We start from the raw sequence: 57,671 nt of genomic DNA, 5'->3' as shown, positions 1-57,671 counted from the left end.
TCGTTGGCAATCTCGTGAAAGCAGCCGATGCGGTTGAAGTTGGTGGTAACATCGTTTGCCGCGTCAACGCCGATGCGGATCCGCTGAACAACGATTCGGCCTGTGTGCCGATCAACCTGTTCGGCAAGGGCTCGCCGAGCCAGGGTGCGATCGACTACATCACCGAAACGGGCATCTCGAAGACGCGCATCAAGCAGAGCGTCTTTGCGGGTGAAATCGGCGGCGAATTGTTCGAAGGCTGGGCCGGCCCGATACTCGCCACGGTCGGCGCCGAGCATCGCACGCAGAAACTGAACCGGACCGTCAATGCGCCGAATGACAACGAGGAGTTCCTCATCGTCAACGCGCAGCCCCTCAAAGGCAAATATGACGTGACGGAAGGCTTCGCCGAGGTTGCCATTCCGCTGATCGGCGGCGATCAGCGCCTCGATTTCAACGGTGCCGCACGCTACACGCATTATTCCACGGTCGGCGACGTTGTCACGTGGAAGGCGGGTCTCACCTTCGAACCGGCCGATTTTCTGCGCTTCCGCGGTACGATCTCACGCGACATCCGAGCGCCCAGCATCGGCGAGACCTTCGTCGAAACCGTGCTGCTGTTCGCCAATCTTGCCAACCCGTTCGATCCGGGCAGCACGGGAACATCGCTGGTTCGTGTTCCGCTTTCGGGGAATCCCAACCTCACCGAGGAGCGAGCGATCACGAAGACAGTCGGTGCGGTCGTCACGCTGGGCAGCTTCCGTGCATCGCTCGATTTTTGGGATATCAATCTCAAGGGGGCGATCGGTTCGCTCAACGCCCAGGACATTGTGAACCGTTGTTATGCTGGTGAAACGGCTATGTGCGAGTTCGTCACTTTGGGGGCGGACGATGAACTCATAGAGGTCCGCCAGCAGAACCTGAACCTCGGCACCTACAAGCTTCGCGGACTGGACTTCGAAGCGCGCTATGCGACCGACCTCGGCAACGGTACGCTGGGTCTCGGCGCCGTCGCGAGCTATCTCATTTACAAGAAGATCGCGCCTTCGGGTGGCACACCGCTCGATGTTGCCGGAGAACTCGGCGGTCGCAATGGCGGCGGAATGCCCGATTTCAAGGCGACGCTTTCGGCCAATTATGACGCCGAACGCTGGGGTGCCTTCGTGCAGGCGCGCTATATCGACGGCGGTGTCTACGACATCACGTTCGGCCCCGAGGATCTTTCGAAGAAAGACAACAGCATCGGCGCCGTGGTCTATGTGGACATGTCGGTGAAGTACAAACTCGAGAACCTGTTCGGTTCGAACACCGAGATTTATGCGGGCGTCGACAATCTGTTCGATCGCACGCCCCCGGTTGCGCCGATCGACTTCATCTCGAACTCGGCAACCAACGCGTCGATCTACGATGTGATCGGACGCAAGCTGTACGTCGGCGTTCGCGCCCGGTTCTAGTTGCGGTTATCCCGGCCCGTGCATCCTGAATGCACGGGCCGGGCTCTTATTCTCAGCCTAGAATATTGAACGAGATTTCCGCCCGCAGGCCGAAGGCGACCGCATTGCGCACGGTCGGGTCGGCGCCGGGATTGATGATGTAGTGCGCGCTCGGCTGGAGTGACAGCCACGACGCGACAGGCGCACGATAGGTCAGCTCGAAAGCGACCTCCGCGTTATCTGCCGGAACGGCACGTTTATACGCATCCCCCGTGAACGCCGCGGCAACGGCGAATCCCAGTTGATCCTCGTCGCGCCCCTTGAACGGCCCCGTGTAATTAAGGCCGGCGCTCGCGAACTTTCCGAACGTATTGAAGCGTCCGTCGGCGATGCCGAGACGGGCGAAGGCGGCGAGGCCCTGCGCGGGATCGCCGGCTTCCTCAAACAAGGCGGTTTCACCGCGCACATAAAGACCGTCGTTGCCGCGGCCGCTGTTGCCCGCGTGATCGTCGAAGCGTGCCGTGTAGCTCCAGCCGCCGAACAGAAGCCGCCCATGCGGCAGAGGTGCCTCGATTTCCGCGACAAGAAGCGCGCCGTCACCGTCGCCCAGCTTCACGGCGGTACGCTTAGGCCGATCAGGGTCGCCCGGAACGCCGTCGAGCACCGCGGCGCGCACGACCCACCCTTCGGCAGGTTCAATGGAAACGCGCGCGGCAAGCGAGGTCGATGGGAAGATCGAAGGGCCGTTTTCGCCGGTCTGGGCGAAGTCCGTACCTATGCCGTGCGGGCTGCCGATGAACAGGCCCGAGGCGTCAAGCGCGTCGAACTCCGAGTTGAGATCGTAGAGGCCGACCTTCAGCGATCCGCCCACGAATTTCTGCTCGATCCACGCTTCGTAGAGGCGGAAGGCCTGCACGCCGGTTTCGATATTGCTCGCCGTCTGCGCATCGCCGGCGAGTTCGCTGAACGACTTGCCGTTGTTGTAGAGGCCGTAGACGTGGGCGCTCGCGCCCTTCCACCCGGCAATCGCCTCGAGGTCGGCTTCAGCGACAATGTCGAGATTGTCGAGGTAGCGGCTCCCGCGCTTGATGCCGCCGGAGACGTTGGACATCACTTCACCGGTATAGGTTGCCTGGAGCAGCAGCGGGGAATGGCTCTCGTCAATCTCGCCCCGGCTATGCGTGTGGCCGTGTGGAAGATGGCCTTCCGCGAATGCGGGGAATGAAACAAAAGCGGCGAAACCCGCGATCACACAATATCGCATCAAACCCTCCCGACTTTGCAAGTCAATTTCAATATTAATTATGAGATGCCAGCATCAATTAGCTGGCCCCGCGTATAACGCGGCTCAGTCGTTATCCTGATGATTTTCCGGTTCCTAGGAAAATTTTCGTTTTGATTATGATAATGATTTTCGATTTGGATTTCTGTTTAGAGACATACGAATCTTTTTCTAAATTCCATGCCCGATACCGACGAAAATTCGTTCCAGCCAGACATCTTCCAAACTTCAGCGCGGATCGTGCGCTAGATTTTCAGCTGTTCTCCGATCGGCAGTGATCGGATGCGTTTGTTTGTCGCGGCATGGATCGCGTTGCAGAGGGCCGGCGCGACAGGAGGCACGCCGGGCTCGCCAATGCCGCCGGGCGGGGCGTTCCAGTTGCCGCCGCCGACGAGATGCACCTGCGTGATCTTTGGTGCGCCGTCGACGCGGGTGAGCGCATAACCGTCGAAGTTGTCCTGCTGGACGCGGCCCCCCTTGAAGCTGATCTCGCCAAGCGTTGCGAGGCTGATCCCCATCACGACCGAGCCTTCCATCTGCGATCGGATACGCTCCGGGTTCACCTGCGGGCCGCAGTCGACCGCGATGTCGGCGCGCTCGATGGTGAGTTCACCGTCCTTGACCGAAACTTCGAAGGCGCAGGCGGTGTAGCTGACGAAGCTGTAGTGCGCGGCGATGCCGAGCCCGTGGCCCGCCCGCAGCGTCCGGCCCCAGCCGATGCCCTTGGCGGCGGCATTGATCACCGCCTTCAGCCGCGCGGTCTCGACCGGGTAGCGCGCCGGGTCCTCGCCGGAGTTGGTGGTGTCGCCCATCGCGCGCGGGTCGATCGTGCGGTCGGGGCCGATAAGCTCGAGCAGATAATCCTTTGGGTCGCGCCCCGCCGCTGCGGCAAGCTCGGCCACGAACGATTGCACCGCGAAGCAGTGCGGGATGTTGGAAACCGAGCGGAACCAGCCGATGCGCGTATGCGCGGTCGCTTCGCACGTCTCGGCGCGGAAGTCGGGAATCGCGAACGGCTCGTTGCGCAGCCCCATGCCCTGCTCGAACGGCAGCTGGTGCTTCGGGTCCGGCCCGAAGACCGAGCCGATCGTGGGCGCTGCGCTCCGGTGCCGCCACGCCACCGTGCGGCCGTTCTTGTCGAGCCCGCCCTCCAGCCGCTCGACCGAGACGGTGTGGAAGTAGCTGTGGTGCAGGTCATCCTCGCGCGTCCACACCACCTTCACCGGCCGGCCCTTTGCGGCGCGGCTGAGCAGCGCCGCTTCGAGCACGTAGTCGGGCTTGGACTTGCGCCCGAACCCGCCGCCGAGCAGCGTCTGGTGGATGGTGACATCGGCGACCGGGATCTTCAGCGCCTCGGCGATGAGGTCGCGCGCCGCCTGCGGATCCTGCGTGCAGGCCCACGCCTCGCAACGGTCGGCGCCCGCGTGCGCGAGCGCCATCGGCGGCTCCATCGGCGCCTGCGCGAGGTGCGGGAGGTAATACTCCGCCGCGATGCGCTTCGCGGCCTTGCCGAGCGCGGCTTCGGCGTCGCCGTCGCTGCGCGAGACCTGCCCCGGCGCGCGCGCTGCGCGTTCGAGCTCGGCGCGGTAGGCGTCTGAATCATAAGCGGCGTTCGGCCCGTCATCCCACGCGATGGTGAGCGCCTCGCGGCCCTTGATCGCTGCCCACGTGTTCGCCGCGAGCACGGCAACGCCGCCAAGCGGCTGGAACGCCGACGGGAGTGTAGGTGCGGGCAGGTCGACGATCTGGACGACGCCGGGCACCTTCAGCGCTGCGGCTTTGTCCACGCTCTTCACCTTGCCGCCATAGACGGGCGGGCGTGCGATGACGGCGTAGAGCATGTCCGGCAGGCGCGCATCGACGCCGTAGTTCGCGCGGCCCGTCGTCATGGCGACGCCGTCGGCGGAAGCCACCTCGCGGCCGATGTAGCGGAACGCCGCCGGCGCCTTCAGCGTCACACTATTCCGGTCGGGCACGGCGAGCGCCGCTGCATCCTTTGCAAGCGCGCCGTAGCCGAGCGTCCGCCCCGTGGGTCGATGCGCAACCGCGTGCAACTGCGCCGCGACCTCGCCGACGGGGACGCCCCAGCGCGTCGCGGCGGCCTGCTCCAGCATGGTGCGCGCCGCCGCGCCGCAGCGGCGGAGCGGCAGGAACAGGTGGCGCATGCTGCGCGATCCGTCGGTGTTCTGGTTGCCGTAGCGCGCCTCGTCGCCCACGGCCTGTTCGACACGCACGCGGCTCCAGTCCACCTCGAGCTCGTCGGCGATCACCATGGCAAGGCTGGTACGGATGCCCTGGCCCATCTCTGCGCGGTGGCAGGTGATGGTCACCGTGCCGTCCTCTGCGATCGCAACGAACAGCGTGGGATCGTCGCGCCAGCCGCCGGACTGCGCATCGGCGCCATACTTCGGCGTTTCCTTCGCCTGCGCCAGCGCGGTGCGGGGCAGGCCCATCGCGAGCACGAAGGCGCCGCCCCCGCCGAGGAGGCCGCGGCGGCTGATGTTGGCGATCCGGTCGAATGTTTCCGCCGTCATGCGTCCGCTCCTGCTGTGCTCGCCGCCTTGATCGCGGCGCGGATGCGCGCGTAGGTGCCGCAGCGGCAGATGTTGCCTGCCATTGCCGCATCGATGTCCGCGTCCGTGGGCTTGGGCGTTTCGGCGAGCAGCGCCGCCGCCTGCATGATCTGGCCGGACTGGCAGTAGCCGCACTGCGCGACGGCGTGCTCACGCCAGGCGCGCTGCACGGCATGGTCGCCGCTTTCCGACAGACCCTCGATCGTCGTCACGGACTGGCCTTCCACCGCCGACATCGGAAGCTGGCACGACCGCATCGCCGCGCCGTCCACATGCACAGTGCACGCGCCGCACAGACCCGCGCCACAGCCGAACTTGGTGCCAGTCAATCCCGCAAGGTCGCGCACATACCAGAGCAGCGGCATGTCGGGATCGCCGTCATACGCGTGCTTTTTGCCGTTGATAATCAATTGCATAGACAGACCTCCGCATCTTCAGTCTATCGGTGTTTGCCCGCCGGTGCCTAACGGGAAATCACTGTCGCGGCGCCGACGACGCCTCCCACGCATCTTCGGTCGTCGCGACAAGCGCTTTCATCGTCGTCCACGGGCGCGCGCCGGGCACGTCGTGCGCGCCGCGGATCGTGGCCAAAGCGAAGGCGCGCAGGCGTTCCCGGACGCGCGTCTTCTCCGCCTCGGGCCACGTTTCGAACGGGTGCGGCCCGCGCACCACGACAAGCTCCTTAAGCCCCGGCACGCGGTCGTAGGAGGCGATCGTGCCTTCAAGGCTGGCGGCATAATCCCAGAGGCCGCGCGCGAAGAAGGCGGCAGGCCATGTCTTCATGCCCGCAAGGATCGCCGATCCGGGGAAGAAGACGATGTTGTGCTCGATCTGGCTCGCGCCGATGAACAGGCCGCGATCCTTGCCGAGCCCGCGTTCCTCGTCCTCGGGCGTCGGCGTCGCGGAAACGAAGCCGGGGCCGCTCGTAAATTCCGCCATCAGCATCGCGCCCTTGATCGACGGGTCGCGGCGCGGCGGCGTGCAGGCGATCTCGGGAAGGTCGTAACTGCAGTCCTTGTCGAAGTTTATCGTCATCGCCCAGCCGGTCGCCATCGTGCCGCGCGAATTGCCGAGCAGCAGCGTGGGCAGTTCACCGGCCTTGCCGCGCAGAGCGCGGGCGGCATCTGCGCCCGCATAGAGCCTGCCCTTCGGCGACAGCGCGCGTATCCCTTCGCCCGAGCGGAGGCTGGCGAGCGCCGCAAGCAGATCGCGGCCCTGCTGCAGCGTGTTGGTGTCGCTGAAACCGCTCGAAACGCCGATGCCGCGCCGGTCATAGGCGAGCACATCGAAACCCGCCGCATTCAGCATCGCCATCAGCGATCGCCACCCGGCCTGGCCGGGTGAGCCGGTGCGCGTGTTCGGGAACGCATTGATCGCGGTTTTCCGGGTTTCGGAATGGACGCTGTAAAGCCGGTCCTCGGGATGGTCGATCGCGGCGAGGCGGGTGCCGCCGCCGCCGCTCATCACGATGAGCGCGCGGACCGTGCGACCCTTCGCATCCGGCACGCCGCGCCCCTGCATGTACCAGCCCCGGAGTTTGACCGGCGCTTCGATCCCCTTGTGGATACGCTCGTGTGCTTCGGCGGGGGCGGTGAATTCGACCGTGTAGGTGTTCGCTTCGACAGCAGCGATGGGTTCGCGATAGGGCGCCTGCCCGAAGAACGCCGGGCGCCGGATCGCCGCGAGATCGGCTTTTTCGTCGGTCTTGCCGAGCAGGTGGCGATGGTGCGGATCGGTGATGCGTTGCTCCCGGTTGGGCGGCTTCCGGCGATTGACGACCGGCGACACCCGCGCCGCGCACACGGGATCGGCCTTGCACTGAAGCCAGCGCGCGCGGAGCACGGGCTCCGCGAATTCATCGACGTAGAAATCGCCCTTGTCATCCGCCGGGGGCCTCGCGCCCACGGTCGTGAACGGAACGCAGACCTTGGCGCCCGCCTTCGAAGGAATGAGATAGCCGGGCAGCACCATGTCGCGGTCGTAGGCGACATAGGTTTCGCAGTCCGGCGGTGGGAAGCGCCCCGCGTCCGCCGCCTGACCCCCCATCATCGCGAACAGCAAAACGGCAGCCCCCTGCAGCATGGCGATCGTCCTCAGCCGAGTGTTGAACGAACGGTGGGAAGCGACATTGCCGCCGAATTCACGTTGACGCTGCGGTCGAACGTCATCGTGTCGCCCTCGAAGCGGCACACCACCGTGTCGCGGAACGCGGTTTCGGCGAATTGCCAGACCATCTCGAACGTGTCCGGTGCGGTCCAGCGCCCGCCGGCGACGACAACCATCGAATCCGGCTGATACTGGTGGTGGAGCTTGTTGCCGGTCATGCTCGTGCGGCCTTCGATCCAGCGGCCGAGGCCGACATCGACGCTGTGCTCGCCGCGCGCATCGCGCATCGTGAAGCGGCAGCGATCGCCTTCGAAGGTGAAACCAAAGCTCTCGATGCCATCAGCGTTTTCGGCCGCCGTGAAGCGCTTTCCCGAGATGCGCGCGGCGATCGGCGATGTCGTGGCGGGAAGCGCCGGAAGCAGCGCCAACGCGCGTGTGCGCTCCGCAAGCGCCGCGTAGGCGGCGTCCTTCGGCGGCAGGTTCGCGGCGCCAAAGGCGGCAGGGAAGTGCTTGTCGACGATGGGAGAGAGCATCTCGCTCTTGCGGATCGCGCCGGTGACGGCGAGCACGGCGTCGTGATCGGGGAACACGATCGACATCTGCGTGAACAGACCCACCGCATAGTAGGTGTTGTTCGCACCGATCCACCACTGATAGCTGTATTCGCCCTCCGCCACCTGCGGCTTGCTCACCGCCTCCACCCATGCGGGGGAGAGGATCTGCTGCCCGTTCCAGCGGCCCTTCTGCGCGTAAAGCATCCCGAGCTTGAGTGCGTCGGCGGTCTTGAAAGTGAGGCCGTTGCCGCCCGGGTTGATCCCGCCCGGCCCCACGTCCCAGCTGAGCCCGGTGATGCCGAGCGGCTTGAAGAAGCGCGGCTCCATGAAATCGCGCAGCGTCTGCCCGGTCACTTTGGTGACGATGGCCGACAGCATGAAACTCGCCGCGCTCGAATAGACGAAACGCGTGCCCGGCTTGTGGACGACCGGCACCTTGAAGAATTCCGCGACCCAACTCGTCTTGATCTGCCGCCATACGGAGCCGGAGATTTCCTCGGCGTGGCCGGTGCGCATCGTGAGCAGATCGCGCACGGTCATCGCGGCGAGGTTGTCGCTCACGGTCGGCGGGAGTTCATCCGGGAAGAAGGAGATGACCTTGTCGTCGATGCCGAACAGGCCTTCGGCAATCGCAATCGCGACGCCCGACACGGCGACGCTTTTGGTCAGCGAATGCATCATGTGCGGCCGGTCCGCACGATAGGGTGTCCACCAGCCTTCGCTGATCACGTCACCGCCGCGCGACAGCATGAAGCTGTGCAGTTCTAGCCCCGCGCCGCGTACCTCATCAAGAAAGGCGAGGATCGCCTGCGGATCGACGCCGTGCGCTTCAGGGCGTGTGCGGGGCAGGCCGTCGAGGGCTGATACGCCCGGCGTTGCCACCCGCGCGCACGCGGCAAGGCCCGGCAACGCAATCAGGCCGGCGCCGCCAAGCGTCAATCCGGCGAAGCGCCGCCGCGAAAGGCTGAAGCTGTCTGCTGTGTTCAATGTCGTCTCCCCACGGCGCGCGATGCCGTTCCTCTACACGAACCTAGGAAACCAGTCTGTCGCCAAGCTGTCACCCTTCGGACACAGGCGGGACAGGTTTGTGACAGCTAACGCCGAATATCGTCAGCGCGACATCGGCGTCCGCGCATCGCGGCGTGCCGGTTGTGAGTCGCGGCGCGCCGATCGTGCGCGCCCGTAAATGGGGAAACTGCCGCCCTCTTTGGGGCGGAAAAAAAGGGGTGCTAGGAATGGCCACGAAGTGGAAATGGATCGCCGGGCTCGGCGTCAGCGGAATTGCGATGGCGGCAGCCGGCCAGGCGATGGCGCAGCAGGCCGAATCCGATACGCAGTCGGGACTGGTGCTTGAAGAGATCGTCGTCACCGCCGACCGCAAGGACAGCTACAGCGCGGACTTCGTGCAGGCGGGCAGCTTCCGCGGCGCGCGCCAGATCGATACGCCGCTCACCGTCAGCGTGATTTCCGAGCAGGTGCTGAAATCGCAGCAGGCGCAGAGCATCCTCGATGCGCTGCGCAACTCGCCGGGCGTCACCAGCTCGCAGACGAGCCCCACAGTTTACAACAACCTCTCAATCCGCGGCATTCCGGTCGAAAACCGGGGCAACTACCGCCTCAACGGCTCGCTGCCGATCGTGAACCTCATCGACCTGCCGCTTGAAAACAAGGTACGTGTCGAAGCGCTGAAGGGTGCGTCCGCGCTCTATTACGGCTTCACGACGCCGTCGGGCATCATCAACCTCACGACGAAGCGCCCGACGCTCGATCCGGTGCTTTCCGTCGCGGTGAACGGCAACGATCACGGGCAGGTGCAGGGCCATATCGACGCGGGCGGCACGTGGGGCATCCTCGGCGTGCGCGGCAACCTTGTTTACGGCACGGTCGATTCGGGCATCGACAACACGTGGGGCCGCCGCAGCTTCCAGTCGGGCGCGTTCCAGCTAACGCCGTCAGACAGCCTCCAGATCAACCTCGATGTCGAGCACATCTCGAAGGAAGTGACGGAGCCGACCGTCATTCAGGGACGCACGGCGGCCGCATCGCTGATGACCGTGGTTCCGGACCTGCCGCGCGCGTCGAACAATCCCGGCAGCAAGGGCTTCATGAACCGCGCCGATGCCACCAACGTTCTCGGCCGGGTTTCATGGAAGATCACGCCCGCGTGGAACCTCGTGGCCGAAGGCGGCATCTCCTACGTGGAGCGTGACCGCCGCTTCAGCCGCCTCGCCAACTTCGATCCCGTCACCGGCAATGGTGTGTTGACGATGGGTGCCGCCGACGGCCAGCTTTACCGCAACAAGAACGGACGCATCGAGCTGGCGGGCACGTTCGCGACCGGGCCGGTGATTCACGAACTGATGATCGGCGCGTCGAAGAATATCCGCCGTCAGTATTCGCCGCTCACCGTGTCATACCTTGCGGGGGGCGCCGGCTCGAACGCGAACTGCATCGCGATCGGCCTTGCTGCCGGCTGCGTGCAAAATCTCTATAACCCGGTTGATCTCAACGACATCCGTTACAGTGGCGGGTCGCCCTATAATCCGACGCGCGACACCTCGATCAAGGACACGGGCTTCTACGCCTTCGATCGGATGCGCTTCGGGGGGGCGAACGACGACATGTTCAGCGTGCTGCTCGGCATCCGTAAGTCGATCTACAAGGAAACGCGGGAAACCGTCGCCGGGCCGAGTGAGGAAACCTTCTCCGATAAGCCGATCTCGCTTTCCGGCGGACTCGTGTTCAAGCCCAAGGAGTGGATCAGCACCTACGCGACCTACATCGAAGGTCTTGAATCGACGCCCGGCGCCCCGCTCACAACAAACAACGCGGGCGAAATCCTGCCCGCCAGCAATTCCAAGCAATATGAGGGCGGCATCAAGATCGAGCCGCAAAAGGGGCTGTTGTTCACAGCGGCGTATTTCGACATCTCGCGTCAGCTGACCTACACGAACGCTGCCAATTTCTTCGTGAAGGACGGCAAGGCCACTTACCGCGGTCTCGAATTCAGCCTGACCGGCGAAGTGACACCCGATCTTTCGATCTATGGATCGGCACTGTTCCTCCGCGCGAAGCAGGGCGAAACGGCAGATACCGCGCTCATCGGCAACCGCATCGAAAACACGGCGAAGACGCAGTGGTCGATCTCGGGTGAATATCGCCTGACGCAGCTTGTCGAAGGTCTCGCGGTCAGTGCGGGTGCCTATTACACCGGTGCGCGTGCGATCAATCCGCAGAACTCGCTCTTCCTCCCCGGTTACACGCTCTTCGATCTCGGCGGATCATACGCGTTCGAAATCGGCGGCGTGGGGATGACCGCGCGCGTCAATGCGCAGAACATCACGGGCAAGAAGTATTTCGCGTCCACGAGCAGCAACTACATCGCCTTCGGCGCGCCGTCTGTGATCAAGTTCTCGCTCACCGCGAACATCTTCTAGGCAGGTATTGACCGTTGCCGACCGGCGTCAACATGCGTGACGCCGGTCGGTGCCGATTGCAACGGACGGTTACATGAATCTCCTCCTGCTTCCGGGTGACGGCATCGGTCCCGAAATCTCCGCCGCCACGCGCCGGGTGCTGGAGGTGCTCGCGGAGACATGCGGCGCGACGATCACGATCGAGGAACGCGCCATCGGTTTCGCCAGTCTCGCCGAAGCCGGCACGACGCTCCCCGATGCGGTCCTGGAGCGGATTCCGCAGGTGGACGGCGTCATCCTCGGGCCTGTTTCGCATTTCGATTATCCCCCGCGCGACGCGGGCGGCATCAACCCTTCGGCGGCGCTGCGCACGCAGTTCGCGCTCTACGCCAACATCCGGCCGTGCCGTTCGCGGGCGGGTCTCAGCATCCTTCGGAAACCGATGGATCTCGTGATCGTGCGCGAGAACACCGAAGGCTTCTATTCCGACCGCAACATGCACGCGGGAAGCGGCGAATTCATGCCCGACGAGGACATGGCGCTCTCCATCCGCAAGATCACCGCGAAAGGCGCTTCCCGGGTCGCACGCGCCGCATTCGCTCTGGCGCGCACGCGCCGGAAGAAGGTGACAGCCGTGCACAAGGCGAACGTACTGAAGCTGTCGGATGGGCTGTTCCTGCGCGAGGTACGCAAGGTCGCCGCCGAATTCCCCGACGTGGAGCTGGAGGAGATCATCGTCGATGCCGCCGCCGCGCTGCTCATCCGCAGCCCGGACCGGTTCGATGTGATCGTCACCACGAACATGTTCGGGGATATTCTTTCGGACGAAGCTTCCGAACTCTGCGGCAGCCTCGGCCTCGGCGGGTCTATCAACGCGGGCGACGATATCTGCGTCGCGCAGGCGCAGCACGGCTCCGCGCCCGATATCGCAGGCAAGGGCATCGCCAATCCCACGTCGCTGATCCTCTCGGCTGCGATGCTGCTCGATTGGTTGTCGAGCCCGGCCGCCGCTATGCTGGAGGCGGCTGTCGAAGATGTTCTGGACAATCCCGCCAGGCGCACGCGCGACATCGGCGGTACGCTCGGTACTGCCGAATTCGGCGAGGCCGTGTGCAATGCGATCCGCACGCGGGGGGCGCGATGAACGCTGTGCTGCTCCGGCCGGAAACGCTCGCCGTTCGGAATCGCGGCGGCGGCATCCGCACGCGGCCGATGGTGACAGCGACCCTGGGCTCGCGGCAGATGCTGAACGGAGTCACCACCATCGATCCGGGCTGCGCGGTGCCGCTCCACATCCACAATTGCGAGGAAAGTGTGCTCGTGCTCTCAGGGAAAGGCCGAGCGCATATCGATGGCACGGAGCACGATGTGCGCCCGCGCGACCTGACGTGGATTCCCGCAGGCGTGCCGCATTTCTTCCGCAACGTGTCGGAGCGTGATCCACTGGAGATCTTCTGGACCTATGCGTCGATCGATGCGACGCGGACGATCGTTGCGACGGGCATCACCACGCGCATCGACGAAGAGCACGGCGAATGATGACCGCCGAAAGCCAGCGGGTCGGCCGGCACATTTTCGGTGCGGATGCGGCGGGCTATGCGAGTGCGCGGCCGCATTATCCTGAATCGCTCTACGCCGCGCTGGCAGGCGCGCTCGTGCCGGGCGCCGATGTTTTCGAGATCGGACCGGGAACGGGGCAGGCGAGCCGGCGATTGCTTGCGGCGGATGTGGGCTCGCTCACGCTCGTCGAACCCGATCCGGTGCTCGCTGATGCACTCGGCGGGTTGGCCGATAATGTGCGTGTCGTGAATGCGCCGCTTGAGGATGCGGGACTTGCCGCGTCCGCCTTCGATCTCGGCGTTGCGGCCACGTCGTTTCACTGGGTCGATTCTGTGCGCGGGCTCCCGATGGTGCTGGATCTTCTGCGTCCCGGCGGTGTGTGGGCGATGTGGTGGACCGTGCTTCACGATCCCGAACATGATCTGTTCAGCCGGGCGGTTTTGCCGCTGCTGAAAGACGCTGAGTTGCCGCCATCGCTGCGCGGGCCGGAGCAGCGGCATTATTCGCTGTGGACCGATGACCGCGTCGCCGAACTCCGCGCGGCGGGGTTTGCGCACGCCGCGCATCAGATGCATGAAATGACGGTGCGGATGACGGCGGCGGAGATGCGCGCGCTCTATGCGACCTTCTCGATGGTGCGCCGCATGGAGCCGCAGATGCGCGCGCGTGTTCTAGGCGGAATCGAGGCCGTCGGCGAACAGGGCTTTGGCGGGGTCATCGAGCGGCGTTTCCGCGTTCCGCTGTTCATCGCGCGCAAGGCGCGGCAGGCGTGACACCGCCGAGATGCGTGGACCTGCCCGGCGCGCTCGGTGCGCGGCTGGCGCATATGCCGTGCGTGCACCGCATCCTTGCCGAAAATCTGCTCCGCCGCCGCGCGGAGGATGCGGATGCCGATCACGCGGCGGTCGCGTGGCTGGAGCGCGGCGACCGGACGATCGAATTGCCGTTCGTGCCGGCGCGGCTCCTGATGCACGACACGACCTGCGGCCCCGCGCTCGTCGATCTCGCCGCGATGCGGTCGGTGATCGCTGACGCGGGCGGAGACCCGCGCCGGATCGTGCCGGGGCTTCGCGTCGACGTTTCCACCGATCACAGCATTGCCGTCGACAGTTACGGAACGCGGGGTTCGCTCGCCGCCAATCTCGCTGCCGAAATGGCGCGCAACGCTGAACGCTTCGGGCTGATGAAATGGGCGGGCGCGGCCTTCGAAACGCTGCACGTGCATCCGCCCGGCACCGGCATCATGCACACGATCAATCTCGAACGCCTCGCCACTGTCGTCAGCCGTGGGCGCGCGCAGGGGCACGAATGGCTGTTCCCCGACACGCTGATCGGCACCGACAGCCACTCGCCGATGATAAACGGCATCGGCGTGCTCGGCTGGGGCGTCGGCGGGCTCGAAGCTGAAAGCGTGATGCTCGGTATGCCAGTGACGCTGCGCGTACCGGAGGTTGTCGGCGTGCGCCTCACCGGGCAACTCGGCCCCGGCGTGACCGCGACGGACCTCGCGCTCACCATCACCGAAATGCTGCGCGGCGTGCGTCTCGATGGCCGCTTCGTCGAATTCTTCGGGCCGGGCGTTTCGGCGCTCTCCGCAGGGACGCGCGCGGTTGTCGCGAACATGGCGCCGGAGTTCGGCGGCGCGACGGGGTATTTCCCGCCGGACGATGCCGTGACGGCCTATCTGCGCGCCACCGGCCGCGCGGAGGGCGATGTGCAGCAGGCGGAGGCGTATCTGCGCCGGCAGCAGCTCTGGTTCGATCCAGAGGCGGCGCCCGATTATGATCGCGTGCTGCATCTCGATCTCGTTACCGTCGTGCCGAGCATCGCCGGGCCGCACCGCCCGCAGGACCGGATCGCGCGCGCGGAGACGCCGGTCTCGGCAGGCAAACGCCCGGTCGCCATCGCCGCGATCACCAGTTGCACGAACACGTCGGACGCGCGGCTGCTCGTCGCGGCGGGACTTCTTGCGCGCGCGGCAGTCGAACGCGGACTTTCGGTTCCGCCTTGGGTCAAGACAAGTCTTGCGCCGGGCTCGCCGACAGCCGGTGCGCTGCTCGAACGCGCAGGGCTGCGCGCGCCGCTCGAAGCGCTCGGCTTCGCTATCGTCGCCTACGGCTGCACCACCTGCATCGGCAACAGCGGGCCGCTCGCGTCCGCCATGGATGCGCAGATCTGCGAGGGCGCGCATCCCGTCGCGGTGCTGTCGGGCAATCGCAACTTCCCCGGGCGCGTCCATCAATCGATCCGCGATTCCTATCTCGCGTCACCGCCGCTCGTCATCACCTATGCGCTCGCGGGCGATTTCAACCTCGCGATCGAAACCGATCCGCTTGGCATCGCCGCCGATGGCGCACCCGTCTTTCTTCGCGACATCTGGCCTGCCGAACACGAGATTGATGCCGCGCTCGCCGCCGCCGCGAATCCCGCCGATTTCGAAGCCGCGTATGCCGCTGCCGAAGCCAGCCCCGCCTGGGCCGCGCTCCCCGCGTCGTCCGCTCCGCTCTATCCGTGGGACGACGCATCCACCTACCTGCGCCCGCCCCCCTTCGTCACGACCGGCGCCACGCCGCGTCTGGGTCGGTTCATTGCCCACCCGCTCATCGTGCTCGGCGACGACATCACCACCGATCACATCTCCCCGGCAGGCGCGATTCCCCCGCACGGCGAAGCGGGCCGCTGGCTCATCGAACGCGGCGAGCGGCCGGACGATCTCAACGTCTTTTCCGCGCGCCGCGGCAACTGGGAAGTGATGCTGCGCGGCCTCTTCACCAACCCCTCCGTGCGCAATCTCCTTGGCGCGGACATTCCGCCCGGATCGACGATCCACGCGCCGAGCGGCGAGGTGCTGCCGCTGTGGCAAGCGGCCGCGCGATACGCCGCTGAAGGCGAGTCCGTCGTCGTCGTCGCGGGCGACCGCTACGGCATGGGGTCGTCGCGCGACTGGGCGGCGAAGGGCCAGTACCTGCTTGGCGTGCGCGCGGTGCTCGCTGTCGGCTTCGAGCGTATCCACCGCTCCAACCTCTGCAACATGGGCATCCTCCCGCTCGAACTCCCCGCGGCGCTTTCGCTCGGCCTCGGCGACCGCATCGAGATCGACATGCCCGATGATGCGCTGGCGCCCTCCACGCCCTGCGCCGTGCGTGTGCATTATGCCGACGGCCGTGTTCACGCCTTCACGGCACGCGCTGCGGTGGAGACGCGCGCCGAGGTGCGCGTGCTGAAAGCGGGCGGCCTGCTGCCGCTGATGCTGCGCGCGTCACTGACAGCTTCATGAAAGACAAAGGCGCCTAGAATGATGCAAACATTGGGACTGCCCCCACGTCGGCGGGCACTGAGGGGAACCGCCGGCTGATGCTTTCCATTCTCGCCTTCGGCATGGTCGCGACGTTCATGACTCTGATCATGACGAAGCGGATGTCGGCGATGATCGCGCTCATCATCGTGCCCACCGTGTTCGCGCTGATCGCTGGATTCTCGGCGGGTCTCGGCGAGATGATGCTCGCCGGGATCAGGGACATCGCGCCGACCGGCGTAATGCTGCTGTTCGCGATTCTCTATTTCGGCATCATGATCGATGCCGGCCTCTTCGATCCGCTGACGCGCAAGGTGGTGGAACTCGCGCACGGCGATCCGCTGCGGATCACGATGGGCTCGGCGATTCTCGGCCTTATCGTCGCGCTCGATGGCGACGGCACCACCACCTACATGATTACGCTTTCGGCGCTGCTGCCGCTCTACAGGCACATGAAGATGGATGTGCGCGTGCTTACCTGCATCCTCATCATGGCGGTCGCTGCGATGAATCTCGTGCCGTGGGGCGGGCCGACCTCGCGCGCGGCCATTGCGCTCGGCGTCGATCCGCGCGCGCTGTTCCTGTCGCTGATCCCGCCGGTGCTCACCACGGTGTGCTGGGTTCTGTTCGCCGCATGGATGCTCGGGCGCGCCGAACGCAAACGGCTCGGCGTCACCGAGCGCATTGCGATGCCGCCGCCCGGCCAGCTCGACCTGTCGACGCCTGACAGCGACGGCACGCCCTCCACGCGCCGTCCCCGCCTTTATTGGTTCAACGCGGCGCTGACCGCCGCGCTGATGGGCATCCTGCTGTTCGGCGACGTGCCGCTGCAGGTGCTGTTCATGGTCGCATTCGCGATTGCCGCGATGGTCAATTATCCGCAGGTGGAGATGCAGCGCGAGCGCGTCGCCGCGCACGCCTCGAATGCGCTTGCGACGGCGGGACTCGTCTTCGCCGCCGGTATCTTCACAGGCGTGCTTTCGGGCACCAAGATGGTCGATGCGATGGCAAATACGGTGACGGGCTTCATCCCCGATGCGCTCGGCCCCTACATGGCGCCGATCACTGCGCTCGTCAGCATTCCCTTCACGGTTCTCATCTCCAACGACGCCTTCTATTTCGGGATGCTGCCCGTGCTCGCGCAATCGGCGGAGCATTACGGCATCACGGCGATGGAGATCGCGCGCGCCTCGCTCGTGGGGCAGCAGATCCACCTGCTGAGCCCGCTCGTCGCCTCGACCTATCTTCTGGTTGCCACCGCCGGTGTCGAGCTTGGCGACCACCAGCGCTTCACGATGAAATGGGCGCTGGGCGCGTGCGCCGTATTCATGCTCACGTGCCTATTTCTCGGCCTGTTTCCCTGGTACGCGTAAACGGCGATCGGTCTCTATTTCTGATCGAGCGCGGCTTGCCAGTTGGCGAGGAAGCGTTGGCGCCGGATGCGGTCGAGGTTTGCGAGCAGCGCGGGCCCAAGCTTCACCGGGCGCGCGGCGGCGGCGGGAGGCTTGCTGCCCGCGCGGGCCACGACGTCTTCGCGTGAGGGGGCCATATACGCCCGCGCCAGATGGCGCTGACCCTCGGCGGAGAGCAGGAAATCGAGCAGCAGCTTCGCCGCGTTCGGCTGCCGCGCCTCGCGCGCGATGAGCGCGATGCGCGAGACGACGAGCGTATAATCGCTCGGCATGATGACGCCGATGTCGGGATTGCGCGCGGCGAGTTCGAGCGCATAGGACCCGAGCGCGTTGTAGGCGAACAGGCTGCGGCCGCTTTCGATGTCTGCAAGCAGCGGACCGCTCGACGTGTGCAGCCGGACGCGGGCGTTGCCGAGCGCGCGGACGAGGGCCATCACGTCCCGGCTGGCATGATAATCCTGCGTCAGCTGCAGATAGCCGAACCCCGACAGGCGTGGATCGTATGTGGAAACACGGCCGCTATAGAACGCCGCCTTTGTCCGCAGCAGGCGTTCGAGCGCGGCGTGCGTGCGCGGCACGTCCTTCGGCGGCACCAGGCGTTTGTTGTAGGCGATCACGACGGGTTCGGCGGTGACGCCCCAGGCCTCGTTCTTCCAGATCGCCCAGTCGGGCAGATAAGGTTTTTCGGGCGATGCGTATGCCTGCGCATAGCCGTCGTTCACCAGCTTGATCTGAAGATCCATCGCGGAACTCCAGATGAGATCTCCGGTGGGTTTCCGTGCGCGCGATTCCGCGATGACGCGGTTGTAGAGCGTCGGCGATTCCAGCTCGCGGTAGTCGACGCGCAGGAACGGATAGCGTTTTTTGAACGCGTTCAGCGCAGCCGTGACCTCGTGCCGGTCGGTGGTCGAATAGACGACGACTTTGCCTTCGCGCCGCGCCGCCGCGATCGTTTCGGCATAGGAGCGGGGATAGCCTCTCGGTTGCCCCGCTGCTATCAGCGCGAATGCGGCAGGCAGCAGCAGGAGCGCGCGCCGCCGGGAGACGAAGCTCAAAATTTTGCGAAGCAGCCCGATCACGCGCATAGTGCGCGCAATGTGCGGACCGATCGCCATTCTGTCAAAGAGGGAAGCATGGCGAGGATCTTGCTGGTGGAGGACGACGACGCACTCGCGCGCGGGCTGACGGCAGCCCTGCGCGGCGAGGGCTATTCGGTCGATCCCGCGCCTGACGGCGAGACCGCGCTCGAAATGGCGCGCGACGAACCTTATGCCGTCATCACGCTTGACGTGAACCTGCCTGACATGAGCGGTTTCGACGTGCTGAAATCGCTGCGCGCGAACGGCTGCCGCGCGCCGGTGCTGATGCTGACCGCGCGCGATTCGGTGGAAGACCGGGTGCGGGGCCTCGATCTCGGCGCAGACGACTATCTGCTGAAACCGTTCGAACCCGCCGAGCTTGCCGCGCGGCTGCGCGCGCTGCTGCGCCGCCCCGCTTCCGACCCGTCGCCGATCATCCGTGTCGGCAATCTGGAGATCGACCGGTCGCGCTGCGTGATCTGGGTGTCGGGCGAGCAGATCGATCTGCGCCGCCGCGAATGGGTGCTTCTGGAACGGCTCGTCGTCCGTGTCGGCAAGGTGGTGTCGAAGGACAGGCTCGCCGCCGAGGTGTTCGGCTTCGACGAGGCGGTCGCGCCGAACGCCATCGAGGTTTACATTGCCCGTCTGCGCCGCAAGCTCGGTCCGCAGGGGCCGGCGATCCGCACGATGCGCGGCCTTGGCTATGTGATGGAGAACACGCCTGCCGCTGAGACGTAATCTACGCGTTTCGCTGACGGCGCGACTGCTTGTCGCGCTGATCGTGCCGACGGCGACGCTGGCGCTGGTGCTTGGCGTCGGCGGCGCGCTCATCATCGGGCGGATCGTCGAAAGCGTGAACGACCGCCTGCTCGACGCGTCGGCGCGTTCGATCGCCGACACGCTCGCGCTGGAGGACGGTGAGGTCACGCTCGACCTGCCGCCGTCCGCGTTCGGGATGCTGGAAAACGACGAGCGCGACAATGTCTATTACAGCGTGCGCGTCGGCGGGGAACTGCTCACCGGCTATCCCGATCTGCCGCAGATCAACGCCGATGCGGCGCGGGCGGACGACGTCGCCTTCGCCTATTCGGCGTACCGACACGCACCCATTCGGGTGGCGGCGATCGTGCGGCGGGTGCCGCGCGTCGAGGCGCCGGTGGTCGTGCAGGTCGCGGAGACGCTCGATGCGCGGAACAGCCTTTCCTCGCGGATGCTGGCCGGGCTGCTCGTGCTCGAAACGCTGATCGTCGGTTTGCTCGTCCTGCTCGTGCCCGTCGCAGTGCGCTGGGGGCTCGTGCCGCTCGCCGAAGTGCGCCGGGGCATCGCCAGCCGCTCGCCGACCGATTTCACGCCGCTCACGCTGCAGCAGGTGCCCGCCGAGCTGCGCAGCTTCGTCGATGCCTTCAATGGCCTTCTGCTGAGGCTGGAAAATGCCGTCGAGGGTCTGCGCCGCTTCACGGCGGACGCTTCGCACCAGATGCGGACGCCGCTTTCGATCCTGCGCGCACATCTGCAGGTGCTGAAGCGCGAAGGCACGGAAACCGAGGGCGGGCGGGCATCGCTTGCCGACATCGATACCGCGACCGTACGTTTGCAGCGGCTGCTCACACAGTTGCTCGCGCTCGCCCGGGCGGAGGGGAACCGCGAGAACGTCATGCGGCTTGCGCGCAATGTCGATCTCGCGGCGCTTGCCCGCTCCGTGGCGGAGGATCATGTGCCGGCCGCGCTCGAAGCGGGTATCGAGATCGAATTCGATGCGGAAGGGAGTGCGGCCGTGCGCACCGTCGGCGAATTCGCGCGCGAGCTCATCTCGAACCTTGTCGATAACGCCATCCGCTACAACCGGCGCGGCGGCACCGTGTGGCTCTGGGTCACGGCCGAAGAGGCGGGCGTGCGCGTCGTGGTGGAAGACGACGGGCCGGGCATTCCGCCCGGGATGCGCGCGCACATCTTCCAGCGTTTCCGGCGGCTGGACCGCGGCCACAGCGAAGGCAGCGGGCTCGGCCTTGCTATCGTCAGCGAGCTTGCAACCGCGCTCAGCGGCGGCATCGCCGTTACCGATCGGCCGGGCGGCGGCCTGCGCGTGGTGATCGACTTTCCGCGAGACTTGGGAGCAGGTGGCGCGTAATGCGACAGGCCGTTGAAAGCTGCGCGGTTCTAGCGTGGCGTTCGCCGGAGAGATGTGGAGGGAAATGCACGTGTTCCGTTTGACCTCGGTTGCCATTGTTGCCGTTTGCGCTGTGTTCGGTCCCGCGGCCCTCGCTGCGCCGAAATCCGATCCGGCGCGCGCCGGCGAGGCTGATTTCCGGGCCGTGTACCGCGAACTTGTCGAGACGGACACGTCGCTGTCCAGCGGCAGCTGCACGCTTGCGGCGGAGCGCATGGCAGCACGGCTGTCGGCGGCAGGTTATGCGAAGAGCGATGTGCAGGTCGTCGTGCCGCCGGATTTTCCCCGGCAGGGCAATCTCGTCGCCCGGATCAACGGCAGCGATGCGAAGCTCGCGCCGATGTTGCTGCTTGCGCACATCGATGTCGTCGAGGCGAAGCGGTCGGACTGGAAGCGAGACCCGTTCAAGCTCGTTGAAGAGAACGGCTATTTCTATGCACGCGGCGCGGTTGACGACAAGGCGATGGCGTCGTCGTTCGTGGATGCGTTCGTGCGCTACAAGAAAGAGGGCTACCGACCGAAACGGACGATCAAGCTCGCTCTGACCTGCGGCGAGGAAACCGATAGCGTGTTCAACGGCGTTCGCTATCTGCTCGAGACGATGCCCGACGCGCTTGATGCGGAATTTGCGGTGAACGAGGGTGGTTCGGGAAATCTCGACGAGAACGGCAAGCCGATTTCGTTCGGTGTGCAGATCGGCGAGAAAATCTATCAGGATTTCACCTTCACGGTCACTGCGCCCGGCGGTCACAGCGCGCGCCCAACCGACGACAATGCGATCGGCCGCCTTGCTGCGGCTGTCACCCGGATCGATCGCTACCGCTTCCCGGTCAACATGACGGACGCCACAAAAGGCTTCTTCCGGCGCTCGGCGGCGCTTTACGAAGGGCAGATCGCGCAAGATCTCGCGGCGGCCGGCAATGGTACGGCCGATGATGCCGCTTTCGCCCGCATCGCGGCCGCGGACCCGCTCTGGAACGCGTTCCTCCGCACCACCTGCATTCCCACGCAGCTCGCCGGCGGTCACGCGCCCAATGCGCAGCCGCAACATGCGCAGGCGAACGTGAATTGCCGGGTGATGCCCGGCGAAACCGTCGATGCTGTGCTGGCGCGCCTTCACGACGTCGTGGCAGATTCGAAAGTCGAGATTCGGCTTGCCGCGGAGCCGGGGCCGCAGTCTCCCGCCCCGCCGCTCGAAGCGCGCATCATGAAACCCGTCGAGTCGATCGCGGCGGAGATGTGGCCGGGTGTGCCCGTCATCCCGCATTTGAGCAGCGGGGCGACCGACAGCCGTTTCCTGAACGCAGCGGGTATTCCGACCTACGGCATCTCCGGTGTTTTCCGCGATCCCGACGGCAACGGGGCGCACGGTCTCAATGAACGTATCCGCGTCACGTCGCTGATGGATGCGCGTGCTTTCCTTTATCGCCTCGTGAAGGCCTATTCGGCACACTGACATGAAGCCTTCGACGCGCGCGACACTGCTCAAGCTCCATCGCTGGGTCGGCCTCGCCTTCGCGGCCTTGCTGCTCGTGCAAGGCCTGTCGGGCGCGCTTCTGGTCTTCCGGGAAGAGATCGAGGGTATCATTCACCCGGCGCTCGTGGTGACACCGGCAGAAACGCAGGCCTCCATTCAGGGGCTTGTCGATACGGTTCGCGAGTCCGCGCCGCACGCCAAGCTGCAGCGCATCAAGCTCGCCGACGATCCCACGCGCGCGGCAACGGCTTCCCTGAGGCTGGAAAATGATGCGCCGTGGATTGTCGCGATTGACCCCTATACAGGCGAGATCGTGCGCGCGGGCAGCTACGGGGTGTGGCCTGCCGAGTGGCTGTTTCACCTCCACGACACGCTGCTTGCGGGGAAGACGGGCGAAATCATCGTCACCATCGAAGGCGTTGCGCTCATCTTCCTTGCCGTGTTCGGCATCATCATCTGGTGGCCCGGGCGCAGCAGGCTGAAATCCGGCTTCCGTATCCTAACGGGGCAGGGCGCGGACCGCACTGTTCGCACTGCGCATCGCGCGATCGGTGCGGCGGTCGGCATCGTGCTGGTGATGTCCGGCATCACAGGCGCGCTCCTCATCCATCGCGCGGCGTTGCAGGCGTATCTGCCCGTCGTGCCGCGCCCGAAGTTCGAGGTTGCGCTGTCGCAAGCGCCGCTGTTGCCGGTCGATACGCTGATCGCCGATGCGCGTGGCCGACATGGACCGCTGCCGCTGCGCGAGGTCCGCTTTTCGGGGGCGGCGGGGCAGGTGGTCGCGCTGTATTTTCAGGATGAAGCATCGCGCCGTCCGAACGCGACGCGCCAGTATTTCTACAACGCTTACGAAGGCGTCGAACTCGGCCGCTACGAGCCTGCCGCGCTGCCGCCGACGAACACCGCCTACGACTGGCTGTTCACGATCCACACCGGCAAGGCGGGCGGGCTTGTCGGCCGCCTGGTCGTGCTCGCGGCCGGTATCGCGCTTGTATTTTTCGTGGGCAGCGGCGTGTGGCTCTGGTTCTCGGCGCGCCGCCAGAAACGTGCCCGGCGCGCGAAGGCCGAAGACCGCCTCGTTCGAAATGCGGCCTAGCGGCGGTATCATCGCCATCTCGGCGATCCTTGCCGCATCCGCTCATGCGGAGCCCAATCCCGTCGCTTCGATGACCGTGCAGGATTTCGCCGCGAAGTGGATGATGCAGCAGGGCTATATGGCAGGCGCCGGCGTCTATGCCGCCGCCAACGCGGCGCTTCGGGCATCGCCCGTTGCGGAGCCGCGCGTCGTGCTGATGGGCGATTCGATCACCTATCACTGGACGCCCGCGCTGTTGCCCCGGCTGGACGGCGCGACCTGGGTCAATCGCGGCATCCCGGGGCAGAGCAGCAGCCAGATGCTGCTGCGTTTCGAGGATGATGTGGTGGCGCTTTCGCCCGCCGTTGTCGTGATCCTCGCGGGCACCAACGACCTCAGGGTCCATGCCGGAAGCCATGCCGATGCGTCGCCCGCCATCCTCGCGCGGCTCCGCAGCAACGTCACCGCGATGTCGGATATCGCCGATGCGCGTGGCATCCGTGTCGTGCTCAGCGCCATTCCCCCCTTTGACGCGGCGCGCGACGGTGGCCGGCGCGACCCGGAAACGTGGCGCGCGGCGAACGTGTGGTTGCGCACATTTGCAGAAACGCGCGGTTATGCGCTTTCTGACTACGGCGGATTGGCGGACGCTGAAGGCCGCCTGCGCACCGACCTCAGTGAAGACGGGCTACACCCCAACCCGGACGCATACATCCTGATGCGATCGGTTCTCGCAGATGCCGTGAAGGCGGTTGGAACCCGATAAAGAAAAACCCGCGGATCGAAGCCGATCCGCGGGTTTCCTTGCCTACCCGAACGGGAACCAGAACGTGATATGGCTTCTTTGGATTAGAAGTTCACCTTCACACCGCCGGAGAAGTACCGACCCATCACTTCATAGTTCGGGTTGGTATACTGCGTGCGCGGCGCGCTCACGTTGAACAGGTTGTTGACGTTGCCGTAGAGCATGAATTCACCAACCTTCACACGCAGACCGAAGTCGACATAGGTGCGACCGCTGATATCGTTGTTGAGGATCGGCTGCCCGTTCGGTCCAATTTGATTGCTGTAGATGCCGCCATCGACATAACGGAACCGCAGGTCGCTGCCGAAGCGATCATCCTGATACGTGATCGTTGCAGTGCCGCGCCATTTCGGAGTCGAGAATACGGTGTCACCGCCGACGATGCCAGCACGATCCGTCACGCGAACGCCGTCGTCGATCAGCAGTTCGATCACGTGTGTTGCGAGTGCACGGAACGTCAGCGAGCCGGCACCCACGGGCACCTGGTAGGACGCTTCAAGATCGATGCCCTTGGTTTCGTACTTCGCAAGGTTGCGGAACGTCCGCAGCACCGAGACCAGACCCCCGCCGGAATCGCGCTCGATCAGCCCGCCGCAGGTGTTGTCGCTCGGATTTGCGTCATAGCAGAGTCCCAGCACGTCCTGTGCCAGAAGGGTCACGATGACGTCGTCGATCTTGATCTTGTAGAAATCGGCCGAAACCCGAAGGCCTGGAACGAAATTCGGAGAGTAGGACCCTCCAAGCGTCAGCGTGTGCGCGACTTCGGGGTCCAGATCGGGATTACCGCCCGTGTAGCTGTACACGTTGAGCGCAAGCGCGTTGCCGCGGAAGGGGTCGATCATGTTCCCGAGATTGGTCGCGCGGGCGAGATAATATTCGCTGATGCTCGGCGAACGAATATCACGCGAATAGACAGCCCTCAGCAGCAGATCATTGAAAAGCCGCAGCGTGCTGCCGGTCTTCCATGTCCAGATGCCGCCGCTCGTGCTGTAGTCGGAATAACGCAGGGCTCCATTCACGTCGAGACGTGCGGTGTCGGCGATGTCGAGAAGCGGCGCGTTTACCTCCGCGAAGAACTCCTTCACGTCGAACCCGCCGTTGGTGGCCGAGAAGTTGAGCGGCGTCAGTTGGCGGTTTACTGAGTAGGGGTCGGTTGAGTTGGTCGTGAACTCTTCCCAGCGCCAGTCGCTGCCGACAGCGATGTCCACGGGCCCGGCCCACATCGAGAAAAGCTCGCCGCTGAGGCTGACGCCAGCGGTGTCGAGCTTGGTCGTTGTCACCGAACCACCCGACGCGAAAGAATAAGCGCGCGCCGCATCGGTAATGTTGCCATTGCCGAGAATGTTGATGGGAACGCAGGCCGGATCATCGTTGGCTGCATTGGCGTCGGCATTGACGCGGCAGACCGGCGTGCCGCCGACCAGCACCGAATCGACCGCGCGGTTGAAATTGGCGGTGATCCTCTGGTTGTCCAGCCACTGATCGTTCTTCAGCTCACCATGATTGTAGTAGGCGCGATATTTCCATCGATCGCCGATCGAACCATCGACGCCAGCCGCGATCTCCATGTTCTGGCGCTTGTAACGATAATTGAGGAACCGGTCAGGCCCGACATCGTCAAGGATACGTCCCAGAACGAACGGTCCGGCGACGCCCGCCGTGGCGAGTTGCGTGCGGGCTGCATCCGTGAGGAACGCGTTGTCCGGCATGATGACGGCGATCGGCGTGTCCGGGAAGAACGTGAAATCCGACGACATGCGGTTGTAGCGGGCATCGACCCAAAGCTTCATCGAGTCCGTCACGTCATAGCTTGCGCGCGCGAAAACATTGATGCGCTTGTAAGGCGTGCTGACCGAGAGATACTCGTAGAGGCCCTGACCGTCGCCGCCGACAGTCTGCTGGCCGAACGTTTCGCTGCCGAGCGGCAGCGGGCCGACCGAACCGTCTGGGTTGAAGATCAGATTGTAGGGCGCGGCTGTCAGGCTGAGGATTGAACCACCACGATTGAGGATCGTGTACTTGATGTCTTCCGTCAGAACGAGTTGACCGTCGGCGCGCTGGAAGAGGCCGCCGTTCATGTTCTTGCGCGAGTCGCGATCCCAGGCCCCTTTGTCCTGCAGATATTCGCCGGCAATCATGAAATGTCCGCGATCGTCGGCGAACTTCGTGCCCCATGCGAGGTCGCCGCCGTAACGCTGGCCGTCACCATAGGTGGATACACCCGTGTTGAGGCCCGCCTTCACGCCGGTCATGTTGTCGTCGATGATGAGGTTGACCACGCCCGCGACGGCGCCCGAACCCCAAGCCGCGGATGCGCCGCCGGTCACGACGTCAACGCGCTTGATAACGTTCTGCGGCACCGAGTTGAGGTCGGCCGAGCCGGTGAAGCGGTAACCGTTGAACAGCGTAAGCGTGCGCGCATTGCCGAGACCTCGAAGGTCAGCCGGCGATGCGGCTGCGTTCGTATTGCCCGTGGTGGTGGCAGGTGTGTTCGTAGCGCGGAACTGCGGGACGTCGTTCAGCGCCTGTGCGATGCTCGGGCGGTTTCCCTGCGCGAGTTCTTCAGCGCCCAGAACCGTGGTCGGGGTCGGCGCATCGAAACCGGAGCGCTGGATTCGCGAGCCCGTGACAATGATGAGTTCGGAATTTTCCGCCGCATTCGATTCCGCTGCATCCTGCGCGCGCGCGGAATTGGAAAATGTAAGCGCGGCGCTCAGCGCCAATAGGCTCACCGAAGCCACGCGGGCGGATGAACGGATATCAAGCGTGGAAGTCATTACAGTCCCCTTTTGACCTGCTTCGAAATGTGCGATCGTCTAAGTACGCGAACGTTATTTCGACCGTGGAAAGTTCACCAAAACTTTCGAGGTGTCCACATCAATATCCTAAATGGGACTTAATTTTCCTAATGGGTTGCTTTGAGAACACACCGGCAATCCTTGCGCCGCCCCGTCAAACGGTGTTTTCGATCATCCTTGCCGGGCTGGTGGGGTGAAGAGCTCATTCTCGTGGACACTGCCAATAACCGCCTCGCCTGGCGTGCTGGCTGGAAGCGATGGATGTTTAATGGGGTGGGAGGCCCGCGCTCAACGCTGACCCGCGCCAACCTTTTTGATTGTCGAACAAAAAATGCCCGCGAATCGAGGTCGATCCGCGGGCATCTTGTTCCCGACCCGGGAGGGAAATTAGAAGTTGATACGGGCTCCGACCGTGAAGTAGCGCCCGATCAGATCGTGATACGGTGAGTTGACCGCAGCGACCGCCGGATCGCGGTCGAAGAGGTTCTGGACGTTGCCATAAACGGTGAACTTCTTGCCGTCGCCGTACGGGATGTAGAGGCGAGCGCCGAGGTCGAAGTACCAGCGAGCCGAGATGCTGTTGGACGGATCCTGGTTTGGCAGCACGTTTGCCGGAGCATAGCCACCGCCGTCGACGTAGCGAACGCGGAGGTCCGCGCCGATGCGCTCGCTTTCGTAAACGGAGGAGAGCGTTCCGCGCCATTGCGGGACGAGGAAGGGCTGTTGCGAACCGAGGTAACCAACGCCATCGATTTTCACGACCGTGTTGTCGAGTGCCAGCGTGTCCGTGTAGTTCGCAAGGGCGCGAACGTTCAGTTGACCCGGAAGACCGATGCTGTCGAGGTCGGTCTTGTAGGACGCTTCGAAGTCGAGGCCCTTGGTCCTGAACTTGGCAATGTTCAGGTACGCGGCGTTGATGGTCGCAATCGCACCCGTGCCGTCACGAACGATCTGGTCGCAGGCGGCCTGGATGTTCGAATTGTAGCAGTTGTTGACGATGGTCTGTGCATTCAGCGTCGTGATGACATCATCGATCTTGATGTCATAGTAGTCAGCCGAGAAGCGGAGGCCCGGGAGGAAGCTCGGCGTCAGGACGATGCCGACGGTGAGCGTATCAGCCTTTTCGGGCTGCAGCTCAGGATTACCGCCCGTGTAGGCGATGATGCTCGTCAGCGGGCTACTCGGACGGCCGAGATCGTTCACCGACGTGTACAGCGTGGAGCGGGTACCGAAGAGTTCGGTGATGCTGGCTGCACGGACGTCACGCGAGCGCGTTGCACGCAGCGTGATGCTTTCGTTGATGTCCCACGTTGCGCCGACCTTCCAGGCCCAGATCGTGCCTTCGGTGCTGTAGTCCGACCAGCGGGCTGCTGCGTTGACCATCAGCTTTTCGGCGAACGGCAGGTCCGCAAGAACCGGCACTGCGACTTCGACGAAGGCTTCCTTCACGTTGTTGCCGACACCGTCGATGTTCACGCCGTTGATCGTCGTGAAACGATTCGCCAGCGAGTTTTCATCGTACTGGGAACGGAAGCTCTGCTTGCGATAGTCAAAGCCGGTCGCGAACGAAACCGGGTGGTTCCACAGTTCGAACGGCTCGCCGCTCAGCGTGAACCCCGCGTTGGTCAGCTTGTAAGTCTGAACCACGTTCCAATCGGCGGTTGCATAATCAATAGCAGCCGCATCGGCATTTCCCGAACCAAACAGATTGAGCGGACGACACGCCGTCGTCGGGTCCGTGAGCGCAATGCGGCAGACAGGGGTTCCGCCCGGTCCCGTCACAGCATCCACGGCATTGAAGAAATTCTCACGAAGCGTGATGTCCTTCAGGGTCATATCCTGCGTCTGCTTACCCTTGCTGACGAAAGCAGAATAACGCCACTTGCCGTCGGCGAAGCTGCCGTCGAAGCCGATCGCACCCTGGTAGGTCTCACGCTCGAAGTCGTACCGCGCCAGCGACATGTCGGTGAGCGCGCGGCCCATCCGGAACTCAGTCTGGCCGGCGGTCGCGAGCTGGCTCTTGATCGCGTCGGACAGGTAGGCGTTATCAGCCTGAATGGTCAGCTGATTGATGCCGAGGTCCGGGAAGAAGACGCGCTCATTCCAAACGCGGTTATAGTTGCCTTCAGCCCACACGGTGAACGTGTCGGTGAGGTCGTAGCTGGTGCGCACCAGCGCATTCACGCGCTCGATCGGAGCGGACAGTGAACGGTAGTTGTCGATGTGGTAGCCTTCGCCACCGATCATCAAACTGCCGCCGCCAGGGTTGATCTGGCCATACTGGTACGGCCGCAGCGTGCCGTCGTTATTGAAGACCTGGCCAGCAAGGACGCCGGTGTTGATGACACCCTGCTCGTGGCGATTGTTTTCTGTCAAGCCCATGGTGGGCTCCAAAAAGCCGTTCTCGTTCGGATAGAAAGCTGCAGCACCGATGCGCGGACGAGCGACGCCGGGGATGACGCCCTTGTCGTTGAGGTAGTCGGCGCCGAAGATCACGTGGCCGCGCCCGTCGTCGAACTTGAAGCCTGCCGAACCCTCGAGGAGGTATTTCGCTCCGTCGCCGCGTGACGAAATGCCGGTCTGCGCGCCGAGTTCGAAACCTTCACGCTTGTTGTCGAGCATGATGTTGACGACACCTGCCACAGCATCGGTGCCATAGGCCGCCGAGGCGCCGCCGGTGACAACGTCGATGCTCTTTACGAGACCGTACGGGATGGTCTGCAGGTCATTGAGGGTGACATAGCGACGACCGTTGATGAGTACGAGCGTGCGCGAGGCACCGAGACCGCGGAGGTCAGCCGGCGAAACACCCGACGTGGTGACGGTGTTCGTGGAAGTCGCACTCTGCGTCATGCGGAACTGCGGCAGGTCGGCGAGAGCCGCCTGGATGTCCGTGCGGCCGCCGAGCTTCAGGTCCGCAGCGCTCACGACCGTGGTCGGCGTCGGTGCGTCGAAGCCGACCGTGCTGATGCGCGATCCGGTGATGATGATGACGTCCGAATTTTCGGCTGCGGTTGTGTCTGCGGCTTCCTGCGCGAATGCCGGACCGGAAACCGCGAGTGCGATTCCAATCGCGAGCGCGCTGGCCGACGCGATGCGGGTGGATGAACGGATAACAGGCATAGTCATGACAGTCCCCTCTTGACGTGCTTGTGAAGGAAATCGCGCTCGGCGCGGCTGCGCGAGCGTCTGTTTCAAAATCAGAAAATCACCCAAAAATTTTCAGTTGTCTACATCGATATCCTGAATAGGACGATGTTTCTCTCTATAGGTTGCTATTTAACAACACGGTAAAGAACGTGTGGCTGCGACGAGAACGACATTTTCCGGTCGTTCTCCGGCCCGTAGAATTCAAGTTTCTCGAACGGGCCACCGTCGCGCGCTGCCGTAACCTGCTCGTAGAGCTGCGGGCCGATCTGTTCCCAATAGGTCTTGTTGCCGCGATTCTCCACGACGAGTCCGTGCGGGCCCGAGGCGCTGACCTTGATGTCGAACTCGGGCTGCGGCGGATCGCTGTAAGTTCGGCGGTTGGTGCGATAGGCGCCGACTGTCGGCGTGGATGTGCCGGTCCAGCGCGGCGCGGGGTTTTCAGGGAAAACGCGGCCGATAATGGCGTTCTGCAGCTCCGTCCGGGCGCCGTAGCTTCCCCAACCTCCCGTCGTGGAGACGAAGAAGCCGAAGTCCGCTTCGGGGGCGAGGACCATGAACGAGTGGAAATCGGCGGTGTTGCCGCCGTGGCCGACAAGGCGCGGACCCGCCTCGCGCACGACCATGTAGCCATACGCCATGCCCGGCAGGGACGGCGCATTCTTGTGCAGCGTTTCGCGCATCTGCTTCATGGTGTCCGGTTTCAGGATGCGCGCGTCGCCAAGCGCGCCGTCGCCGAGATGTGCGAGCATGAAGCGCGCCATGTCGGGGCCCGTCGCGGAGGCGGAGCCGGCGGGCATGATGTTCCCATAAAGCTCGAAAGGCTTGGCGACGAAGCGGCCATCCTTGAGATCGTAGCCGAGCGCCATGTTTTCGGCACGCGTACCCGTCAGCGGCTCGCGAAAGGTCGCGCTTGTCATTCCGAGCGGGCCGAAGATGTGGCGGTCGATATAGTCCGGGAAGGCTTCGCCCGAAACGCGCTGGACGATGTAGCCCGCAATCGCCGAGCCGTAGTTGGAGTAGGAGCTTTCGACGCCCGAGTCGCGGACGCGGGTGGGGATGTTGTCCTTGAGGAAGGTGCCGAGCGGAACGAAGCCGGCCGGGCTCTCCACCGTGATGCCGCCCCTGTCTTCAAGACCCGGCGCGTGGGTGAGAAGGTCGCGGACGAGGATCGGCTTCGCGTATGTGGCGGGAATCTTGAAGTCGAGATATTTGTTGACGTCGTCGTCCAGCTTCACACGCCCCTTTTCGACCTGCTGCATAAGCGCGGTCCACGTGAACAGCTTTGATACGGAGCCGGGGCGAAACAGCGTCTTGTCGCCATCCACCGGTATCTTCCGGTCGATGTCGGCGTAGCCGTAGCCTTTGCTGAAAACGATCTTTCCACCAGAGACCACGGTGACGACGGCGCCTGCCACCTCCCGCGTGGCGATCTGCTGTGCCATCACGCCGTCGATGAATTCGGGAAGCCCGGCAAGGCGCGCCGGATCGACGCTCGCGACGGATGCAGTCGGCGCCGCTGCGGAGGGCGTGGTTGCCAAGAGTGCCAGAGCAAGCGCAGCTCCGCCGAAAACACGCCGCATTGCCATGGACCGATTGCGTTCGCGCATCACCCCGACTCTCCCTTCCCAATGTTATGTTCCAGAATTTTGACATATCAGGATGATATTTTCAAATTGGGATTGTCAAAAAGCATACCTGCTTTTTCGGCCATAAATTTAATTCCATTTTATCAATCACATAACGAGATGCGTATCTCGTGTTGCAATTGAAGAAATTTACTCTCATTGTCCTGTACGGAGAATTTACCGCGCCAAGGCTGCGGCCTTCAAATTCCAACGAGGGAGGGAATGATGAAACGGAACGCCATGCGCTGGCTCTGTTTGCCGCTAGTTTTTACTGCATTGAGCGCGGGCGAGCCCGCTGCGGCGGCGCCTGCAACGACGAAGATTGTGGATTCGGAAGTGGCGAGGCTATCCGCGGGTGCGGGCGGCGTTGTCGGCATCGCGGCGTGGCGACTGGATGGGAAGGGCGCCCGTGTGCTGCTGAATGCGGATGCGGCGTTCCCGATGGCGAGCACGTACAAGGTGCCGCTGGCGGGCAAGATCCTCGACATGGTCGACAAGGGTGAACTCCGCCTCGACCAGATGCTCGATGTGCCGCAGGCGATGATGTCGCCGTCCGAGGTGATCGCCGATCGCTTCATCCATCCCGGTGTCAGTCTTTCGGTGCACAATCTGCTCGAATTAATGCTCACACAAAGCGACAACACGGCGACCGACGTGCTGATGAAGGCCGCGGGCGGCCCGGCGGCAGTGACGGCGTGGGTGCGTGCGCAGGGTGTGGACGCGATGCGCGTCGATCGGGATACGAACCGGCTGCTGCGCGATTTCTTCCGACTTGGCGAAGGCCCGCTGGAAGCTGCGTTCGAAACCGCCGCCAAGGCCGACCCCTCGCTTGCCACCAAGGGCGCGCTGCCGGATGCGGCGTTCGATGCAGATCCCAGGGACACGGCGAGCCCGGCGGCAATGGCGACGCTGCTCACGCGGATGTTCGCTGGAAAGGCGCTTTCCCCCGAAAGCACGAAGGCGTTCACCGCAATCATGGAGCGTTGCCGCACCGGAACCGCGCGCCTGCCCGGCCAGATGCCGCCCGGCACCACGGTTGCCCACAAGACGGGCACGATCGGCGGCACGGTGAACGACGTCGGCATGGTGAGCCTGCCCGATGGCACGGGGGTTGTGATCGCCGCCTATGTGAAGGCGAGCGCAGCGCCGGTTGCCGACCGGGAACGCGCTATCGCCGAAATCGCGCGCACGGTGCGCGACTATTTCCTGTTCGCGAATTGAGGAGGGGTAAATGAAAACTGCACTGTTTCTGGCGACCGCGCTTGCCGCGCTCGCCGCGCCGGCGCTTGCCGAGACGTATGATGTCGTGATCTCCGGCGGGCGGGTGATGGACCCCGCGAGCGGACGCGACGAGATCGCCAATGTCGGCATCACCGGCAACCGTATCGCCGAGATTTCCGCCGCGTCGCTCAAGGGCAAGCGCACGATCGATGCGCGCGGGCTCGTCGTCGCGCCGGGCTTCGTCGATCTCCATGCGCACGGACAGCACGACAAGGGTCAGCAGTTGCAGGTGCTCGACGGCGTGACGACCGCGATCGATGCCGAAGGCGGCGCGATGCCGGTGCAGGCGTTCGTCGGTGCGCTGAAAGGTCGGGCGCTCATCAATTACGGGGCGACCGCATCGCATCAGTGCGCGCGCATGGAAGTGATCGCGTCGGCGCCGTGCAAGGGTCACGGCGCAGCCAACGGAGCGACGGTTGCCGATCGCAAGGCCTATACGGCCTCCGCGACACCCGAACAGCAGAAGGCGATTGTCGCGGCGCTTGATCGCGAGGTTGCCGATGGTGCGCTCGGCTATGGGCTCGGCATCGAATACACGCCGGGCGCGGGGCGCAGCGAAATCTACGACATCTTCAAGGCGGCCGCGGCAAAGCGTGCGCCGGTTTTCGTCCACGTGCGCAGCCGCCCGCTCGATCCGGCGCCGGGCGTGCCGATCGCGGTGGCGCAGGAGGTGATCGCGAATGCCGCTATCACCGGCGCGCCGCTGCAGATCGTGCATCTGCATTCCACGGGCCTCAAGGATACGCCGATCCTGATCGACATGGTGAAGCACGCGCAGGCGCGCGGTCTCGATATCACGTCGGAAGCCTATCCCTACACGGCGGGCAGCACCGCGATCGGATCGGAGTTCTTCCGCGATGGGTGGCAGGAACGCTCCGGCATCAGCTACGGCGATCTCCAGTGGCCCGCGACCGGCGAGCGGCTGACGCAGGAGACGTTCGAGCGCTATCGGCGCGAGCAGCCGGGCGCGGCAGTGGTCGTGCACATGATCCCCGAAGACGTCGTCGATCAGATCATTGCCGAACCCGCGATCTCGATCGCGTCCGATGGTATGCCGTGGGTCACCTCCGGCGAGCATCCGCGCGGTGCGGGCACATATGCGCGCGTGCTCGGCCGCTATGTACGTGAACGTGGTACGCTCGATTTGATGGCGGCGCTGCGCAAGATGACGATCATGCCCGCGCGGCGGCTGGAGGGGATTTCCCCGCAAATGGCGAAGAAGGGCCGCGTGTCGGTTGGCGCCGACGCCGATCTCACGCTGTTCGATCCGGCAACCGTTGCCGATGTCGCGACGTTTGAAAAGCCGATGCAGGCCTCGCGCGGTATCCGCTACGTTCTGGTGAACGGCACCCCCGTCGTCGACGGCGGCAAACTGGCTCAGAAGGTCTTCCCGGGCGAGGCGATCCTCGGAACGGGCAAGGGCCGCTGAACAAACATCGGCCGCCGAACAAAAAAGGGGGGGGCGCTTTGCGGCGTCCCCCTTTTTTATCGATCAGTAATTGAGACCGTAACTCAGCAGCCCGAACGTCGTCGCTGCCCAGAGCGTGATGCCTGCCGCGAGGAGGAGCGCGATGCTCCACAGGCGTGATGCCCAGCGGCCTTGCGTCCATGCACTCCACGCGTTCCAGAGTGCGAGCCCCAGAAAACCGATGAAGCCGACTAGGCCGGCGGCCTGCAGCAGGATGACCAGCCAATCGTACTTGCCGTTTATGGCGGTGAAGCCCTGCTGCATCATCGCGCTGAAGATGAAGAGCCAGCCGGCACAGACGAAGAGGACGAGCACTGCAACGCCGCGCACCAGATGATAGCGCAAGCGCGCCCGCCCGGTGAGAGCTAGGGGAGCGCGGTATACACGCCGGGCGATCGCAGCGGCGGGCCATGACAGCGCCGTCAGCAGCAGCACGATCACAGCGAACATCATGGCGGGGTTCAGCCAGGCGGCATTCGCGTGCCAGGGTGCGGGCTCGAACACGACTGCTGCCGATCCGGCGTCGATGCTGAAGCGCTGGACCTTGCCATCCACGACTTTGGCCGCGAGCCGCTGCTTGCCGCCAACCTCGCGCCACACGAAGGGTGCGATTTCCTTCCACGCGCGCGGTTCGCCGCCCGGTGTCTTGAAGTTGGGGATCAGCAGTCCGCCATCCGGGCCCACCGTCACGGCGGTCTGCGAGGCGAAAGCGCCGGTACGCATGAAGCTGGAGTCGGAACGGCGGCTGGCGATGTAATGCCCCGCCATCATCCGGGCATGAACCGCGGCGGTTTTCGCATCCACCGTGCCGTCTTTGGGCGTGCCGGGGAAATAGCGATCCATGAAGCCGGTGATCAGTGCGTTGTGAATCGCGCTCGGCGCGCCGTCCTTCCCGACGCTGTTGAGCGAGATATACACGCCGACGTTTTGGTCGATCAGCAGCCAGAGGTAGGTGAAGAAGCGCTGTGTTCCGCCGTTATGGCCGATGATGCGATAGCCGTTCTGGTTCTGCTCGTAAAAGCCGAGCGCCATGCGGTTGAGCGGCGGGATCATGTCGAGGAAGGTGGTGTGCATCGTCTTCGCGGTTTCAGGCGAGAGCAGTGGCCCGCCGTTCGCGAGATGCGCGATCATGAACTTGCCCATGTCCGCACCGCTCGCCGAAAGGCTGCCCGCGGGCGCGGGTTCGACCACTTCGAAGGGCATCGCCTTGCCGGAAGCCGTCTGATAGCTTTGGGACATCAGCGGTTTCAGGGATGCCGGCAGCGGCTGACGGAAGGTCGAATGGGTCATGCCGAGCGGCATGAGGATGCGCTGGTCGATGTAGTCATCGAACGGCATTCCCGACACGCGCTCGACGATGTAGCCGGCAACCCCTGTCGCATAGTTTGAATAGGCAGGCGTCGTGCCCGGCGCGAAAATGCGGTTCGGGACCCAGCGCTTCAGCACGGTATCGAGCGGTGCGGGCGTTTTCGTCTCGTCGGAGATCAGCTTCCGTATCGACTCCTCGAAGCCTGAGGTGTGCGTCATGATGTTGCGCAGCGTGACCGGTTTGCCCTGGTAGGCGGGAATCTCGAAATCGAGGTAGGTGTTCACATCGGCGTCGAGGTCGAGCTTGCCCTCCTGAACAAGCTGCATCACCGCCGTCCACGTGAACAGCTTGGAGACCGAGCCTGGACGGAACAGCGTGTTTTCGGGATCGACCGGGGTGCGCTTTTCGACATCCGAATAGCCGTAGCCGCGCTGCGTCAGCACCTGGCCGTCCTTCACGACGACGACGACACCCCCCGCGACCGCGCCGCGCGAAAGAGCGTAAGGCATGAGGCCGTCGAGCCAGGCATCGACATCGGCCTTGGTAAGCGCCTGGGTATTCGCCGCCGTCGAAGGCGCTGTCGGCGGTGCTGAGGATGGCCCGTTTTCGGGAACCGGTGCGGCCGCTACATGTGCGGCAAAGGCCATGAGACCAAGAACGAGCTTCAGATGTTTCCGGATCACCACCACATGCCCCCCAAGCCGAAATCCATACGCCGTCGGATATCTTGCTGATCCTCTGGCGCTTTCCTGTATGGGATAAAATCATCCCAAATAGAAAATTGTCAATCCCGGTTGAGATCTCTCTGAAATGGTGCCGGGAACGCCCCCTTGCACGATCATCGGTAACGATTGGACTGGGCACACGAAAAGACCCGGCTCAGTTTCCTGAACCGGGTCTCTTTCGTTTTTAAGCGCTGTGCGGCGTTTAGGCGGCCTTGCGGCGGCGCGTGGCGCCGAGACCGACGAGGCCGAGACCGAAGAGCGCGAGCGCTGCCGGTTCCGGAACTTCCCGGCCTTCGATCGACAGCACGAACTGCGCGAAGGTCGTCTTGGCTTCCGCCGTCAGGAAGCCGAAGCAGCCCGCGGCCACACCAGCCGACGCGCAAGCTTCGTTGGAGAGGAAGCCGAGCGTCGGAGCCGATTCCGGATCTTCGAAGATGAACAGCGAGTAGGCCGCGCCGTCATAGGTGAAGTCGAACTGACCGAAGTCGAAGTCGAGCACGAAGATGTCGGCGCAGCCGGCGCTGTTGATGCCGACGCCCCAGGCGCCGCCATCGGCGCAGAAGCCGCCCGTACCCGCGTTGTTCGTCTCGATGAACGAGATGTTGAACGTGTGCTCGATCGGATCAAGTGCACCACCGGCCGGGTCAAACGGGGTCAGCGCGATCTTGATCGTCAGGTCGGCACTCTCCAGCGACTTGGTGCCGCCCGGCAGAACGTTGTTCTCGTGATAATATTGATCAGCGAGATTCCACAGGCCGTTGGTGTCAAGCATACCCGAGGTCGGGGTGCTGGTGACACCGATGGCGCTCGTGGCGCCGTTCGTGCCGCTCCACGAAATCCGCGTGGGGGTCGATGACTGCGAACCCGTGCCGCTCGCTTCGAAACCAGCGTTGGAGAACTCCGAGGTGACTTCGTAGGACCACGTGTTGACGAGCGCTGCCTGCGCAGCCGTCGACATTCCGGCCGCGGCGACGAGTGCCATCGCGGGCAGAGCGTTGTTGAGAACCTTGTTGCGCATTTGAACGCCTCCTGAAAACTGATAGCCGATAATCAGGGAAGCAAGTCGCGTGCCATTTGCGGCGTAGGTGAAGAAAGGGTTAATTTTCCGAGGTTAACGGGCCATGCGTTTCGGCGCTGAAAAAAACGCTCCGGAAATTGTAAAGAATTCCGACGACGCGCGGGGGCGCTACTCAGTGCACTGCGGCGCGGGAAAAGAGCCGCAGGACGACAACCCCGGCAAGGATCAGGGCGATGCCCACAAAGGCCGGCGCATCGAGCGTCTGCTTCAGGAATGCCCAGCCGATGAAGGTGATGAGCACGATGCCGACCCCCGCCCAGATCGCGTAGGCGATGCCCACGGGAATGTGCTGGAGGGCGAGCGACATCAGGTAAAACGACGTCGCGAAGCTGACGAGGACAATGAGCGTGGGCGTCAACCGCGTGAAGCCCGCCGTCTGGCTGAGTGCGGATGTGCCGATCGTTTCCGCGACGATCGCGCCTGCTAGATAGAGATAGTGCATGGAAACCGTCCTCCCCCCCGCTTATCCTCGAACCGGACCGGGAGTGGGGCGCAGGCCGAGGTGAACCGTCAAGCCTTTTCGGACACCGCCGTCGGCGCGCGAACGATATCCTCGCTGATCGGCTTCCCGTACACGATGAATTTTTCGGACTTGCCGTCGTCGCTCACGTAGAAGTTCGGGATCGTCAGCAGCGGGCGCAAACCGTAAAGTTCATAGATGCGCCGGGCGTGGCGGTATTTTTCGCAATCGGACGTTTCGAGGCAGAACCATCGTGCGCCGTTTCGTTTCGCGCGGTCTTCCGTCAGGCGCAGCGTCTGGAACACCGCATCCCGCCGCGCGCGCGCCGGATCGATGGCGCCCCAGGCGCCCCAGGTGACGTCGTGCCAGAACTCTGTTTCGTAAATGCCGGTAAGGCCGATGATCGCGCCGCTGCATTCCACGACGCTGAACTCGCAGTCCGACGAAACGCTGCGGCGTCCGCTGAAGCGCAGCCGCACGGGCGGCTGATGCGGGTTGATGAGCCTTTTCCGCTCGGCATAGAGGTAGATATGCTGGCCTTGCCCGTCGGGAAGGTGGCCCGCGACCCGAAAGCCGGCAGCCAGGAACTGCGGCGCATATCCGCGCTCGACGCGCACGACGAGCAATCGATGGAAACGCGGCCAACGGCGCATCGCCGCAACGGCGAGATCGATCGTGGCTTCAGACTGTGCGGCAAGATCGATCCACGCAACGTCGCGCCCATGAACGAAGGACGAGAGAAGGTCGAGTTTCACGGCTTCGCCGTCTTCCTCGATGTGGACTTCCCACTTGGCCCACATGGATGTGATCTGGGGAAGGCCCACCTTGCTGGCAAAGTGCCACAGATAGCTGCGCGCAACGAGGCCGACTTCGCCGCTGAAATTGTCTGCGGCGATTTTCATGGCGCGCGCAATATCGCCGACCTTCAGAGGCCTGATCGAATATTGGCTTAAATTCCGAGCTTTTTTGGGCTTCGGCGCTTTAACGGAAGGCTGTTTTTCGATGGGTTCTGGAAAATTGCAATTTGCGTTAATTCCAGAGTAACTTTCATTGTTTACATGATTTTTATGAACGCCAAAGGTCTCATTCGGATTGATGCTTTCCGTTAGACCCAGATTGTTCATTCTTTGACCCACCGCGAATTATTATTTTTTGAATTCGGTCCCGTGCATGGGCCGAACCCTGCCTGCTGCCACTCTGCTCGTTTGACCCAGAGTATTGACCGGCGTTTGTTAACAATCTCTAACTTTGTTTGGGCGCAATGCCCATACATGGTTCCGGGTGCGAGTCACGGTCGGTCCCTAGGAAAAAACGACTGGTCGTATTCCCCGCCCTCCCGCGTGATTCTGCGGAATCTTGCGCCTGGATACGGAGTCTCGATGCGTTCGTCGAAATGCGCTGGAAACTCGCAGCAGCCGGCTGTTGCAACCCGGCGGTCGAGACGGCGAAAACGACTCGATTTTCAAATCGGAAAAATCCCGCAAGGGATGCAAGTCGGACCGGCTGCCCAGGCGCCTGAGGGGCAAGAAGAATGGTGCCCCCGAGAGGATTCGAACCTCTGGCCTGCGGTTTAGGAAACCGTCGCTCTATCCTGCTGAGCTACGGGGGCACGCACGCCGGCATCAGTGGCGGCAGCGGGCAAAAATATCAAGCGTCGGTGCGGCCTGGGCGCGTGGGGAACAGCAGCGGCATCGCTTCGATGCCTTCATCGCGAAGCTGCGCCGCCTCGTCCGCGCTCGTTTCGCCGTAAATGCCGCGTGCGTCGGTTTCGCCGTAGTGGATCGCGCGCGCTTCCTCGGCGAAACGGCCGCCGACATACTCGCTGCTTTCGATCATGCTTTTCTGCATTTCGGCGAGCGCGCCCAGCATCTGCTTGATCCGCGTGTCTTCGCCGCCCGCCACGGGGACAGGGCGCGTGTCATCACGCGTGTTGCCCTTGGCGGGCACGGCGGGCGCCATCACCGCCTTGGCGATCTCGGCATTGCCGCAGAGCGGGCAGGAGAGCAGGCCGCGCTTTTTCTGCGTTTCATAGTCGCTCGAGGAGCCGAACCACGCTTCGAAGACATGGGCCTCGGCGCATTTCAGGTCGAAGACGATCACGGCGCGGCGATGTCCCTGCGGTGCTGGAGCACGGGAATACGGCGGCGCACGTCTGCGATACGTTCGAGATCGATCTCGGCGAAGTGGAGGCCCGGCTCTTCGCCCGCGTCGAGGAGGATGTCGCCCCAGGGGTCGATCACCAGCGCGTGGCCGTAGGTGGATCGGCCGTCCTCATGCTCCCCGGTCTGCGCGGCGGCGACCACGAACGATGCAGTTTCGATGGCGCGCGCGCGCAGCAGCGTGTGCCAGTGCGCGCGGCCCGTGGGGCGCGTGAATGCGGCGGGAAGCGCGATCACCTCGGCGCCTGCGCCACTCAGCGCATCGAACAGACGCGGGAAGCGCACGTCGTAGCAGATGGCGAGGCCAAGCGTGCCGACAGGCGTTTGAGCAAGCGCGACGCCGGCACCCGCCACGAAGCTCGCGGATTCGCGGTAATATTCGCCGGGCGCGGCCTCGACATCGAACAGGTGCATCTTGTCGTAACGCGCGCGGATCTCGCCCTTGTCGTCGATCACGAGGCTGCGGTTGACGAGACGGTCGGGATAGCGCGCATCGCGCAGCGCGAGCGAGCCGAGTGCCACCCAGATGCCCGTCTTCCGCGCGGCTTCGCGCACCGCGGCGAGCGCGACGTCATCGTCCTCGCCGCGTGCATTGTCGAAGAGGCGCGCGGTGTTCCGATCCAGCATCCCGGACATCTCGGGGGTGAACAGCATGGCCGCACCGCCTGCTGCGGCGGCTTCAATATAGCCCGAGAGTACGGCGGCGTTGACGGCGGAGTCCGTGCCGGACGTCATCTGGGCGATGGCGATGCGTGTCGTCATGGGGCTGGATATGGGGCGTTCAGGCGGTTTGTGCCAGTAGCGGATCGAGCTTGCCGTCAGCGTCGAGCTGCGCGAGATCGTCCGATCCGCCGATATGCCGCCCGCCGATGAAAATCTGCGGCACGGTGGTGCGGCCGTGCGCGCGCTGGATCATTTCGGCGCGGCGGCCTCCGCACAAGGTAATGTCGATTTCCTCGAAGGCGGCGCCCTTGGCTTTCAGCAGCGACTTCGCGCGCGTGCAGTAAGGGCACAGGAACTTCGTGTAGATTTCAATCTTGGACAAACCGCGATCCCTTTGGCTCTTTTCAGCCCTGTTCGACAGTATCATGGGTGACGCGGGCGAAAGTTACAATATCTATGCGCGCTGCCCCGGCGCGGCGAAGCACGCGGGCACAGGCCTCCGCCGTCGCGCCCGTCGTCATCACGTCGTCCACCAGCAGGATATGCGCGCCCTTGATGCGCGCCGCCGCGCGGACGCGGATCGCGCCGCGCACGTTTTCCGCGCGCTGGCGCCGCGACATGCCGCGGCTGAGCGGCGTATCGCGCACGCGGGCGAGCGCGGTTGCAAGCACGCGGAGCCCGGTGCGCCGGGCCAGCGCGTGCGCGAGCAGCGCGGCCTGATTGAAGCGGCGCAGGCGCAGGCGGCGCGTGTGCAGCGGCACCGGCACGAGGAGGGGCCGATCGGCGAGCATCGGCGCGGCGGCGCGGGCCATCATGCCCGCCATGATGCGCGCCAGCCCCGTGCGGTCGCCGTGCTTCAATGCCAGCACGAGCCCGGCGCTCGCCCCGTTGTATGCAAGCGCGGCGCGGGCGTGGTCGAATGGTGGCGGCGTTTCCATGCAGGCGCCGCAAAGCGCCGCGTCTCCCGCGCTGTATGCGAATGGCAGGCCGCAGCAGGCGCACATCGGCGCGGTGAGGAAATCGAGGTGCGACCAGCACGGCGCGCAGAAGCTGCCGTCCTCGCCCACGATCGCGCGGCACGAAGGGCAGCGCGGCGGCAGCAGCAGGTCCACGAAACCCGCGCCCGTTCGTTTCAGAAGCTGGAAAACCGCCCTCTCCATCGGCATGTCGTAGCAGCCCGGCATTGCGCTTGCAGCCTCCCTCGGACAAGAGGGGCCTTGCATGTCAGACCCCATCGAACCGTTCGATCGCACCGCGCGCCGCCGCACCCGTGATCGCGCCGCTGTCGATTTCGCCCGCTTCGCGTTCCTGAAAGACGCGCTTGCCGCCGATCTCGCCGAGCGGCTTGCCGAACTCGGATCGTCGTTCCCGCGCGTTCTCGATCTCGGGTCGCACGACGGGCGTCTTGCCGCGCTGCTGCCCGAAAGCGAAATGGTCGCGGCCGATGCCGGTTTTCGTTTTGCAAAAATAGCGCACGGCGTGATGTGCGACGAGGATCGCCTGCCGTTCGCGGTCGGCAGCTTCGATGCGGTGCTTTCGGCGGCCAGCCTGCACGGTGTCAACGATCTGCCCGGCGCGCTGGTGCAGATCCGGCAGGTGCTGAAGCCGGGCGGCGTGTTCCTCGCGGCCTTCGTCGGCGGCGCGTCGCTCGCGGCGCTGCGCGCGCGCCTGCTCGCCGCCGAGATGGCGCGCTACGATGGTGTTTCGCCGCGGTTTCTGCCGATGGTCGATCCGCGCGAAGCGCCGGGGTTGTTGCAGCGTGCCGGCTTCATCGAGCCGGTGGTGGACGTGCACCAGCAGACCGTCCGGTATCGCAGTGCCGCGTCGATGCTCGTCGACGCGCGCGGTATGGGGGAGAGCAACGTGCTTCATGCACGAAGCCGCAAGCCGCTGTCGCGCTCCGACGCTGCGGCTTTGCACATCGCGGCAGAGGCGGCTGCGGAAGCGGACGGACGGCATCCGCTCCAGCTCGAGATCGTCACGATGACGGGGCGGGCACCGCCGGTCAAATAAGCGCTGCGAGCGTGCCGATCAGTGGCCGGTCGGCGGGCGGCATATCGATCGAGAACAGGTCGTTCACGTGCTCCCAGCGCAGGCGCTGGCCGTCGTGCCCGTGCGGCGTGCCCTGCCACTTGCGGCAGACATAGAGCATCAGCACGAGGTGGAAATGTTCGTAGGCGTGGCTGGCGAAGGTTGCCGGGGCAAGACACGAGGCTTCCGTTGCGATGCCCAGCTCCTCATGAAGTTCGCGGATGAGCGCTGCTTCGGGCGTTTCACCCGCTTCCACCTTGCCGCCGGGGAACTCCCAGGTTCCGGCGAGATGCTTTCCCGCCGGGCGCTCGGCAAGCAGCACGCGGCCGTCGCGGTCGATGAGCGCGGCGGCGACGACCATACGGATCGGCAATGGATTCATTTGGTTAACCCCGCGCTTAGTCCGGCTTGTGTGATTTTGTTAACGCCTGACGGCTAGAACGGAGCGGCATCGACAATGCAAGTCCTGAATCCGTGTTTGAACTGAAGGTAGCGGCTATGCCCGAATTCATCCGCAAACTGGTTCGCCAGTCCGAGGGCGCGACAGCGATCGAGTACGGTCTTATCGCGGCGTTGATCGCCGTTGGCGCCATTTCCGGTTTCAATTCTTTCGGCAACGGCCTCACCAACATGTGGGGCAAGATCGAAAACAATGTGAAGTCCAGTTCCTAGCCATGGCGGCGGACGGTTTCAAAAAACAAGCAGGCCTTCGGGCCTCTTTTTTTTGACCCGAAACAATCGCTTCGAAAGTTAACGCATTTTCACCAGCCGCTTTAAGCAATTGGCAAGAGCAATGCGATAGTGATGCATTGCTGACCTCTTGGACGGGGACAGAGGAACTACCCGGTACGTACCGAATTGGTATAGGAGACAAGAAATGTCGTTTTTCCGTAAGCTTCGTAAGGAAGAGAAGGGCGCGACGGCCATTGAATACGGCCTGATTGCTGCTCTCATCGCGGTTGCGGCCATCGGCGCCATGGGTGCGCTCGGCAACGCCATCAGCCAGACGATGAACAACGCCGCGAGTGCGATGACCGACGCCTAAGCGTCGATCTCGCGCAAGCGAAACGAACAGGGCGTCGGGGAAACCCGGCGCCCTTTTCGTTTGTCAGCCGAACACCACGATCTTCACTTTTTCACCTGCGCGCAGGGTCGGGTTCGCCTCGCGGTTGTTCATCACGAGGAAGCGTTCGAGCTTGTAGTCGTCGAACGCCATGCGCCGGGAAATCGACTCCGCCGTGTCGCCCGGCTTTACCGTCACCACCTGGATTACGCGCTTGCGCAGCGCCGCAGCCTGCGCGTCGGTCAGCTTGCGGAATGAACGCGCCGTGGTGTTCACCACGTTTGCGACGTTCACGTTCGACGGCGAGACAAAGATGAAGTGATAGCCGTTGCCGCCGCCGAAGCGGTAAGCGACGACGCTGACATCGCGGTTGCCGCTTTGCGTCGCGACGCGCGCGGTCGCGGTTGCGGATTCAAGCCCGTTGATCGTCGTGCGCTGCACGCCGGTATACTGCGCCTTGTTGTTGCCGAGCACGCCTTGAAACACAGCGGAGATGTACGAATCGAGGCTGTCGCCGTCGGCGAGCTTGGCGCCGCTGAACTGGATCTGGGCCTGTCCGCCGGTCGCCGTCACCGCCGCCGCGCCGTTGCTCAGGTAGTAGCCCTGCGGCACCTCGAAGGCGATTTTCAGGACGGGGTGCGCGAACTTGTGACCCTCCACGAAGCCCTGCGCCGGATCGTCGCCATAGAGCATCCCGTTGACCGCCGCGTAATAATCTGGCGCATCCCGTTTCAGCTGTCCGCGCGCCACGCCCGTCGCCGCCGCCTTCTGCGTGGCGCGTTTGACGCGCGCGGCGGTCAGCGGGTGGCTTCGCGCCCACGACGGGATCTGCGCAGCCTCGTTCTGGCCGCGGATGCGCGTTTCCAGCGCTTGCTGATCGCCGAGCGACTGCAGGATTTCCGCCGCCGCAAAGGGATCATAGCCCGCCGCGGTCATGTAGCGGATGCCGAGATCATCCGACTGATACTCCTGATCGCGCGAGTATTTCATCGTCCATACCTGTCCGAGTTGCCCGGCAAGCTGGCCGATCTGGCTGCTGCCCGTGAGCACTGTAGCGAGGATCGAGACGATGCCGCTGCCGAGCGCGGCATTCTGGCGCTTCTTCGAATGCTGGGCATCGACATGGCCCACTTCGTGGCCGAGCACCGAGGCAAGCTCCGCCTCGCTGTTCATGATCGAAAGCAGCCCGCGCGTCATGTAGACATAGCAGCCGGGAATGGCGAAGGCGTTGACGACCGTGGTGTTGAGCAGCGTCACCGTGCATTCGTTTTCGGCCGCCGCGATGTTGGAGCGGACCGCGACCTCCTTGCCGATGCGCTTCACCATCGCCGTGCCGGGGCCTTCATAGGCGCCGCCGAACTCGGCGAGGATTTCCGGATGCGCCTGTGCTGCCTGCGCACGTTCGCTGGCGCTGATCTGGCGCGGCTTCTGCGCGTTCGCGCTCGTCCCCGGTCCGGTCACGCACGCACCGAGCACCATTGTGCTGAGCGCGATCCCCAAGGCCTGCTGCGCTTCTTTCCTCATACGGTTTTGTTCCTCAAAGTCCCTGCCATCCGTTAAACCGGCGACATGCCTCGCCGGTTCCCTGGGATCGTTACGGCTGCGATGCCGCCCAGTCTCCAACGCTCGCGGCGACCTCGTTGGCCGCTTCGTTCAGCGCACGGGCGACGGCGGGCCCGGTCTCGGCGTTAACCGGCCGCGTCGCCTCGAAGCTGTGGCTAGCAACATAGCCGGTTCCGGGTGCTGACAACATGGCATCGTAGCGAACACGCACCTGCGGCGCGCTGCGTACATCGAGCCCGAACTCGATCAGCCGGCCGGAAAGGCGGTGTGCGCCCGCGATATCGGCATTGCGCTCGTCGATGACTGGTCGGCCCGTGCGCGCCTGAACGACCTCTCCCAGCAGGCGCTGGAACAGCACCACCGGCTGTTCCACCCAGCTGGCTTCGGGAAGATAGGCAATCTCGGTCGCTTGCGTGGTGACCGGAATGCGCAGCGTGCGCAGTGCGCCCGGCGCGCTCGGGGTGGTCACGAGCAGCGGTTCGCCGGTCACAGGCTTGGGTTCACCCGTATCGGCGCGCACGGTGAGCAGCGAGTCCGGCGGCTCTCCGGCGCCGCCGATCTGCACCAGCGGCCCGCAGCCGGCGATCAGCAGCGCCGCGAACAGGGCGATCGGTTTCATCGGTCATCTCCGTCGGGCTTGTATTCGGGCAGCTTGCGGCCGCCGACGAGGGCGCCCGCGGGGTCTTCGTCGAGCTTGGCGGCGATGGCGCCGAGCGAACGCGACATTTCGCGCAGGTCGCCGACGAGGAGGTTCACCTCGGGCAGCGTGTGCGCATTGAACGCTTCGGCGCCGCTGCGCGCCGCGCGCGAGGTCGCCTCCAGTTCACTGAGCGCCGTTTCCGCGTGCTGCAGTGTCTTGCGGAGATCGGCGACGAGCGGCTTGCCCTCCTCATCGACGAGCTTGCTCGTGCTTTCTGCAAGCAAGGCGAGCGCTGCGGCCGTCTTGCGGGTTTCTGTGATCGCGCCGCGGATTTCCGTCACCGCCTCAGCGATGTCGCCATCGCGGCTGGCGATGGCGGTGGCGATCGTGTTCGCGTTCTTGAGGATGCCTGCGATCGAATCCTGGTTCTGCGGGCTCAGGACCTCGTTGAGCCGCGCGGTGAGCGTGCTGATGCGCTCCAGAAGCTGCGGCGCAGAATCGAGGAGCTGGCCGAGCGCACCAGGTTTCGTGGGGATCACCGGTGCTCCGTACGGTCCCGGTTCATCGATCGGCGGCGCGCCCTTGATCGCGCCTTCCAGCTCGACGATCGAAACCCCCGTGAATCCAACGCTGGAAACCGTCGCGACCGTACCCTGCAGGATGGGTACGCCCTCGTCGATCTCGATGCGGACACGCACGAAATTGGGCGATTCCGGCATCAGCCGGATTTCCTGGACCGTGCCCACCGGCACGCCGGAATAGTTCACGGCACTGCCGCGCGCGAGGCCGGAGACCGAGCGGAAGAAGATATCGTACTTCTGCCGGTCCGACGTGTCGACGCGCGCGATCCACAGGATGAACAGGAACGCGGCGATGAACAGCGCGATCGCGACGGCGCCGACGAGAACGTGGTTGCTTCTCGTTTCCAAAATCAACCCCCTGCTGCGACGCTGGCAAGCGCGGCGCGCCCGCGTGGACCGCGGAAATACTCCTGGACCCACGGATGATCGAAAGCCAGAAGTTCGTCGATAGTTCCCACCGTCAGCACGCGCTTGTCCGCCAGCACCGCGACACGGTCGCAAATCGTGTGCAGCGTGTCGAGATCGTGCGTGATGAGAAACACCGTGAGATCGAGCGCATCGCGAAGCTGCAGGATCAGCTGGTCGAAAGCCGCCGCGCCGATCGGGTCGAGGCCCGCGGTGGGCTCGTCGAGGAACAGCAGGCGCGGATCGAGCGCCAGCGCGCGGGCAAGGCCGGCGCGCTTCTTCATGCCGCCCGAAAGCTCGCTCGGGTGCTTGGGGCCGGCATCGGGCGGCAGGCCGACCATCGCGATCTTGTAGGCCGCGATCTCGTCCATCAGCGCGTGTTCGATGTGATAGAACTCGCGCATCGGCACTTCGATGTTCTCGGCGACAGTGAGCGTGGAGAACAGCGCGCCGTTCTGGAACAGCACGCCGAACTGGCGGCGCAGTTCCAGCTCCTCGAGCTCGCCAAGGCCGCTTACCCGGCGTCCGAAAATCTCGACCTCGCCGGCGGTGTAGCGCTGCAGCCCGATGATTGATCGCATCAGCACGGTCTTGCCCGTGCCCGATCCGCCGACGATGCCGATGATCTCGCCGCGCTGGACCTCGAGGTCGAGGTTTTCGTGGATCACCTGATCGCCGAAGCTGTTGCGAAGCCCGGTGACGCGTATCACGGGGCCGCGGCGTTCGTCCTGGAGCGCCATCAGTTCCATCCGATCGCCGAGAAGAACACCGCGAAAAAGGCATCGAGCACGATGACAAGGAAGATCGCCTGCACCACGGCGGCGGTGGTCCGCAGTCCCACCTCTTCGGCGTTGCCGCGCACCTGCATCCCCTGGAAGCAACCCGTGACGGCAATGACGAGTCCGAACACAGGCGCCTTGATAAGCCCGACCCAAACGTCGGTGAGCGGCACCACCTCCTGAATACGCTGCACGAAAGTCGCGGGCGGAATGCCGAGCGATGCCCACGTCAGCAACATGCCGCCGAGGATGCCGAGCATCGATCCGTAGAAGGCGAGCAACGGCATGGCGAGCACGGCGGCGAGCAGGCGCGGGATGACCAGAACCTCGATGGGCGGCATCCCGATGGTCCGCATCGCGTCCACCTCTTCGGCGAGCTTCATCGAGCCGATCTGCGCGGCAAATGCGCTGCCCGATCGGCCCGCGACCATGATCGCGGTCATCAGCACGCCGAGTTCGCGGAAGGTGATGCGCCCTACGAGGTTGATGACGAACACGTCGGCACCGAACTGGCGGAGCTGCACCGCGCCCTGCTGTGCGACGACGATGCCGACAAGGAAGCTCATCAGCCCGATGATGCCGAGCGAGGCGACGCCCACCGCCTCGAACTGGTTGATGAAAGCGCGCCAGCGGAAGGCACGCCGCGCCGCGATCACCTTGCCGAGTGAGACGAGCGTGAGACCGAGGAAAGAGAGGAAGCCGCCGAAGGTCGTCGCCGAAAAGGTGATCCACGCGCCGAGCTTTTCCAGCGTGCGGATGAAACCCGGCATCGGGTCGGGCCGGATCTTGGTCGGCTTCGTGTGGGAGCAGATTTGGTCGATCAGCTCTTCGGCCTTGCCGCTCGCGCCCGTCAGCCGAAAGGGGAGGCCCGCCGTCTCGCGCGCCGTGCGCGTGCGGTAAAGCACCCAGGCGCCCGCCGTATCGATGCGTTCGATGTCGGCGAGATCGATGGTGAGCGGTTCGGGATCGGCTTCGAGTTCGCGCAGCCTCCGCGAGATCGGATCGATGAAGCGGATCGTCATGCGGCCGGAAAGGTGCACCGTCCGCCCGCTGTCCGCGTGGCTTTCGCTGATCCGGCCCTCCGCGGGGGCCTCCGCCTCAGCCATAATGCGCAAGGCTCAGGCCGGGCCGGTCCCAGCGCGTTTTCGCGAGCCGGCCGGTGGTGGACAGCGTCACCCACGCATCCTGCATGTCCGCGCCGCCGAAGCAAATGTTGGTGGAAAGCAGATCGGGGAAATCCCGCCAGGTCTGCGCGCCCGTGGCGGGATCGACCGAGGTGATGCCGGGCTGCGCGACGAGCGTCGCCACGCAGATGTTGCCGTCCGCGTCGATCGCGAGCGAATCGAGGAGGGTATGCCCGCCGAACGCCGTGACGACGCGCCCCGGCAGCGCTTCAAGCGGCGAAGGCGCGACCTCGCCGGGGCCGGTGATGTCGAAGGCAAGCACGGTGCGTTCCATGGTGAGCGCCGTATACACGGTGCGGCCGTCGGGCGAGAGGCCGACGCCGTTCATGTTCGGGCCGTAAACCGCGCAGCGGATGCCGGAGCCGTCGGCCTTGGCGTAATAAAGCCCGCCGTGGTCGGTGGCGTGGTCGCGAATCTTGCCGAGGTCGGTGAACCAGAAGCCGCCGTCCGCATCGAATACGATGTCGTTCGGGCCGGAAAGCGCCCGGCCGTCGCACTCGGCATAGAGCCGTTCGACCTTTCCCGTTGAAAGATCGATCCGCTCGATGCGTCCGGTCGTGTAGTCGGCGGCGATGTGACCAGGGATCAGCAGCCCGTCTTGCCGGATCCACTCGAAGCCGCCGTTGTTGCACACGTAGAGAGCGCCGTCCGGGCCGATTGCTGCGCCATTGGGCCCGCCGCCCGGCGCGGCGATCGTCTCTGTGCGGCCGTCCGGCAGCACGCGCGTGATGCGGCCCGCCGCGATCTCCACGACGATGACGCTGCCGTCCTGCATCCACACCGGCCCCTCGGGAAACTGCAGGCCCTCGGCGACGATTTCGACTGCGCTCATTCCGCTCCGTCCTTCCGCTGCATCCTGTCCGCCAAAGTGCTTTCGATGCAAGGTCTTTGCTCCGGCGGGCAATTGCGCTAGCTATGAAGTTCCTGATCTGTTCACGTTCGGAGCACGCATGACGACCGTCCATGTCCTTGTCGCCCTTGTGGCGCTGCTTGCCGGCCTCGCCGCAGGCTGGTGGGTGTGGGGACGCGCGGCGGCACGCCATCGGGAAAAGTTTCTCGCGGCGATTCGCGATCTCGATGCCGCGAAGCGCGACGTCGAGGCGCTGGTACCGCTGCGCGCCGAGAACGAACGTCTGCGCGCGGTGGAAATCGAGCACGCCAGCTTCACCGCTGCGGCCGCCGAGCGGGACCGGCAGCACACCGAGCATCTGCGCCAGCTTGAAAAGCAGTTCGGTGCGCTGGCGCAGGACGTTCTCGACAAGAGCCAGGAAAGTTTCGTCAAGCGCGCCGAGGAAACGCTGAAGCGGCACCGCGAGGCGGCGAGCGACGGGCTGGAGAAGAACCGGGTGGCGCTCACCGAGCTTCTGCAGCCGGTGAAGGAAACCCTCACCCGCTACGAGACCAGCCTCAAGGAGATCGAGGCGGCGCGGCATGGCGCTTACGAAGGGCTGCGGGAACAGATCGGGCTGATGCGCGAGGGGCAGGAAAAGGTTTCCGGCGAGGCTGCGCGCCTTGTCCACGCGCTCCGCAATGCGCCCAAGGCGCGCGGACGCTGGGGTGAGCACCAGCTGCGCCGGGTTCTCGAAATGGCCGGTCTCTCGTCGCAGGTCGATTTCGCCGAGGAGGTGTCGGTCGATACGGCGGACGGGCGTTTGCGGCCCGACGCGGTCATCAAGCTTCCGGGCGGCAAGTCGCTCGTCATCGACGCGAAATGCTCGCTCGTCGCCTATCAGGACGCAGTCGATTCGGCAGACGAGGGCGAACGGACCCGGCATCTGAAAATCCATGCCGCCACGATTCGCGGCCATGTGGGCGCGCTGTCGCGCAAGGCCTATTGGGAGCAGTTCGAATCGACCCCGGACTTCGTCATCATGTTCATTCCGGGCGAAAACTTCCTCGCCGCCGCGCTGGAGGCCGACCACGATCTTTTCGAGGCGGCGTTCGCCCAGAAGATTCTGCTCGCCTCGCCCACCAACCTCATCGCCATCGCGCGCACCGTGGCGATGGTGTGGCGGCAGGAAAAGATCGAGGAGCAGGCGCGCGACATCGCGGCGCTCGGCAAGGAGCTTTACGAGCGCCTCGCGACGATGGGCGGCCACGTCGGCCGGCTCGGCAAGAATCTCGAAACCGCGACGAGTGCCTACAACGCCTTCGTCGGAAGTCTCGAAAGTCAGGTGCTGACCTCGGCGCAGCGCTTCCGCGACCTGTCGATCGAACCGCCGAAGAAGGAGATCGAGCGCCTGCCCGTCATCGAGGCCACGCCGCGCGCGCTCACAAAGCTGATGCCGCCCGCCGAAGCGGCCGAGTAGCTACCGCCGCCGCTGGTTGAGCACTTCGTAGAGCATCACCGCGCAGCTCACCGCGACGTTCAGCGAATCGGCCTTGCCTCGCATTGGGATCTTTACCAGCACGTCGCACGCAGCCTCGTAGTCCTCCGGCAGGCCGTGCTGCTCGTTGCCCATCAGGATGAAGGTCGGCGCTTCGTAGCGGACGTCCTGATAATCGTGGCTGGTGCGCAGGCTGGTGCCGACGAGCATTCCCGGCCCGGCGCGCAGCCATTCGAAGAAGGCGGCGCCGGTCGTCTGCACGATCGGCTGCGTGAACAGCGCCCCCATTGATGCGCGCACGGCTTCGACAGACCACGGGTCGCAGCTCTGGTCGAGCAGGATCAGTCCGCCCGCGCCGACGGCATCGTTGGTGCGCAGGATCGTGCCGAGGTTGCCGGGGTCTTTCAGCGACTGGCACACGGTCCAGACGTCAGCGGCGTTCCGGTCGAGGTCTTCCAGCCGGGCTTCGGGGATCGGGAAGACGCCGACGAGCGCCTGCGGATTGTCCTTGCCGGTGATCTTGTGAAGAATCTCGCGCGGCACCTCGATCGCCTCGCCGCCCGCCGCTTCACACTGTGCAATGAGCCGCCGAAGCAGCGCGTGCTCCGCCAGGTCTTCAGCGAAAACGAGCGTTTCGGCGATGCGCCCCGCCTCCGCCGCCTCCGCGACGATCCGCATCCCTTCCGCCATGAAGCGGTTCTCCATGCGGCGGAATTTCTTCTGCTCGAGCGACCGGATGCGTTTGATCGTCTCGTTGGAAAAGCTGGTGATACGGCGGGGCGCCATTATTCCTCGCCGAAGCGGTCCTCGACGAGTTTCACGAGCGCGGCGAGCGCGGCGTCCGCATCGGCGCCGCTCGCGACGATGTCGATCTCGTCGCCGGGGCTCGCGGCCAACATCATCAGACCCATGATCGACGTGCCGGTGACGCGCTGGCCATCCTTCTCCACCACGACGGCGGCGGTGAACTCGGAGGTGAGGGTCACGAATTTGGCGCTGGCGCGCGCATGGAGGCCGCGCTTGTTGCGGATGAGCACGCGCTGGCGGACGGCGACCGCGTCGCCGACAGGAACACCGTCAGAATCGTCGCTCAGGCGACCTCTCCCAGAATTTTCGATGCGACGGAGATGTATTTGCGCCCCGCCTCCTGCGCGGCCACGACCGCCTCGGAGAGCTTCATCTCGCCGCGCACGCTGGCAAGGCGGATCAACATCGGCAGGTTGACACCGGCGATCACCTCCACGTGGCCTCCCGACAGCAGCGAAATCGCAAGGTTGGACGGCGTCCCCCCGAACATGTCGGTGAGGATAACGACGCCGCGACCGGTGTCCACCGCCTTCACCGCGTTCGCGATGTCGGCGCGGCGCACCTCCATGTCATCGTCAGCGTCGATGCAGATCGAGGCGACGTTGTTCTGGGGGCCGACCACGTGCTCCATGGCCGCGACGAATTCAGCCGCAAGGCGCCCGTGCGTCACCAGCACAATACCGATCATGCGGGCAGTCTCTCTCCATGGTCCGCGAGCGCGAAGCCTTCGGCATCCACGCCCTCGCTGTGCCCGCTCATGTCGCGGTGCACGATGTTCAACGTATAGCCGGCGGCCCTTATCGTTTCGGCAAGGCGTTCGGCAACAAAAACCGACCGGTGGCGACCGCCGGTGCATCCGATAGCGATGGTCAGATACGCCTTGCCCTCGCGTCGGTAGCTGGGGATCAGCGACAGCACGAGGCCGGAAATCCGTTCAAAAGCATCGGCATAGGCCGGATCGGCAGCGACATAGTGCCCCACAGCCTCGTCTTTTCCCGTAAGCGGCCGCAGGTCCGGCTGCCAGTGCGGATTGGCGAGGAATCGCATGTCGAACACCATGTCGACGTCGCGTGGCAGCCCGCGTGCGAATCCGAAGGACATCACGGTCAGCGTCAGGTCGCCCCGCAGGTGCCGAGCGAATTTCTCGCGAATCGTGCGCCGGAGGTCGTGGACGCTGAAGTCGGTGGTATCGATGACGATGTCGGCCCAGCGCCGGAGCGGCGCCATCACCTCGCGTTCGCGCGCGATACCGTCCGCGGCCGGGCGGTCGAGCGCGAGTGGGTGACGGCGGCGCGTTTCCGAAAAGCGGCGAACGAGCTCGCCGCCCGCGCAATCGATGAAGAGCACGCGCGCATCGACGCCGTGCTCGCGCATGGTCTTGATGTGGGAAACGACCGATTCAGCGTCGAACGCGTGGGTGCGCGCGTCGATGCCCACCGCGAGCGGCCGGTCCGAATCACTGCCGGTCATAGTCTTGTCGTGCACCGCCAGCAGGCGCTTCAGTAGGGAGAGTGGAAGATTATCGACGACCTCGAAACCGTTGTCTTCAAGCGCTTTCAGCGCCGTCGAGCGCCCGGCGCCGGACATGCCGGTGACGAGCAGCAAGGGTGCGCGGGGAGCGGGGGGATCGGCATTGGCCATTATGTCCCCTAATCTAATGCTGTTGGACAGCCGCTCAAGAGCAGTTCGACCTTGAGGGGTGCGCTGATTTCGCGCGGATCGATCAAGGCGAGCCGCACGGAGGTGCCGGCGACCGCACGTTCGCGCCGTTCCGGCAGGCGCTCGGGCGGCAGATCGAGGTCGATCACGAGCGCGACGGGCACGTCCGCCGCGAAGGGCATCGCCACGATGCCAACCCCGCGCACCTCGATCCGGCCTTCGATCGTGGGCGGCGGCGATGCGCGCAAAACGCCGTCCTGCAGGCGGAGCTCGACCTGATCGTCCGCGACGAGCACGGCGCCCCGATCGATTAGCCGCAGTGCGAGATCGGACTTGCCCGCGCCCGATGCGCCGGTCAGCAGCACCGCCTTGCCGCCGATGGAAACAGCGGTGGCGTGAATGCGCGTCATTGCGTTGCGGGCAGGCTGACGGTGAAGCGCGCGCCTTTCACCTCGCCGCGCTCGATGCGGTTTTCCGCAGCGATGGTGCCGTCGTGCGCCTCCACGATGGCCTTGGCGATGGCGAGCCCGAGGCCGGAATGCTTGCCGAACGCCTCGCCTTCCGGCCGCTCCGAATAGAAGCGCTCGAAGATGCGATTGATGCCTTCGTCGGGCAGGCCGGGGCCGTCGTCGTCGACGCGCATCAGCACGCGCTCGCCCGCGCGCGCCACGGTCACCTGCACGAGGCCGCCCGATGGCGAAAAGCTGATCGCATTGTCGATAAGGTTGCGGGCGACCTGCGCGAGGCGGCTGCCGTCGCCGTTCACCACTGCCGATCCGAACTGCGGCCGCGCGAACGCCAGCGTCACGCCCGCAGTTGCCGGCTGCGTCTCGTAAATGCTCATCAAGGTCGCGAGCATGACGCCGAGGTCGATGCGCTCAAAGCGTACGCGGCTCAGTTCCGCATCAAGGCGCGAGGCGTCGGAAATGTCGGAAATCAGGCGGTCGATGCGCTGCACGTCGTCGCGCACGACAGTGAGCAGCCGCGCGGAAAGCTCGGGATCCTTCACGTTCCCCATCGCATCCACGGCGGAGCGCAGCGAGGCGAGCGGGTTCTTGATCTCGTGCGCGACATCGGCGGCGAAGGCTTCGGTCGCGTCGATGCGCGCCCGGAGCGCGGCGGTCATGTCCGAAAGCGTGCGGGAAAGCGCGCCGATCTCGTCGCGGCGCTTCTGGAAGCGCGGGATGGTCACCTCGCGCGCGCGGCCCAGCCGCACGCGCTGTGCGGCGATGGCGAGACGGCGCAGCGGCCGCACGATGGTGCGTGCAAGGAAGCTCGACAGCAGCAGCGAGAGCAGCAGCACGCCAAGGAAGATCACGAACAATGTCAGCCGCTCGTCGCGCACCCCCCGCGTCACGTCGCGCGCGTCGATCGTCATGTGGAGCACGCTGCCATCCTCGATCGGGGCGGCGGCAGTAATGATGATGGTGCGGTCCGGCGCGAAACGGATCGTGGTGGCGACGGCTTGCCGGGCCAGCGCTGCTTCCGCTTCGGGCCAGGCACGGCGCACGTCGGGGATGGGCTCGGCGAAGCTATCGAACTGCCGCGCGCCGACCGCACCCTCGATCATACGGTCGAGGAAGCGCGCGATGTCCTTGCGCAGGGGCTCGGCATCGGGATCGCGCAGCGTGAACGTGGGGCCGGTCAGCGACCAGCTGTCGATCACGCGGATGCCCTGCCGATCATAGATGCGAAGCCGCGCGTCGGTCGTCTTTCCGAAGTGCTTCAGTATCGGGTCCAGCCGATCCGGGGCTTGCAGCATTCGGTCGGAAATCGCCGCCGCCATCAGGTTGGCTGCGACACCGGCCTCCTCGGCGCGGCGTTCGAGCATCCGTTCGCGAAAGCTGTCGAGGTAGATGATGCCGCCCGCGAGCATCAGCACGGCGAACATGTTGACCGCAAGGATGCGCGCCGTCAGCGACCAGCCACGCGACCACCGGAGCTGCGTGTCGTCGCGCGCGCCCTCGCTACTCCTCGTCAAAGCGGTAGCCGACGCCATACAGGGTCTCGATCGCCTCGAAGGTCGAATCGACCGCGCGGAACTTCTTGCGCAGCCGCTTAATGTGGCTGTCGATGGTGCGGTCGTCGACATAGACGTCGTCCTGATAGGCGGCGTCCATCAGCTGATCGCGCGATTTCACGAAGCCCGGGCGCATCGCCAGCGTTTCCAGAATCAGGAACTCGGTGACGGTGAGCTGCACCTCCTTGCCGTCCCACGTTACACGGTGGCGTCCGGTATCCATCGAAAGCCGGCCGCGCGTCAGCGTGCGCGCTTCCTCTTCTTCGGCGTTCTCACCCGCGGGCTGGGCCCGGTTCTGCGCCCGCCGCAGCACGGCGCGGATACGCTCGATCAGCAGGCGCTGGCTGAAAGGCTTGCCGATATAGTCGTCGGCGCCCATCGCAAGGCCGAGCGCTTCGTCGATCTCGGTGTCCTTGGAGGTGAGGAAGATCACCGGCAGGTTCGATTTCTCGCGCAGCTTAAGCAGCAGCTCCATGCCGTCCATGCGCGGCATCTTGATGTCGAGCACGGCAAGGTCGGGCGGATTGTCTGTGAGTGCCTTCAGCGCGCTTGCCCCGTCGGAATAGACGCGGACGGTGTACCCTTCGGACTGAAGCGCGATCGAGACCGAGGTCAGGATGTTGCGGTCGTCGTCGACAAGGGCGATCGTTGCGGGCATGGATGACATGGAATGCTCCAGTAAACCAACGCGAATCGTGGCGCAAACCGGATCGCACTTAACGCGACCTTTGCATTTTTTGACGCAAGCCGAACGAATCGTGTAGGGGCTCCCGCAAAAGTGCCCGCCCGAATCCTTGAGGAGTGAACATGACCGCGTCCCCGATTCCCGCCTTCACCCTTGATAAACAGGGCATTACCACCGGGGCGGAGCTTCACTGGAACCTGGGCACCGCCCCGCTCATCGAAAAGGCCGTGGCGCGCGAGGAAGGTCTCCTTTCCCAGCACGGCGCGTTCGTCGTGAAGACCGGCAAGCACACGGGCCGTTCCGCGAAGGACAAGTTCACGGTCGAGGATGCCACGACGCAGGGCAACATCTGGTTCAATGGCGGCAACCAGAAGATGAGCCCCGAGCACTTCGCCGCGCTCAAGGCTGATTTCCTCGCCGCGCTCGGCGAAAAGAAAACGCTGTTCGTGCAGGACCTCTACGGCGGTTCGCAGCCGGAATATCGCGTGCGCGTGCGCGTCATCAACGAGCTTGCGTGGCACAACCTCTTCATCCGCACGCTGCTCGTCCGCCCGGGCGTCGATGAGCTTCCCGGCTTCGTGCCCGAGTTCACGATCATCGACCTGCCGAGCTTCCGCGCCGATCCGGCGCGCCACGGCTGCCGCACGGAGACGGTGATCGCGGTCAACTTCACCGAAAAGCTCATCCTCATCGGCGGCACCGCTTATGCGGGCGAGATGAAGAAGTCGGTGTTCGGCCTTCTCAACTACATGCTCCCCGAGCAGGGTGTGATGCCCATGCACTGCAGCGCCAACATCGGCAGCGACGGGACGAGCGCGGTGTTCTTCGGGCTTTCGGGCACGGGCAAGACGACACTCTCCGCCGATGCCTCGCGCACGCTCATCGGTGACGACGAGCACGGCTGGTCGGACACGGCGGTCTTCAACTTCGAAGGCGGCTGCTACGCGAAGGTCATCAACCTCTCCGCCGAGGCCGAGCCCGAGATCTTCGCGACGACG

The 57,671-nt window shown here is 64.6% G+C and carries 50 protein-coding genes and 1 tRNA gene (2 of these 51 cut by a window edge); 19 read left to right on the top strand and 32 right to left on the bottom strand.

Annotated elements, in window-relative coordinates; translation table 11 throughout:
• Positions 1-1,433, top strand: partial view of a TonB-dependent receptor gene (locus AAC014_RS07440; RefSeq protein WP_339706276.1) — the 3' portion only. 1,315 nt of this gene lie to the left of the window's left edge; the window shows 1,433 of its 2,748 coding nt (coding positions 1,316-2,748); its start codon lies off the left edge, out of view; the stop codon is at positions 1,431-1,433.
• Positions 1,434-1,485: 52 nt separating this feature from the next.
• Here the strand turns inward: AAC014_RS07440 and AAC014_RS07435 are convergent, their stop codons facing one another.
• The 5 genes from AAC014_RS07435 to AAC014_RS07415 all read right to left on the bottom strand — a co-directional run bounded on the left by AAC014_RS07435 (position 1,486) and on the right by AAC014_RS07415 (position 8,914).
• Positions 1,486-2,676: a carbohydrate porin gene (locus AAC014_RS07435; protein WP_339706273.1), complete on the bottom strand. Its 1,191-nt coding sequence runs from the start codon at positions 2,674-2,676 to the stop codon at positions 1,486-1,488.
• Between the two features lie 263 nt (positions 2,677-2,939).
• Positions 2,940-5,228: a xanthine dehydrogenase family protein molybdopterin-binding subunit gene (locus AAC014_RS07430; RefSeq protein ID WP_339706270.1), complete on the bottom strand. Its 2,289-nt coding sequence runs from the start codon at positions 5,226-5,228 to the stop codon at positions 2,940-2,942.
• On the bottom strand, positions 5,225-5,683 hold the full coding sequence (locus AAC014_RS07425) for a (2Fe-2S)-binding protein (RefSeq protein ID WP_339706267.1): 459 nt from the start codon (positions 5,681-5,683) through the stop codon (positions 5,225-5,227). Before AAC014_RS07425 ends, AAC014_RS07430 begins: the two co-directional genes overlap by 4 nt.
• Before the next feature lie 58 nt (positions 5,684-5,741).
• Positions 5,742-7,349 (bottom strand): hypothetical protein, encoded by a 1,608-nt coding sequence (locus AAC014_RS07420; protein WP_339706264.1) that lies wholly within the window; start codon positions 7,347-7,349, stop codon positions 5,742-5,744.
• 11 nt (positions 7,350-7,360) lie between these two features.
• Positions 7,361-8,914 carry a serine hydrolase domain-containing protein gene (locus AAC014_RS07415; RefSeq protein ID WP_339706261.1) on the bottom strand — a complete coding sequence of 518 codons (1,554 nt, stop codon included), beginning with the start codon at positions 8,912-8,914 and terminating at the stop codon, positions 7,361-7,363.
• Positions 8,915-9,162: 248 nt separating this feature from the next.
• Here AAC014_RS07415 and AAC014_RS07410 point away from each other — a divergent pair, with 248 nt between their 5' ends.
• The 6 genes from AAC014_RS07410 to AAC014_RS07385 all read left to right on the top strand — a co-directional run bounded on the left by AAC014_RS07410 (position 9,163) and on the right by AAC014_RS07385 (position 17,571).
• Positions 9,163-11,364 carry a TonB-dependent siderophore receptor gene (locus AAC014_RS07410; protein WP_339706258.1) on the top strand — a complete coding sequence of 734 codons (2,202 nt, stop codon included), beginning with the start codon at positions 9,163-9,165 and terminating at the stop codon, positions 11,362-11,364.
• Positions 11,365-11,437: 73 nt separating this feature from the next.
• Positions 11,438-12,487 (top strand): isocitrate/isopropylmalate dehydrogenase family protein, encoded by a 1,050-nt coding sequence (locus AAC014_RS07405; protein WP_339706254.1) that lies wholly within the window; start codon positions 11,438-11,440, stop codon positions 12,485-12,487.
• Positions 12,484-12,882: a cupin domain-containing protein gene (locus AAC014_RS07400; protein ID WP_339706251.1), complete on the top strand. Its 399-nt coding sequence runs from the start codon at positions 12,484-12,486 to the stop codon at positions 12,880-12,882. Before AAC014_RS07405 ends, AAC014_RS07400 begins: the two co-directional genes overlap by 4 nt.
• Positions 12,879-13,676, top strand: coding sequence for a class I SAM-dependent methyltransferase (locus AAC014_RS07395; RefSeq protein ID WP_339706248.1), 798 nt, complete (start codon positions 12,879-12,881; stop codon positions 13,674-13,676). Before AAC014_RS07400 ends, AAC014_RS07395 begins: the two co-directional genes overlap by 4 nt.
• Entirely contained in the window at positions 13,673-16,180 is a 2,508-nt protein-coding gene (gene acnA / locus AAC014_RS07390; protein WP_339706246.1) for an aconitate hydratase AcnA, read from the top strand. The genes AAC014_RS07395 and acnA overlap by 4 nt, the downstream gene beginning before the upstream one ends.
• Positions 16,181-16,257: 77 nt before the next feature.
• Positions 16,258-17,571 carry a CitMHS family transporter gene (locus AAC014_RS07385; protein WP_339706243.1) on the top strand — a complete coding sequence of 438 codons (1,314 nt, stop codon included), beginning with the start codon at positions 16,258-16,260 and terminating at the stop codon, positions 17,569-17,571.
• Positions 17,572-17,585: 14 nt separating this feature from the next.
• On the opposite strand, the gene AAC014_RS07380 is transcribed toward AAC014_RS07385, so the two are convergent.
• The gene (locus tag AAC014_RS07380) at positions 17,586-18,695 is read right to left on the bottom strand and encodes an ABC transporter substrate-binding protein (RefSeq protein ID WP_339706240.1); all 1,110 of its coding nucleotides are present in this window, start codon (positions 18,693-18,695) and stop codon (positions 17,586-17,588) included.
• A gap of 48 nt (positions 18,696-18,743) precedes the next feature.
• On the opposite strand from AAC014_RS07380, the gene AAC014_RS07375 reads away from it, so the two are divergent.
• The 5 genes from AAC014_RS07375 (at position 18,744) to AAC014_RS07355 (ending at position 24,174) form a co-directional block, all read left to right on the top strand.
• Complete coding sequence (locus tag AAC014_RS07375) at positions 18,744-19,427, top strand: response regulator transcription factor (RefSeq protein ID WP_339706237.1); 684 nt, start codon at positions 18,744-18,746, stop codon at positions 19,425-19,427.
• Between the two features lie 43 nt (positions 19,428-19,470).
• Positions 19,471-20,817, top strand: coding sequence for a sensor histidine kinase (locus AAC014_RS07370; protein WP_339706234.1), 1,347 nt, complete (start codon positions 19,471-19,473; stop codon positions 20,815-20,817).
• Positions 20,818-20,887: 70 nt separating this feature from the next.
• Positions 20,888-22,312, top strand: a complete 1,425-nt coding sequence (locus AAC014_RS07365) for a M20/M25/M40 family metallo-hydrolase (protein ID WP_339706231.1) — start codon at positions 20,888-20,890, stop codon at positions 22,310-22,312.
• 1 nt (position 22,313) lies between these two features.
• A complete protein-coding gene (locus AAC014_RS07360; protein ID WP_339706228.1) occupies positions 22,314-23,429 on the top strand; it encodes a PepSY-associated TM helix domain-containing protein in 1,116 nt (371 codons plus the stop codon).
• Positions 23,419-24,174, top strand: a complete 756-nt coding sequence (locus tag AAC014_RS07355; RefSeq protein WP_339706225.1) for a GDSL-type esterase/lipase family protein — start codon at positions 23,419-23,421, stop codon at positions 24,172-24,174. The genes AAC014_RS07360 and AAC014_RS07355 overlap by 11 nt, the downstream gene beginning before the upstream one ends.
• Positions 24,175-24,257: 83 nt before the next feature.
• Here the strand turns inward: AAC014_RS07355 and AAC014_RS07350 are convergent, their stop codons facing one another.
• The 3 genes from AAC014_RS07350 to AAC014_RS07340 all read right to left on the bottom strand — a co-directional run bounded on the left by AAC014_RS07350 (position 24,258) and on the right by AAC014_RS07340 (position 31,768).
• Positions 24,258-26,990, bottom strand: a complete 2,733-nt coding sequence (locus tag AAC014_RS07350; RefSeq protein WP_339706222.1) for a TonB-dependent receptor — start codon at positions 26,988-26,990, stop codon at positions 24,258-24,260.
• Between the two features lie 408 nt (positions 26,991-27,398).
• Positions 27,399-30,140 carry a TonB-dependent receptor gene (locus AAC014_RS07345; RefSeq protein WP_339706219.1) on the bottom strand — a complete coding sequence of 914 codons (2,742 nt, stop codon included), beginning with the start codon at positions 30,138-30,140 and terminating at the stop codon, positions 27,399-27,401.
• Positions 30,141-30,286: 146 nt separating this feature from the next.
• A complete protein-coding gene (locus AAC014_RS07340; RefSeq protein ID WP_339706216.1) occupies positions 30,287-31,768 on the bottom strand; it encodes a serine hydrolase domain-containing protein in 1,482 nt (493 codons plus the stop codon).
• A gap of 354 nt (positions 31,769-32,122) precedes the next feature.
• Between AAC014_RS07340 and bla the strand changes: the two genes are divergently transcribed.
• A complete protein-coding gene (gene bla, locus AAC014_RS07335; protein WP_339706213.1) occupies positions 32,123-33,007 on the top strand; it encodes a class A beta-lactamase in 885 nt (294 codons plus the stop codon).
• A 10-nt stretch (positions 33,008-33,017) separates the two neighbouring features.
• Entirely contained in the window at positions 33,018-34,496 is a 1,479-nt protein-coding gene (locus AAC014_RS07330; RefSeq protein ID WP_339706210.1) for an amidohydrolase family protein, read from the top strand.
• Positions 34,497-34,559: 63 nt separating this feature from the next.
• Here the strand turns inward: AAC014_RS07330 and AAC014_RS07325 are convergent, their stop codons facing one another.
• The 9 genes from AAC014_RS07325 to AAC014_RS07285 all read right to left on the bottom strand — a co-directional run bounded on the left by AAC014_RS07325 (position 34,560) and on the right by AAC014_RS07285 (position 42,113).
• Positions 34,560-36,530, bottom strand: coding sequence for a serine hydrolase domain-containing protein (locus AAC014_RS07325; protein WP_339706208.1), 1,971 nt, complete (start codon positions 36,528-36,530; stop codon positions 34,560-34,562).
• A gap of 241 nt (positions 36,531-36,771) precedes the next feature.
• Positions 36,772-37,587 carry a THxN family PEP-CTERM protein gene (locus AAC014_RS07320; protein ID WP_339706205.1) on the bottom strand — a complete coding sequence of 272 codons (816 nt, stop codon included), beginning with the start codon at positions 37,585-37,587 and terminating at the stop codon, positions 36,772-36,774.
• A 172-nt stretch (positions 37,588-37,759) separates the two neighbouring features.
• Positions 37,760-38,089: an SMR family transporter gene (locus AAC014_RS07315; RefSeq protein WP_339706202.1), complete on the bottom strand. Its 330-nt coding sequence runs from the start codon at positions 38,087-38,089 to the stop codon at positions 37,760-37,762.
• 68 nt (positions 38,090-38,157) lie between these two features.
• Positions 38,158-39,009, bottom strand: a complete 852-nt coding sequence (locus AAC014_RS07310) for a hypothetical protein (RefSeq protein WP_339706199.1) — start codon at positions 39,007-39,009, stop codon at positions 38,158-38,160.
• Positions 39,010-39,639: 630 nt separating this feature from the next.
• A tRNA-Arg gene (locus AAC014_RS07305) sits at positions 39,640-39,716 on the bottom strand.
• Between the two features lie 38 nt (positions 39,717-39,754).
• Positions 39,755-40,207, bottom strand: coding sequence for a DUF1178 family protein (locus AAC014_RS07300; RefSeq protein WP_339706196.1), 453 nt, complete (start codon positions 40,205-40,207; stop codon positions 39,755-39,757).
• Positions 40,204-41,028, bottom strand: coding sequence for a carbon-nitrogen hydrolase family protein (locus tag AAC014_RS07295; protein WP_339706193.1), 825 nt, complete (start codon positions 41,026-41,028; stop codon positions 40,204-40,206). The genes AAC014_RS07300 and AAC014_RS07295 overlap by 4 nt, the downstream gene beginning before the upstream one ends.
• A 19-nt stretch (positions 41,029-41,047) precedes the next feature.
• Positions 41,048-41,311 (bottom strand): glutaredoxin 3, encoded by a 264-nt coding sequence (gene grxC, locus AAC014_RS07290; protein ID WP_339706190.1) that lies wholly within the window; start codon positions 41,309-41,311, stop codon positions 41,048-41,050.
• Positions 41,312-41,333: 22 nt separating this feature from the next.
• A complete protein-coding gene (locus AAC014_RS07285; RefSeq protein WP_339706187.1) occupies positions 41,334-42,113 on the bottom strand; it encodes a ComF family protein in 780 nt (259 codons plus the stop codon).
• Positions 42,114-42,150: 37 nt separating this feature from the next.
• Between AAC014_RS07285 and AAC014_RS07280 the strand changes: the two genes are divergently transcribed.
• The gene (locus AAC014_RS07280) at positions 42,151-42,942 is read left to right on the top strand and encodes a class I SAM-dependent methyltransferase (RefSeq protein ID WP_339706184.1); all 792 of its coding nucleotides are present in this window, start codon (positions 42,151-42,153) and stop codon (positions 42,940-42,942) included.
• On the opposite strand, the gene mutT is transcribed toward AAC014_RS07280, so the two are convergent.
• Entirely contained in the window at positions 42,935-43,342 is a 408-nt protein-coding gene (mutT, locus tag AAC014_RS07275) for an 8-oxo-dGTP diphosphatase MutT (protein ID WP_339706181.1), read from the bottom strand. The genes AAC014_RS07280 and mutT overlap by 8 nt on opposite strands.
• Positions 43,343-43,458: 116 nt before the next feature.
• Between mutT and AAC014_RS07270 the strand changes: the two genes are divergently transcribed.
• Together AAC014_RS07270 and AAC014_RS07265 are read left to right on the top strand one after the other, a co-directional pair.
• A complete protein-coding gene (locus AAC014_RS07270) occupies positions 43,459-43,632 on the top strand; it encodes a Flp family type IVb pilin (RefSeq protein ID WP_121047157.1) in 174 nt (57 codons plus the stop codon).
• Positions 43,633-43,837: 205 nt separating this feature from the next.
• Positions 43,838-44,005, top strand: coding sequence for a Flp family type IVb pilin (locus tag AAC014_RS07265; RefSeq protein WP_121047158.1), 168 nt, complete (start codon positions 43,838-43,840; stop codon positions 44,003-44,005).
• Positions 44,006-44,068: 63 nt separating this feature from the next.
• Here the strand turns inward: AAC014_RS07265 and AAC014_RS07260 are convergent, their stop codons facing one another.
• From AAC014_RS07260 to AAC014_RS07235, 6 genes are all read right to left on the bottom strand, one after another.
• Positions 44,069-45,547 (bottom strand): M48 family metalloprotease, encoded by a 1,479-nt coding sequence (locus tag AAC014_RS07260; protein ID WP_339706176.1) that lies wholly within the window; start codon positions 45,545-45,547, stop codon positions 44,069-44,071.
• Between the two features lie 70 nt (positions 45,548-45,617).
• Positions 45,618-46,205, bottom strand: a complete 588-nt coding sequence (locus tag AAC014_RS07255) for an ABC-type transport auxiliary lipoprotein family protein (RefSeq protein ID WP_339706173.1) — start codon at positions 46,203-46,205, stop codon at positions 45,618-45,620.
• Entirely contained in the window at positions 46,202-47,155 is a 954-nt protein-coding gene (locus AAC014_RS07250) for an MlaD family protein (protein WP_339706170.1), read from the bottom strand. The genes AAC014_RS07255 and AAC014_RS07250 overlap by 4 nt, the downstream gene beginning before the upstream one ends.
• 2 nt (positions 47,156-47,157) lie before the next feature.
• Positions 47,158-47,952 (bottom strand): ABC transporter ATP-binding protein, encoded by a 795-nt coding sequence (locus AAC014_RS07245; protein WP_339706167.1) that lies wholly within the window; start codon positions 47,950-47,952, stop codon positions 47,158-47,160.
• The gene (locus AAC014_RS07240) at positions 47,952-49,097 is read right to left on the bottom strand and encodes an MlaE family lipid ABC transporter permease subunit (protein WP_339706164.1); all 1,146 of its coding nucleotides are present in this window, start codon (positions 49,095-49,097) and stop codon (positions 47,952-47,954) included. Before AAC014_RS07240 ends, AAC014_RS07245 begins: the two co-directional genes overlap by 1 nt.
• The gene (locus tag AAC014_RS07235) at positions 49,090-50,007 is read right to left on the bottom strand and encodes an SMP-30/gluconolactonase/LRE family protein (RefSeq protein WP_339706161.1); all 918 of its coding nucleotides are present in this window, start codon (positions 50,005-50,007) and stop codon (positions 49,090-49,092) included. The genes AAC014_RS07240 and AAC014_RS07235 overlap by 8 nt, the downstream gene beginning before the upstream one ends.
• Before the next feature lie 118 nt (positions 50,008-50,125).
• On the opposite strand from AAC014_RS07235, the gene AAC014_RS07230 reads away from it, so the two are divergent.
• Entirely contained in the window at positions 50,126-51,484 is a 1,359-nt protein-coding gene (locus tag AAC014_RS07230; RefSeq protein ID WP_339706158.1) for a DNA recombination protein RmuC, read from the top strand.
• Here the strand turns inward: AAC014_RS07230 and AAC014_RS07225 are convergent, their stop codons facing one another.
• The 7 genes from AAC014_RS07225 to AAC014_RS07195 are packed head-to-tail and all read right to left on the bottom strand — an operon-like array spanning position 51,485 to position 56,646.
• Positions 51,485-52,288, bottom strand: coding sequence for an RNA methyltransferase (locus AAC014_RS07225; protein WP_339706155.1), 804 nt, complete (start codon positions 52,286-52,288; stop codon positions 51,485-51,487). It abuts the gene before it with no gap.
• Positions 52,288-52,539, bottom strand: coding sequence for an HPr family phosphocarrier protein (locus AAC014_RS07220; RefSeq protein ID WP_339706152.1), 252 nt, complete (start codon positions 52,537-52,539; stop codon positions 52,288-52,290). Before AAC014_RS07220 ends, AAC014_RS07225 begins: the two co-directional genes overlap by 1 nt.
• Before the next feature lie 53 nt (positions 52,540-52,592).
• The gene (locus AAC014_RS07215; RefSeq protein WP_339706149.1) at positions 52,593-52,997 is read right to left on the bottom strand and encodes a PTS sugar transporter subunit IIA; all 405 of its coding nucleotides are present in this window, start codon (positions 52,995-52,997) and stop codon (positions 52,593-52,595) included.
• Positions 52,994-53,950: an RNase adapter RapZ gene (rapZ, locus tag AAC014_RS07210; RefSeq protein ID WP_339706146.1), complete on the bottom strand. Its 957-nt coding sequence runs from the start codon at positions 53,948-53,950 to the stop codon at positions 52,994-52,996. Before rapZ ends, AAC014_RS07215 begins: the two co-directional genes overlap by 4 nt.
• An 8-nt stretch (positions 53,951-53,958) precedes the next feature.
• Positions 53,959-54,378, bottom strand: a complete 420-nt coding sequence (locus AAC014_RS07205) for an aldolase (protein ID WP_339706143.1) — start codon at positions 54,376-54,378, stop codon at positions 53,959-53,961.
• Positions 54,375-55,967, bottom strand: a complete 1,593-nt coding sequence (locus AAC014_RS07200) for a stimulus-sensing domain-containing protein (protein WP_339706140.1) — start codon at positions 55,965-55,967, stop codon at positions 54,375-54,377. Before AAC014_RS07200 ends, AAC014_RS07205 begins: the two co-directional genes overlap by 4 nt.
• Complete coding sequence (locus AAC014_RS07195) at positions 55,936-56,646, bottom strand: response regulator transcription factor (protein WP_339706605.1); 711 nt, start codon at positions 56,644-56,646, stop codon at positions 55,936-55,938. Before AAC014_RS07195 ends, AAC014_RS07200 begins: the two co-directional genes overlap by 32 nt.
• Positions 56,647-56,795: 149 nt before the next feature.
• Between AAC014_RS07195 and AAC014_RS07190 the strand changes: the two genes are divergently transcribed.
• A protein-coding gene (locus AAC014_RS07190; protein ID WP_339706137.1) for a phosphoenolpyruvate carboxykinase crosses the window boundary here: on the top strand, positions 56,796-57,671 show its 5' portion. It continues 726 nt past the right edge of the window; only the first 876 of its 1,602 coding nucleotides appear in the window; its start codon is at positions 56,796-56,798; its stop codon lies beyond the right edge, outside the window.

The sequence above is a fragment of the uncultured Sphingosinicella sp. genome (assembly GCF_963974575.1).
Lineage (GTDB): Bacteria > Pseudomonadota > Alphaproteobacteria > Sphingomonadales > Sphingomonadaceae > Sphingosinicella.
Note: the sequence above shows the minus strand (reverse complement) of the source record. Positions and strands in the feature narration are given on the sequence as shown.

Coding starts and splice junctions, on each gene's coding strand:
- AAC014_RS07435 (WP_339706273.1), bottom strand. CDS start 2,676: ATGCGATATTGTGTGATCGCGGGTTTCGCCGCTTTTGTTTCATTCCCC.
- AAC014_RS07430 (WP_339706270.1), bottom strand. CDS start 5,228: ATGACGGCGGAAACATTCGACCGGATCGCCAACATCAGCCGCCGCGGC.
- AAC014_RS07425 (WP_339706267.1), bottom strand. CDS start 5,683: ATGCAATTGATTATCAACGGCAAAAAGCACGCGTATGACGGCGATCCC.
- AAC014_RS07420 (WP_339706264.1), bottom strand. CDS start 7,349: ATGCTGCAGGGGGCTGCCGTTTTGCTGTTCGCGATGATGGGGGGTCAG.
- AAC014_RS07410 (WP_339706258.1), top strand. CDS start 9,163: ATGGCCACGAAGTGGAAATGGATCGCCGGGCTCGGCGTCAGCGGAATT.
- AAC014_RS07405 (WP_339706254.1), top strand. CDS start 11,438: ATGAATCTCCTCCTGCTTCCGGGTGACGGCATCGGTCCCGAAATCTCC.
- AAC014_RS07400 (WP_339706251.1), top strand. CDS start 12,484: ATGAACGCTGTGCTGCTCCGGCCGGAAACGCTCGCCGTTCGGAATCGC.
- AAC014_RS07395 (WP_339706248.1), top strand. CDS start 12,879: ATGATGACCGCCGAAAGCCAGCGGGTCGGCCGGCACATTTTCGGTGCG.
- AAC014_RS07385 (WP_339706243.1), top strand. CDS start 16,258: ATGCTTTCCATTCTCGCCTTCGGCATGGTCGCGACGTTCATGACTCTG.
- AAC014_RS07380 (WP_339706240.1), bottom strand. CDS start 18,695: ATGCGCGTGATCGGGCTGCTTCGCAAAATTTTGAGCTTCGTCTCCCGG.
- AAC014_RS07375 (WP_339706237.1), top strand. CDS start 18,744: ATGGCGAGGATCTTGCTGGTGGAGGACGACGACGCACTCGCGCGCGGG.
- AAC014_RS07360 (WP_339706228.1), top strand. CDS start 22,314: ATGAAGCCTTCGACGCGCGCGACACTGCTCAAGCTCCATCGCTGGGTC.
- AAC014_RS07355 (WP_339706225.1), top strand. CDS start 23,419: ATGCGGCCTAGCGGCGGTATCATCGCCATCTCGGCGATCCTTGCCGCA.
- AAC014_RS07350 (WP_339706222.1), bottom strand. CDS start 26,990: ATGACTTCCACGCTTGATATCCGTTCATCCGCCCGCGTGGCTTCGGTG.
- AAC014_RS07345 (WP_339706219.1), bottom strand. CDS start 30,140: ATGACTATGCCTGTTATCCGTTCATCCACCCGCATCGCGTCGGCCAGC.
- AAC014_RS07340 (WP_339706216.1), bottom strand. CDS start 31,768: ATGCGCGAACGCAATCGGTCCATGGCAATGCGGCGTGTTTTCGGCGGA.
- AAC014_RS07330 (WP_339706210.1), top strand. CDS start 33,018: ATGAAAACTGCACTGTTTCTGGCGACCGCGCTTGCCGCGCTCGCCGCG.
- AAC014_RS07320 (WP_339706205.1), bottom strand. CDS start 37,587: ATGCGCAACAAGGTTCTCAACAACGCTCTGCCCGCGATGGCACTCGTC.
- AAC014_RS07315 (WP_339706202.1), bottom strand. CDS start 38,089: ATGCACTATCTCTATCTAGCAGGCGCGATCGTCGCGGAAACGATCGGC.
- AAC014_RS07310 (WP_339706199.1), bottom strand. CDS start 39,009: ATGAAAATCGCCGCAGACAATTTCAGCGGCGAAGTCGGCCTCGTTGCG.
- AAC014_RS07295 (WP_339706193.1), bottom strand. CDS start 41,028: ATGACGACACGCATCGCCATCGCCCAGATGACGTCCGGCACGGACTCC.
- AAC014_RS07285 (WP_339706187.1), bottom strand. CDS start 42,113: ATGCCGGGCTGCTACGACATGCCGATGGAGAGGGCGGTTTTCCAGCTT.
- AAC014_RS07280 (WP_339706184.1), top strand. CDS start 42,151: ATGTCAGACCCCATCGAACCGTTCGATCGCACCGCGCGCCGCCGCACC.
- mutT (WP_339706181.1), bottom strand. CDS start 43,342: ATGAATCCATTGCCGATCCGTATGGTCGTCGCCGCCGCGCTCATCGAC.
- AAC014_RS07270 (WP_121047157.1), top strand. CDS start 43,459: ATGCCCGAATTCATCCGCAAACTGGTTCGCCAGTCCGAGGGCGCGACA.
- AAC014_RS07265 (WP_121047158.1), top strand. CDS start 43,838: ATGTCGTTTTTCCGTAAGCTTCGTAAGGAAGAGAAGGGCGCGACGGCC.
- AAC014_RS07260 (WP_339706176.1), bottom strand. CDS start 45,547: ATGAGGAAAGAAGCGCAGCAGGCCTTGGGGATCGCGCTCAGCACAATG.
- AAC014_RS07255 (WP_339706173.1), bottom strand. CDS start 46,205: ATGAAACCGATCGCCCTGTTCGCGGCGCTGCTGATCGCCGGCTGCGGG.
- AAC014_RS07245 (WP_339706167.1), bottom strand. CDS start 47,952: ATGGCGCTCCAGGACGAACGCCGCGGCCCCGTGATACGCGTCACCGGG.
- AAC014_RS07240 (WP_339706164.1), bottom strand. CDS start 49,097: ATGGCTGAGGCGGAGGCCCCCGCGGAGGGCCGGATCAGCGAAAGCCAC.
- AAC014_RS07235 (WP_339706161.1), bottom strand. CDS start 50,007: ATGAGCGCAGTCGAAATCGTCGCCGAGGGCCTGCAGTTTCCCGAGGGG.
- AAC014_RS07230 (WP_339706158.1), top strand. CDS start 50,126: ATGACGACCGTCCATGTCCTTGTCGCCCTTGTGGCGCTGCTTGCCGGC.
- AAC014_RS07225 (WP_339706155.1), bottom strand. CDS start 52,288: ATGGCGCCCCGCCGTATCACCAGCTTTTCCAACGAGACGATCAAACGC.
- AAC014_RS07215 (WP_339706149.1), bottom strand. CDS start 52,997: ATGATCGGTATTGTGCTGGTGACGCACGGGCGCCTTGCGGCTGAATTC.
- rapZ (WP_339706146.1), bottom strand. CDS start 53,950: ATGGCCAATGCCGATCCCCCCGCTCCCCGCGCACCCTTGCTGCTCGTC.
- AAC014_RS07205 (WP_339706143.1), bottom strand. CDS start 54,378: ATGACGCGCATTCACGCCACCGCTGTTTCCATCGGCGGCAAGGCGGTG.
- AAC014_RS07200 (WP_339706140.1), bottom strand. CDS start 55,967: ATGGCGTCGGCTACCGCTTTGACGAGGAGTAGCGAGGGCGCGCGCGAC.
- AAC014_RS07195 (WP_339706605.1), bottom strand. CDS start 56,646: ATGCCCGCAACGATCGCCCTTGTCGACGACGACCGCAACATCCTGACC.